Source organism: Providencia sp. PROV267, assembly GCF_028477825.1.
In the GTDB taxonomy this organism is placed as follows: domain Bacteria; phylum Pseudomonadota; class Gammaproteobacteria; order Enterobacterales; family Enterobacteriaceae; genus Providencia; species Providencia stuartii.
Genome location: NZ_JAMPLX010000014.1, coordinates 57,672 through 100,590 on the forward strand (window position 1 = coordinate 57,672; position 42,919 = coordinate 100,590).

The following is a 42,919-nucleotide window of genomic DNA, read 5'->3' on the forward strand; positions in this document are numbered from 1 at the left end:
CGGCCCAAACCTGTTTGCCTTCATAATGGGCGCGGGTATAGAGGTTCAAGTCTTCGCTATATTGCCAGTCGAGTTTAGCGTTAGCGGTGTGTTTCGGCGTCTTATCTAGAGGGTAACCTTTCAATGACATGTTATTACTCAACTTTTCATCATCGCTTCGACGTTCAGAATCGACATATGTGTAGTTCATGCTCAGTTTCCAATCTTCTGCAAGAGGGATACCTGTTGCGACTTCAACACCCTTAATATTCGCTTTACCCACGTTATCAAAGGTGTAGAGTTTTAGGCCTGTGATAGGGTCTGGCTCACCCGTATAATAGCTGGTGAGTTTATTTTTAAAATCAGTATTAAATAGCGTCAGGCTCGCATTAAAGCCTGATTCGTGGTCATAGGCGATACTGATTTCTTCACTTAGGCTTTTTTCTGGTTTCAGATCACGGTTACCATAGATAATGCCTTCACCCTTTTCGGTTGACGTACCATAGCTTGGGCTGACTTCACGTAAAGTTGGGGCGCGGAAGGCTTGTGATACACCACCTTTGATGGTGATTTCATCGGTTAAGTAATAGATGGCATAACCACGAGGATTCCAGTGGTTACCATAAAATTCGTGGTGATCTAAACGCAAACCACCAGTCAGTATCAAATTATCTGTTGCTGTAAATTCATCTTCTAAGAAGAAAGCATATTGTTCAGCGCGGAGTGTTGTGTCTTCAGTGGTCTTTTTCCCTGTTGCAGAAGTATCTTTTAACCTAGCGTGTTGGAATTGACCACCTACTGTCAGAATATTATCGGGTAAGAACGCCACAACCTTACCATCAACGACAGTATTGGTAATTTCGGGTACGCGTGCCTCATAAACAAAGTGGTAATCGCCAGCGCTGTCTTTAACTTCTGATTTGGTATTTCGTTTCGTTTGCTCTTGGTACACACTCAATTCGGTGTTGAACAGATCCCAATCCCCTTTATAGGTAAGAGCGAAATGGTTTCTATCATTGTGTATCTCAGTTTTGGTATTTTTCTGTTTTGATTCGCCACGCATCGTATATTCAGCGAACGATTTACCCGGCGTTGAGGTGCGCTCTTGCGTTGTTCTACCCGCTTCAAGTAAAAAGGTTTGATTTTCGAGTGGGGTAAAAGTCAGTTTTGCTGTCAGGCTACGATTATCGCGTTTGTTATGGCCCTCAGTAATTTTATCTTCTTGGCGGTAATCGCCACCACCATACAGTTGTAACCCTAATTTATCGTTGATCAATGGACCGGATAGGTAGAAATTACCATCAGTAGAATCACCACTATCACGGTTTTCTTGTAAAATACCACCCAATGCTACATTGCCATGCCATTCATTGGTCACCTTTTTCGTGATGATATTGATAACCCCACCCATTGCATCTGAACCATACAAGGAAGACATGGGGCCGCGGATCACTTCGATGCGTTCAATCGCTTCAACGGGAGGCATAAAGCCCGCTTCAAATCCACCACTACCATTTGGGCGAGATTCACGGCTATTTTGGCGGCGACCATCGACCAATATTAAGGTGTATTCGCCGGGTAGGCCGCGAATATTAATATCTTGTTTATTGGCACTACCAACAATACTCACGCCTTCGACATCTTTTACGGCATCAGCTAAGTCGCGAACGGGTTTATTTTGTAGCTGCTCTTTAGAGATAACCGTAATACTCGCGGGGGCATCGCGTAACTGTTGTGAATATCCCGATGCAGTCACAATCATTTTGTCTGGATCTTCTTGGGCGAAGGCAGGAAGAGATGAAATGGCAGCGATAACAGCCGCTGCGAGTTGTGTGTAGTGGCGTTGAATAGACATGGTAACCCTTAAAACAAAATACAAATGTAAATGAGAGTAATAATCATATTGAATACAAATAGTATCACCGAAATAGATGAAAAATAAATAAGTGATTTGCTAATTAAATGATAAAAATGAGCGGTTAACAGGGATGAAGTAAAATGATCAACAAACTGCAACTTCTACGCTATTTAGACGTTACAATTGAGAAATAGAATATAGCCATAAAATAAATCTGGTTAAGGCGGGTTATATTAGAAAAATAATATTTATCAAATAGTTCATTAATAAAGTGTCAACTTGATTACAAAATAGAAATTTCAAAATTAACTTAATTGACATTGTTAATTCACTCACCTAATGTCAGCAAATAAAAGCTATTCTGTGAATATGGGCATCCTCCAATTATGTCAGTATCAGCATCACACTCATCAATGCCATTATTTCGAATCTCTGCTGCCATGTTTTTTTCGTATATGACCGTTGGATTGCCATTAACGGTAATACCCCTATTTGTCCATCAAGAATTAGGCTTTAGCGATGTATGGGTCGGGGTGGTCGTTGGTATTCAGTTTCTGGCGACGGTGTTGACTCGAGGCTATGCAGGCCGCTTAGCTGACCAAAAAGGCGCTAAAAGAACCACGTTGCAAGGGATGTGTGCCTGTGGAATATCAGGGGGCTTCTGTTTGCTCGCGGTATTATTACCTCTCGCACCTTTGTACCAAATTCTATTATTGATGGTAGGACGTTTGGTTCTTGGTTTAGGGGAAAGCCAGCTGTTAACAGGTAATTTGACATGGGGTATGCGGCTGGTTGGGGCGACACAAGCGGGCAAAGTCATGTCATGGAATGGTATGGCGATTTATGGGTCGCTAGCGGTTGGCGCGCCACTCGGGCTTGTTATCTACCAACATTACGGTTTTGTCGCGGTGAGTGCGATGGTTATGTTGTTGCCCTGCATCTCTTTGCTGATTAATGGCACAGTACCTGCGGTGGCGCCTTTACATGGCAAATGGCTTCCTTTCTGGTCAGTGATCCGCAAAATTTGGAAAATGGGTATCATATTGGCGCTAAAAGGTATCGGTTTTGCGGCAATTGGTACCTTTATTTCCCTGTATTTTGTTTCTGAACAGTGGGGAAATGCTGGACTTGCCCTCAGTGCTTTCGGCTGTACTTTTGTATTAGTGCGGGTGCTGTGGGGCGGGCTGCCAGATAAAATGAATGGTTATCGCGTCGCAGTAGTCTCTCTTGCCGTAGAGTTTGTAGGGTTGCTCATATTATGGGCGGCACCAGTGTATGGGGTTGCACTCTTAGGTGCAGCCTTGACGGGGGCGGGGTGTTCATTAGTTTACCCTGCCGTGGGAACGGAAGTGGTTAAAACTGTGGCGCCTCAAATGCGTGGAACCGCATTAGGTGGTTATTCCGCTTTCCAAGATATCGCCTATGGTATTACTGGGCCGTTAGCGGGTATGGCGGTGGTTTATTTGGGATATCGAGGGATCTATTTTATTGCGGCACTCTGTGTACTATTTGCGTTGATAATGACGCTATCGGCAATTCGTCATACTCAAAAAGTGACGTGAGTATCTCGATAAGTTGCGTAGCCATAAGCTACGCAACGATATTAGTTGGCTTATTTTTTAGCGTTTTTTACTTGTTCAACAAAGTTAGCCTTCGTGTCTTTTTTACAGGCATCAATCACAACCGGTGTGAGTGTTTGGATACCATCAACATCTAAAACTGCATCTTCAACTTTATCTTTTTTAGTTAATAGCTCACCAAAGCCGACAGCCGTTGGGTAAAAATTATCATCGATAGCTAAAAACTCTTCACACGTCCACTCTGCTAAAGGCTTAGTATCGTTTTTTTTATCTTCAGCCATTGCTGAAAGGCTCGTTAATGAAGCTGCAATAATGCCGACAATAAAATATTTTTTCATAATTTCACCTTAATATTTAACGATCATTGGATGAGTTTTTCATAAAAGGTTCTAATATGGATATAGAAAAATATCCCTATTTCTTAATCATCATAGATGATGAAAAATAAAAAACAAAGAGCGCAAATCGATAGTATTTATATGATTATTTAAATACCATCGGTATTGATTCAATATTGTAAAATAAAACGCAAACTCATCATTTAATGACAATAAAAATTAAATACCAATTAAGTTTTATTTAATTAAAGGCGTTTTTACTTTTATTAAAACTATTTATAGGTATACTTTTTTATCAACAAAAAATAAAATTCAACCTTGTTATCGATTATTGACTAATACCTATTTCGTTGCAGTTATTTCAACACCAGAAGGAAGAAAGTTGTTCGCTTAGGTCGCGTTATCATTTATCGACTTAAGCTCGGGGGTTTCCTGTAATACAACACCCATTGCCAACGTTGGCAAAGCGGAGAAAACTTTCTATGTCTTTAACGAGTAAAACATCTTGTGTTATTACAATTTCGGATGTTCCCACAACAAAGCGAATTTTAGTCATTGATGTTGGTGGTACTCATGTCAAGCTATATACCGCCCCCAACACCCCTGCCATTGAATTCGTTTCTGGGCACACCATGACACCAGAACAATTTATTCATGATGTGAATCAATGCGTTGATACCTCTCTGTTCGATGGCGTCAGTATTGGCTTTCCATCTCCTATCTCTGGAAATCGCATCCTTAAGGAACCCGTTAATTTAGCCAGTGGTTGGGTCAACTTTGATTTAGCCGATGCGTTCCCTTGCCCTATTCGCCTAATTAATGATGCCGCAATGCAAGCCGTCGGTAGCTATGAAGGTGGCAGTATGTTGTTTTTAGGGCTTGGAACTGGATTGGGAAGCGCATTGATTGTTAATCAGCAGCTACAGCCAATGGAAGTCGCGCACCTGCCATACCTTGAACACGACTATGAATACTATGTCAGTGAACATTATCGTGAATCCGAAGGTGATGCCGTGTGGCGGCAGAGTGTACTGACGGTAGTAGACCTCTTTTATCAAGCATTTATGCCGGACTACATTGTTATCGGTGGCGGGAATGTGCATCAGTTTACGACGTTACCGGAACATGTACGGCGTGGAGATAATGACAAAGCTTTTCTTGGTGGAATCAGAATTTGGGGAAATAACTTATGAATCAATCATCTAACAATCAACTTCAACTCGGTTTTATAGGGCTAGGCAGAATGGGTGCAGCAATGGTTCGTCGCATCCAACAAGCAGGCATATCGTGCGTTGTTTATGACCAAAATTCGGCTATCCGCCAGCAGCTACCTGACAGTGTTATCTTCAACCATTCATTGGAAGAATTAGTGAAGAACATGAAAGCACCACGGCATATTTGGTTAATGTTGCCCGCAGCGGTCGTAGATACCGTGATTGCCCAGCTCAAACCCTTATTGGAGAAGGGTGACACGCTGATCGATGGCGGTAACTCCCACTTTACAGAAGATATTCGCCGCGCCAATGCACTGAAAGCCGATGGAATTAACTATATGGATGTGGGAGTCAGCGGTGGCGTATGGGGTGAAGAGCGTGGTTATTGTCAGATGATTGGTGGTCCAAAAGAGCATTACCAATATTTAGAACCTGTTTTTCGTGCATTAGCACCCGGAGTCGATGCAGCGCCACGTACGGAAGGTAACCATGGTGAACCTTCACCAGCAGAGCAAGGATATCTGCACTGTGGGCCAAGTGGAGCAGGCCATTTTGTGAAGATGGTCCATAATGGCATCGAATACGGCTTAATGGCGGCTTATGCGGAAGGGCTGAATATTCTAAAACATGCGGATCAAGGGTTGCACCCAGTGGCAGCAGATGCAGAAACCGCACCACTTGAACATCCAGAGTATTATCAATATCAATTGCCTGTTGGTGAGATCAGTGAATTATGGCGTCGTGGGAGTGTGGTGGGATCGTGGTTACTCGATCTGATCGCACAAGAGATGCATCAATCCCCTGATCTGGAAAATTATGCTGGTCGTGTTTCAGATTCTGGGGAAGGCCGCTGGACCTCGACGGCGGCGATTGACCTCGGCGTGCCGGCACCAGTATTAACGAGTGCACTTTACTCACGTTTCACCTCTCGTGGCAATGACCTGTTTGCAGACCGAGTTCAGTCTGCCATGCGCCATGCTTTTGGTGGCCATAAAGAAAAAACTGAGGATCAAGGAGGGGCGAAATGAGTCGTTTCTCTTTGGTGATCTTGGGGGCAAGCGGTGATTTAACTAAACGTCTATTGATGCCTTCTCTATTTCGTTTACATCGATTAGGACTGATCCCTGATTTGAACATTATCGGGTATTCGATTGATAAATGGGATCATGACTCGTTTTTGCAACATATCCATGATGCATTGGCAGAGTTTATTACTGATTTTAATGAAACAGAATGGAAAGCGTTTAGCGAACATTTGGATTTCGTCAGTGGCTCATTAGAAGCGAATGATTTGAAGGCGTTGGAAAGTAAACTAACGCCATCTGCACTCTTTTATTTAGCCTTACCACCGACTTTATTTGGGCAAGCGGCGCAGGCGATAGGCGAAGCGGGGCTATCTAAAGAAAGTGGTGATAATTGGCGACGTATTTTAATTGAAAAACCGTTTGGTACTGATCTTGAATCGGCAGAGGTATTGCGCGGGCAAGTACATGCTTATTGGGATGAATCACAAGTTTACCGTATTGATCATTTCTTAGGAAAAGAGGCAACACAAAACTTGATGATTTTCCGTTTTGCTAACCGCGTCCTCGCCCCGGTTTGGAATGCTGAGCATATTGAGCAGGTGCAAATTACTTATGCAGAAACATTAGGTGTAGAAAACCGAGCTGTCTATTACGACCACTCTGGTGCGATGCGTGACATGCTGCAAAACCATCTTATGCAATTGTTGACATTAACGGCAATTGAGCCATTAGGGCGCTGGGATGGTGAGATTCTACGTGATCATAAAGTGGAAGTGTTGAAATCCATTCGACCAACAGATGATATGGATGCCAATGACTGGGCCGTTCGTGGGCAGTATTGTGCAGGGCAAGTGAATGGCGAAACTGCGACGGATTACTGCAACGAGCCAGGTATCCCTGTCGATACCAACACAGAAACGTTTGCCGCATTGCGAATAGAGATAGATAACTGGCGCTGGAAAGGTGTGCCTTTCTATTTACGAAGTGGTAAACGGTTAGCCAATAATTACGCTGAAATCGCCGTGCAATTTAAAGCTCCGGCCGGTGCATTACCGGGGGATATTCAGGTCGATAATAATTGGCTCGTCTTTAGATTATCCCCAACGATGGGGATGGATATGCATATGACGGCGAAGTTGCCAGGGATGAATTTAAATACGCATGGCATCGTGCTCAGCGCGCCTTATACCTTACCGGGGCAGTATGAAGTTTCGGCTTACGAGCAACTTTTAATTGATGCACTGCATGGTGAGCGTGCGCATTTCCTCCGCTTTGATGAAGTCGAATGGGCATGGCGGGTCATCGACCCTGCGCTAAAAGCGTGGCAGAAGGGAATGCCTGACCTGTATAAGGCGGGAACGGAAGGGCCAGATACGCAATCTCGGATCATGCGCCCCGGTCATCAATGGCGTTCACTGTTTGAACAGGAGGGTCGCGAATGATAGCACAGCAAGCCCCGGGCGCCCCGGGAAGCACTGCGACGTGGACAAGTAGTGCAAAAGACATGGTGGGAACGGCAATCGGTCAAGGACGAGTATGGTTTACCGTAGGTTATGGCATCTTAAATGAGGTGTATTGGCCTTCTTGCAGTACACCACAAATTCGTGATTTAGGTTTTATTATTGCTGGGGATGACTTTTGGTCAGAGGTAAAGCGTGTCCACCAATACAGTATCACTACGCCGTCATCCTCCTTACCACTGCCAAAAATCGTGCATCAACATGAGCGTTATCGCCTTGAATTAGAGATTATCACTGATCCTGCGCGCGATATCTTGCTGATCCATTATCATCTTGAAGGTGAAGGGCTGCGATTATATCCGCTATTAGCACCACATCTCGGCGGCGATGGTGACAATAATTATGGTTCGGTGACGTCTCAAGGGCTAGCGGCTCAGAAGAACGGGCAATATCTGATCTTGTCTGCTGAAAATGGCTTTGCAAGAGGCAGTGTGGGGTATGTTGGTAGCTCAGATGGTTGGCAGGATTTTAGTCAAAACGGTGGTATGAGTTGGGAATACCAGCAGGCTGGGCCAGGTAATATCGCGATGATAGGCGAGTTAAATCATAACTCAGGCGTATTGGCGTTAGCATTTTCTGCCAGTGCGCAAGGTGCTGCAACCTTAGCTAATAGCGCCCTAGCAGAGGGCTACCAAGAAGCAAGGCGCCAGTATGCTTATTTGTGGGCGGAATGGAATGAAACGGTGAATTTCCCTGGGTTAGATAAGCTGCCTAAAACGTTATCGGATGCTGTTCGCACTTCGGTTGTGGTCTTGAAAACCCATGAGGGTAGAACATTCCCCGGCTCGCTGGTGGCGAGTTTAAGTACGCCATGGGGAGATACTCATAAGGATCCGGGAGGATATCACCTTGTTTGGCCTCGTGACTCCGTTGAAGTCGGTTTTGCCATGTTGGCGTGTGGTTTGATCACTGAGGTTCGAGCTTTACTGGCTTACTTGATTGCTATTCAACAGCCAGATGGTCATTGGATGCAAAACAATTTCACCGATGGTCGGCCTTATTGGCAGGGGATCCAATTAGATGAAGTGGCATTGCCTGTTTTATTTGCAGCGAAATTGCATGAACAGGGCTTACTGGGGGAAATGCAAGGTGCGGCAATCCGCATGGCGCGCAAAGCGTTAGCCTTTATTGCGCAATATGGCCCAGCCAGCCCACAAGACCGCTGGGAGGAGAATTCAGGGATCAACCCATTTACGCTGTCGGTTTCGATAGCAGCATTGGTGGCTGGCGCCAAAGCGGGCTTCCTTGAGGATGGAGATAAGCAGTATGCGCTTGACTTAGCGGATGATTGGAATGAGCGGTTAGAATCATGGGTGTATGTGGCTAACACGGAGTTAGATAAAGAGCTTGGTATCTCTGGGCATTACATCCGCTTGAATCCAAATTGCCATTCTGCACGTTTTGGTGAGGTGATGTTGCGCAACCGGAACAATGAAACCATCAATACGCGTGCGTTATTGGGGATGGAATATCTCTATCTTGTTCGCTTAGGTTTACGTAAGGCATCAGATAAGCGGATTGAAGAGACGACTAAACTTGTTGATGAGCAACTGTGTGTCAATTTACCCGCGGGGCCATATTATTATCGTTATAACGAGGATGGATATGGCGAGCATGAGGATGGGCGTGCTTTTGATGGTAGTGGTGTAGGTCGTCTTTGGCCGTTGCTCAGTGGGGAGAGAGGGCACTATGCCGCCGCCCGTAAAGAGGATATTAAGCCTTATTTAAATGCCATTTTGGCTTCAGCAAGTACAGGTGGTATGTTGCCGGAGCAAATTTGGGATAAGGAGAGTATACCTGAGAGGGGGCTATTAACGGGGAGGCCAAGCGGTAGTGCGATGCCACTGATTTGGGCTCATGCGGAGCTTATCAAGTTAATCTATGTGCAAAAGACGGGTGTGCCTATTGAGCAACTAAAATCGGTGAGTGAGCGTTATGGCAATAAGCCTCCAGCACCACGCGCACGTCATTGGCGTGATAATTTATCTTGTGGTGCGATACCCGCCAATCGCCAGTTATGGATTGAAGCACAAGAGCCATTTGTTTTGCATTATGGTTATGACAATTGGCAGGATATCAAGGAGCAGAGTAGCCAACCTCTCGGTTTAGGGTTATATGGTGTTGCGTTAGATGTCAGCGCATTGGCAGGAAAAACACTACAATTTACGCGTAGGTTTGATGCTAAGGGCTGGGAAGGACGTGACTGGCAAGTTGAGATAGAGGTGTAGTACTACTCCATTAATTAAACTAAATATCAATCGAGCACTTTATGGTGCTCGTTTTTTTGAATATAAAATCGTACTGCACCTAAAATATAGGTCAGCGTTACCTTCTCAAAGGGCAAATTAAAAAACTATTGTTTATAGGTAATAGTGACTAATTTATGGAATAATTATATATATAAATTATTTATTCTAGGTTTTAATAGGCTGTTAATAAGAACGACAAGAAAATTATCTAATCAACACCATTTATACTTATAAACACTTCACTCTTGACTAAGCCTAATCACTTATCACGTTATAAAATTTAGCTGTTGAGATTATACTCTAACTGCGGTTAATTATTTTTTTTATTATTTTGGTTAAATATTTTGTTAACCTTATAAAAAATTTTGTTTTATATTGTAGAAATTAATCAAATCAACTATAAACAGGGTTAACTATTTATCGCTGTTTATTTCTGAGATTAGTCTTATTTATTATTAATAATATGGTTCTTAATTGGATTTTTCTTATTTTTAATTTTTTTATCGTTTTGTTTAAAATAAGTTTAATCTAGATTATTATTTTGTTTTTATGAGCAAATTATATTTACTCAGCATATTTGAATGTTGAGAATAAGTTAATGCTGGATATCGCTACTTTTATTGTTTTATTATTAAATACGTACCTCCACATTAATTGCTTGTTAAATAATGATTTTTTCCTTGTTAACTCGTAAAAAGTTATAATGTTTTACTATTATATAGTCATTAACCAATGTTCTAAAAAAAATTAATTTTTTATTAAATTACGCCTGTTTTATCTTTTTTTAACGTTAAGGAGAGTTAGTTAATTAATTGACTTTTATGCTTTTTTTGCTGCTCTGTAACATATGATTGCAAAAAACATTTTCCTTAAGGTAAGTTTTGCTATTGACCATAAACAAATTTATATATTATATCCCGATAAAAGCCAAAATAATCAGTATAAATAATTATACACCTATATTTTTGACCACCGGGACAAGTTAACTCTCTTAATGGGTATTCTGTACTCGTTAGGACTTCTATGCTCTGAATTTATTATTCATTATAATTTTGAGCAATTTTTAATCATGTAAGCAGGTTTAAGATTTTAAGCTAATAAGGGAGCTTAACTTATAATGAGTAAAAAAGATCTCGGTAGTGTTGCACCAAAAGAAAGGATTAATATCAAATATACACCTAATGATGGTGGAGCTAAATCTGAAATAGAATTGCCGCTTAATATGCTAATCGTGGGAGACATGATTGGTCGAACGGAGGAAACTCCGATTGAAGAGCGTAAAGCTATTTCCATTAACCAGAATAACTTTAATTCAGTCATGGAAAGTGCTGGAATAAGCTTAAATATCAATGTGGAAAATACACTTGATGAGAAAAGTGATTCTGATCTTAATGTGAATTTAGATATTAAATCCCTTCAAGATTTTTCTCCCGACAATGTTGCTCGCCAAGTTCCAGAATTGAAAAAATTACTTGAACTTAGAGAGGCATTAGTCGCTTTGAAAGGTCCTCTTGGCAATATTCCTGCTTTTAGAAAACGTCTGCAAGAGCTTCTAGATAATGAAGAGACTCGCGAACAGTTGCTGAAAGAACTTGATATTGCTAGCCAAAAATAATGTTTATAGAGGATTATTTCATGTCATTAAATAGCGAAACGCAGGAACAACAAGTTTCCTCATCCAATGTTTCATTGTTAGATGAGATTATGGCTCAATCTCGTATGTCTCCTGAGTCAGAAGCTTATGGTATTGCCAAACAAGGTGTTGCTGCATTTATTAGCAATCTTTTTGCTAGCCAAAATGAAGAAGAGCAAATCAATAAGCTATTGATTGATAAAATGCTTGTTGAGTTAGATAACAAGCTGAGTACACAAGTTGACCAAATTCTTCATGCACCAAAGTTCCAAGAGCTTGAGTCTTCATGGCGTTCACTGAAACTGTTAGTTGACCGCACCGATTTTAGAGAAAACATCAAAATTAATATTCTTCATGCAACGAAAGAAGAGTTATTGGAAGATTTTGAATTCTCTCCTGAAATCGTACAATCAGGCTTCTATCAGCATGTTTACTCATCCGGTTATGGCCAGTTTGGTGGTGAGCCAGTAGCTGCTGTAGTCGGTAACTATGCTTTCAATAACACCACGCCTGATTTGAAATTAATGCAGTATGTGAGTGCTGTAGGCGCTATGGCGCATGCACCATTCCTTTCTTCCGTTTCACCTAATTTCTTTGGTATTAACAGCTATGCAGAATTACCTGCGATCAAAGATATTAAGTCTGTCTTTGAAGGTCCTGCACATACTAAGTGGCGTTCATTGCGTGAAGCAGAAGATTCCCGTTATCTTGGTTTAACAGCACCTCGCTTCTTGCTGCGTCTGCCATATTCACCAACAGAAAACCCGGTTAAGTTGTTTAACTATACTGAAAATGTTAAGCAGGATCATGACCATTACCTTTGGGGAAATACGGCATTTTTATTAGCAAGCTGTATCAATGACAGTTTTGCTAAGTACCGTTGGTGCCCAAATATTATTGGCCCACAAAGTGGTGGTACAGTTAGCGATCTTCCTGTACACGTGTTTGAAGCAATGGGCGAATTACAAGCTAAAATTCCAACTGAGGTTTTAGTTACTGATCGCCGTGAATTTGAATTGGCAGAAGAAGGCTTTATTACATTGACGATGCGTAAAGGCAGCGACAATGCCGCGTTTTTCTCTGCGAACTCAGTTCAGAAACCTAAAACTTTCCCAAATACTCATGAAGGTAAAATTGCCGAAACCAATTATAAATTGGGAACTCAGCTTCCTTACATGTTCATTATCAACCGCTTAGCACACTACATTAAAGTGTTACAGCGTGAACAAATCGGTTCATGGAAAGAACGTCAAGATTTGGAACGTGAACTGAACATTTGGTTGAAGCAATACATTGCTGATCAGGAAAACCCACCGGCTGATGTACGTAGCAAACGTCCATTACGTTCAGCACAGATCCAAGTTCTCGATGTTGAAGGGGATCCAGGTTGGTATCAAGTTGCGATTCAAGTCCGCCCTCATTTCAAATACATGGGTGCTAACTTTGAATTGTCACTTGTTGGTCGCCTAGACAAAGAGTAAGGCAATGGCTGCTAACTATAACTGGGATTCTTCAGAGACTGCCAGCTTATTTGAACGCATCCAAGGGAAGAGCTCCGGCTCTTCCCATCATGCTCGAATGGATGCCTTAGTGAGATCAATTAAGAACAATTTAAATCAAATCCTAAACAGTCGACCAGATGCTTGTCAAAGTTCGGCTAGCCTAGGAGTACCTGATTTAAATGATGCAACACAAGCAGCAACAGATTTTAGGCGGAGCCTAGAACATTCTATTACAACCTGCATTCAAGACTTCGAACCTCGGATCAGTAATGTTCGAGTGACATTTATCGAAAATGATGCAGATGCCTTGTTGCTCCAGTTCAGCATCACCGCTTTTATCGATCTCGACAGCCAGCGGCAGCTCATTGAATTTAATATGCAGCTCGATAACAACCGGCGATATCAGTTGAAACAATTCTAATATGTCTTCAAACCCGTATTTTGCGAATGAACAAGAGTACTTAAAAGAGCTTGCCAGTCATATAGCGATAGAAAAGCCTCATCTTGTTGATTTATTATCCAATAAGATTCAGGATCCTGATGGTGCACGCTTGATGGATGGGTTAGCCTATCTTTCAGGAAATCTTCGTGAACAGCTTGATAGGCAATTCTCTGAATTAACGAGCAGCCTAGTCAATATGCTGTGGCCTGCTTATGCTCGTCCTTTTCCCAGCATGACTATTGTTGAGTATCAAACAGATGCTCAGACACTCAGCTATGCAAGCAAAATAGCCGCGGGCCAACCTTTTGTAGCTAAGCCTTTGTATGTTCAAGGCGAAACCCCAAATGCAGATAGCCTGCACCAATGCCGATTTAGCCAATGCAGAGACCTTTGGTTATTACCTGCAAAAATTTCACATGTACGCCAACGAACCAAGTCCATTGAGATTGATTTCAAACTCGATAAACCCCGCGTATTAGCAGAAATTGGCTTAGATAAGTTGCGTATCCATTTGAATGGCGCAACCTATACGACACATCAATTATTTTATTTGTTGAGCCATCGCATTAAGCAAGTGACGCTTGTCACCGAACATCATCGGTTGCCTTTAGATAATTTTGCAGCATTGCCAGTGGGTTTCAAAAAAGAAGATGCTTTATTGCCGTACCCAAAAAATAGCTACGATGGGTATCGTATCTTGCAAGAGTACTTCTGTTTTCCTGAAGCCTTTATGTTTATGGATATTAAAGGCCTTGAAGACCTACCTTTAGCACTGAATACAGATTCCTTCACATTAGAGATTGTGTTTGAAACGGAGATCCCTGACGCGGTGGTGATCCGAGATGACAGCATCAAACTGAATTGTGTACCTATTGCCAATTTGTTCACTATTGACAGTGAAGCTATTGACCTTACAGGTAAAAATGATGACTACATCTTGAGCGCCAGTTACCGAACACCACTTTGTTATGACATTTTTTCGATTAACCAAGTACAAGGGTTAAGGTATCCACAAAATGCCTCTCCTTATGCCGTCAATTACACCGCATTTGAAAGCTTTCATCACCAAAGCCATAACCTGAAAGATAAAAACCATGGCTATTACAGGCTAAAAATCAATCAGATGAGAGAGGCGGTAGGCTATCGGCATACGCTCTCCTTTGTGCGTGACAATGAAACAAAACTACAAAACTGTGAAGAAACCGTTTCTGTGTCATTAAATTGCACAAATAGGAATGTTGCTTCAAGGCTTTCAACCCATTCGATTTCACTTGATAAAGCCTATCGACCGGAAGGTGCTTTATCTGCCACAAACTTGTTTAAGCCAACAGCGCCATTATACCCATTGTTGGGTCAAACATTGTATTGGTCTGAATTAACGAATCTTTCGTTAAATTATCAATCACTTTTGAATCTAACCTCGTTGAAGCAAATTCTTCAACTCTATGATTTACCGTCTGTTTTTAATCGTCAAACAGCAAGGCAATCTCAGCAGTGCTTAGATTCTCTCATTAGCTTAAACACAGAGCATATTGAGCATCTTTATCGTGGGTTACCAGTAAGAGGATTAAAAACGACATTAACGGTTCGTCAAAGTGCTTTTTTAAGTGAGGGTAGCTTGTACTTGTTTTGTACAGTTATTGCTCAATTTTTTGCTTTGTATACCAGCGTGAATATGTTTCATGAGCTGGAAGTAATCAATATTGATAATAAGGAAACCTACCGGTGGCCAGCACAAATCAATCAGCAAATACTGAAGTGATAGCGCGCTGGCTAGATGAAGCTGGCAATTCTGTTACTGAATATAGTTTTTATCAACTTGTTGAACTACTTAATAAGTTACAAGGTAAAAGCACAACCACGCAGGAAATAACGGATGAAATAATTCGTTTTAAGTCCTGTGCAAATATTGCTTTTCCTACGAGAGATGTCATCTCAGTCAAAAAGAATCAAAACGGGCAGTTTGAGCTTGAAGTCTCCTTCTTGGGGTTACACGGTAGTCAGTCTCCGTTACCGAGCTATTATCTGGATGATTTTGCTTGGGAAGATGCCCAACAACAACCTAGCGTGACAGATTATTTGAACCTTTTTAATCACCGTTTAGTCACGCTTTTACATCGTATTTGGCGTAAATACCGTTACTACATTTGCTTTGAAAATGAGGGAGTTGATTCATTTTCTCGCTATATGTTTTCGTTGGTTGGCTTAGGGAATGAAGTCAACAGAGAAAGAGTTCATATCAATCACAGTAAGATGTTGGCCTACGCTGGGCTTTTAGCGAGTCCAAGCCGTTCTCCCGATGTTATCAGTAGTTTAATTGCCCACTGTTTCGATCTCGAACACGTTGAAGTTATCGGTTGGGAAACTCGTAAAGTACCTATTCCTGAAAATCAACAAAATCGGTTAGGTGTGATTTCTCATCAGGCTGGGAAGAAATCGCAGCCCCGTATGTTATTGGGCGATAACTTTAGTTTGGGCGGGCATATCTATGATTGTAATGGCAAATGTACCGTCGAAATCAGTGAATTATCACTCGAGCGTTATATGTCCTTTCTGCCTAATGGAGCTAATTTTTTACCTCTTGTCGCTTTTGTCTCTTACATCTTCCATGAGCAGTTGGCATGGGACTTACGGCTCAATATTGCTGAAAAACAAGCTGAAGGGATCCGTTTAGGCCAGAAACAACACAATCAATTAGGGTGGCAAAGCTTTTTAGGTAAACCTGAGAAACAACCTAATGTCACCATTACTGTACTGGAATAAATCGCATGGATAAGTATTTACCGACAATTTCATTTCGCCTGATTAATAGTGAATTACTCGAAAGCGGTTATGTTTCGAGTATGACATTTTCACAAGATGGCGGGCAAATAGGCAGTAGCGCACAGTGCCAGTGGCAGATTCAAGATAACCAAAATTCCGTGGCACCAGTGCAATGCACTATTCTTTGGAAGGATAAGCACTTTTGCATTAAGACCAATACAGAATCAGTTTATGTCAATAATGCGATTGTACCTCTTCATCTTGATGCGGTACGGCTTGCTCATGGTGACCAGATCAAAATTGGTCAGCTTAAATTGTCTGTTAATGTGAATCTTACTGGACAACCAGCAGAAGACTTAATGGCTGTCACCCCTCAATCACTGGTTTCTAGCGATAGTAATCCATTAGATTCTCTATTTAATACCACACCGACTCAATCTTATGAGCAAGAGGAGTATGAGCTTGCTCCGACCGTTCAAGGGTCCCTAACGTATGATCCGCTTCAAGCCTTAGAAAATGAGAGTCTTAGCTTAATTTCTCAGAAAAATAAGCAAGCTTCAGACCCATTATTAATGAATGAAGCACACTTAACGCACTCAGTCACCTCCCCATTTTCAGATAATCAAGGGAATACCATGGTTCAGGAATTTATGGATTTACCAAAAATCACACCAACACTTGATGACACTATCACAGACATTGAGCATGTGGCTGTAAACCCTTTAATGCAAGGGCTTGGTATTCATTTAAATTTACAAACTTCACAACAAGCGAATGATTTTCTAGTGGAGCTAGGGAAGACTATTCGCTCCGCCATCGAAGGTTTATTGGCATTACAGCAACAGCAAGAAAGCCTGCAAGATAAGCAACTTAGACCAATTGAAGATAACCCATTGCGTTTAAACAGCAGTTATGAAGAAACAATGAAGTTGATGTTTACGGACGAACGTAGTCCCGTTCATTTATCAGCCCCTTCAGCGGTAGCAGAAAGTTTGCATAACATTCAGTTGCATTATCGAGCAAACCAAGAAGCTATTTCGACGGCACTTGCAACGATGTTGGCTGCTTTCTCTCCTGAACACCTTTTAAATCGTTTCGCGCACTATCGCCGTGCTTCAGATAACTCTTCGACGAACGATGCTTGGGCATGGGAAATGTACACCAACTACTATAAAGAGCTGTCATCTTCTCGCCAGCAAGGTTTTGAAAAGCTGTTCTATGAAGTCTATACCCATGCCTATGACAGAGCCTTAAGAAAAGGGCTTGAGGAAGCATAATATGCGTGCGAAAACCTTACTAGGATACCTATTTTTACTCTTTTCAATGATGGCGCTTAGTGGATGTACTAAGCCATTGGAAGCTGTATCCAAAATAGGTCAAGTCATATTAGACCCTTCGATTCCTATTGGGCCGCCACAAGATAGGCCATCAACGATATCGTTGACTATCTTGGCTGAGCCCAACATCAACCCAAATCAGGATGGTGAAGCAACGCCACTGAATCTACAGATTGTCTACATGAATGAAGATTCATTGTTTGCTGCGCTCGATTTTGATCAGATTGAAGAGAAAGATGGGGATCTCGAAAAGGTACTGAAAAAAAACTATATCGACCATCAGGACTACACCATTTTACCTGGGCAATACAAGCCGCTACCTGACATTGAGCTATATCCAGACAATCGTTATATCGGGGTCATTGGTTACTACTCAGACCCTGATAACGCGGAATGGAAAAAAATTGTTAAGGCACGTGGAAAAGGACGCCATTACTTCCTCCTAGCTCATATCAGAGGAAATGAAATCGAATTTAGACAAGAGGAAGATGACTAATATGTCGACAAAAAATAGAGTGATTTGGCGTGAAGGTTTATTTATTAAGCCTCAGCATTTTCAGCAGCAACAGCGTCATCAAGACTATATTACTGAAAGCATACTGAAGAGCTATATTTCTCATTTTTGGGGGCTCAGTTCGTTAATTCTGAGTGATGAATTGTATAGCTTAGGTCGTATTGGTATCAAGGAAGCTTCAGGTGTAATGCCTGACGGCACGATCTTTTCTATGCCTCATCAAGATATTCTTCCTCAACCTATTGATATTAAAAATATTAGTGATGGTGATAACAATATCGTTTACCTTGCATTTCCCTTAGTGAATAGCACGGTCAATGAAGTGTCGACTGAACATAGTGGTAACCGCTTGTTATCACGTTATAGCGACAGTATGGAAGATGTTCGCGACCTGCATACGGAAGGTGGGGATGTCAGTACGATCAATGTGGCCAAATTAAGACCGATCCTGAAGCAAGGCTCCAAAGAGATGGATGCTTATGTCACTTTGCCTATTTGTAAAATTAGGGAACGTGGTGCTGATGGCAGCTTAACACTTGAGAATGACTTTATTCCGACATGTTTGAATGTGCGTATCTCACCAATGCTAAATGAGTTCCTGAATGAAATTCATGGTGCTTTATATGAGCGTGGTAAACAAATTGCGTTACGTATTGGCTCCCCAGGGCAACAAGGTGTCGCGGATGTAGCAGAATTTATGATGTTGCAGGTATTAAATCGTACCTATCCATTGTATTCGCATTATGCGCAAGAGCCGGTTATTCATCCGGAAAAACTGTTTAGAGATTTGCTCGAATTGTGTGGTGAATTACAAACGTTCACTAATACCTCTCGTTTACCTGATTCTGTGGCTAAATATAAACATTTCAATTTATCTGAAAGCTATATCCCACTCATCAAAGATATTAGGGAAGCACTGAGTGTGGTGTTAACACCTCGCGCAATTCCAATTCCATTAGATACGCAAGAGCACGGTATTCGTGTTGCGACGATCCATGATAAGCAGTTACTGCAAAAAGCAGAATTTATTATTGCGGTCAAAGCGAATATGCCACAAGAACAGTTACGTCAACTGTTCCCACAACAATCGAAGATCTCTTCAGTGAGCAATATTCGTAAAGTGGTCAGCGTGCAGATCCCAGGTGTGAAATTGATTCCATTATCAACGGCACCACGTCAATTACCTTATCACTCTGGTTATAACTACTTCGAATTAGATAGAAGTGGCGATGTTTGGCAGGAAATTAAGCAGCACTCCAATATGGCATTCCACGTTTCTGGCAATTTCCCTGAGCTTGATATTCAACTTTGGGCGGTAAGAGGCGGAATAGACAATGACTAATGCAGCTTTCCTTAATGACTATGCCGAACAGGGCAACTTGCAAAAAAATTATCAGTTGCCTTTGCGGGGGAATAGCATCAATCCAATGATTGATGCTGCGACGCCATTGCTTGGGATGGTTCTCAGAATGAAAGCGATGTCAGAAACCCCTCTTTCGGAAAAGTTATATCAGCAGGTGGTGACCGATATCACCTCAATAGAGCAACAACTACAAACCCAAGGTTATGAACCTGGGGCTATTGTTTCATTTCGCTATGTTCTATGCACCTTTATTGATGAAACAGCATTGGGATTAGGTTGGAACCAAGACAACGGCTGGGTTAAACAGTCGTTATTAGTACACTTCCATAATGAATCTTGGGGTGGTGAAAAGGTTTTTGTATTAATTGAGCGGTTACTCGGTGAGCCTAAACGCTATCTCGATTTGCTGGAATTTATCTATTTGTGTTTGTGCCTTGGCTATCGTGGTCGCTACAAAGTGACAACAGGGCATAGTGATGAATTTAACCATTTACTCAGACGGTTACAGAAACAGATTCAGCAACTTAGAGGCGAAGCAAAACCCGTTATCCTTTTTGATGAAGGGGGTAATAAACACCATCGCTACCGTTTAGGCCGGCGCTTTGGTGTTCGCTACGTCATTCTTGGCGCCGTTATCTTAGCGGCAATTATTTACAGCATTTATTCATCCCGACTGAATCATCAAACACTCAGTATCGTGGAACAGCTTAATACTTTACTCGGCTAGGATGCACTATGATTCAAATTGATCTTTCGACACTCGTTAACCGTCTTCACCCTATCGCGAAGCATGCGTTAGAAAGTGCTGCGGCTTATTGTGTGAGCCATCAGCAGCCTGAAATTACGGTATCGCAATTTTTGCAACAACTGGTCGAAACACCATTGACGGATATTCGCTTAATTAGCCATAAAGCGGATCTGGATTTAGTCGCACTTGTTGAATTGTTAGAAGTACAAATTCCGCCACATCATGCGATTACTCAAAGCTATCCGAGTTTTTCTCCGTTATTGATTGAATGGATGAAAGACAGTTGGTTATTAGCCTCGACAGAATATAACCACAGTGAATTACGCTCTGGTACTCTGTTTTTAACCCTTTTGCAGATGCCATTACGTTATCTGTCAAAACCGGTTGCTGATTTATTATCACAAGTAAATCGTGAACAACTGCGACTGAATTTTGATAGTTGGACTGCGGGTTCGGCTGAAGCACCACTGACTGAAGCAGAAAAACAATCTGGAGAGAGTCGTCCTGCGGACTCTTTACTGGCGAAGTTCACGCAAAATATGACTCAGCAAGCGCGTGATAACCAATTAGACCCTGTTTTATGCCGTGATCATGAAATTGATTTAATGATCGATATCTTGTGTCGTCGTCGTAAAAACAACCCCGTGGTTGTGGGAGAGCCGGGGGTAGGTAAAAGCGCCCTAATCGAAGGATTGGCATTGCGTATTATTGCAGGTGAAATCCCTGAAAAATTACGTGGGTGTGAATTACTTACTTTAGACCTTGGTGCTTTACAAGCGGGTGCTGCGGTCAAAGGTGAATTTGAAAAACGCTTCAAAGGCATTATGCAGGAAGTGAGTCAATCACCTCATCCTATCATTTTGTTTATTGATGAAGCACATACCTTAATTGGTGCGGGTAACCAACAAGGTGGATTGGATGTCTCCAACCTATTAAAACCCGCCTTGGCTCGCGGTGAATTACGTACTATCGCGGCGACAACATGGAGTGAATACAAAAAGTATTTCGAAAAAGATGCTGCCCTTGCGCGCCGTTTCCAACTTGTTCAAGTTAAAGAGCCAACGGCGGCAGAAGCCGTCATCATCATGCGTGGCCTACGCTCTATTTATGAAAAAGCGCATAAGGTCTTTATTGATGATGAAGCATTGCGTGCGAGTGCTGAGTTAAGTGAGCGCTACCTATCAGGTCGCCAACTCCCAGATAAAGCGATTGATGTACTTGATACGGCGGGGGCTCGTGCGGCTATCAACTTATCTTCACCGCCGAAAAAGCTCTCGTTGCTGAAAACGGAACTTCATCAGATTGGTATGGAAACGGATGTGCTACAACGTGAACAACAATTGGGGCTTAATGACCATAGTTCGCGTCTGAGTGCACTAGCTGAACAGGCTAAAACTATCAATGCTCAGGTTGAGGAGCTACAAACCGCGTGGGAAACCCAGCAAGAGATTGTTTCTCAAATTATTGCATTAAGAGCGCAGCTACTGGACAGCGACCAAAGTGAAGAGCTTCCAACTAACGACAGTTTGGTATTAAAAGAGCAGCTTAAACAATTAAATGAGCAATTGAATGAGCTACATGAACAGCATTTATTAGTCTCGCCACATGTCGATAAAAAACAAATTGCTGCCGTTATTGCTGAATGGACGGGGGTACCTTTAAATCGTTTATCGCAAGATGCTCTATCAGTGGTAACGGAGTTACCCGTTTATTTAGAACAAACAATCAAAGGGCAATCATTAGCGATTGAGTGCTTACATAAGCATTTGTTAACTGCTCGCGCTGACTTACGACGCCCAGGTCGACCGTTAGGTGCATTTTTATTGGCGGGGCCAAGTGGTGTCGGTAAAACAGAAACGGTTATTCAAATAGCACAACTGATGTTTGGTGGAACGCAATATTTAACGACAATCAATATGTCAGAGTTCCAAGAGAAACATACAGTTTCACGGCTGATCGGTTCACCTCCAGGTTATGTTGGTTATGGTGAAGGCGGCGTACTGACAGAAGCGATCCGCCAAAAGCCTTATTCTGTTGTTTTATTGGATGAAGTTGAAAAAGCCCATCCTGATGTTCTGAATCTATTTTATCAAGCCTTTGATAAAGGTGAATTAGCCGATGGGGAAGGGCGAATTATTGACTGCAAAAATGTCGCTTTCTTCCTAACGTCTAATCTAGGCGACCAAATCATTACTGCCTATGCAGATAAGCCTGATGAGTTGCAAGATGCGCTTTATCCGGAATTAACCGCATTTTTCAAACCTGCACTGCTGGCACGTATGGAAGTGGTTCCTTATTTACCATTATCTCAAGAGATCCTTCAGCAAATTGTCGGTGGCAAGTTAGCTCGTCTGACTTCGTTACTTGAACAGCGTTTTGGTGCGGAAGTTGTGGTCGATGACAGTGTACCTACAGAGATCTTACGTCGTGCTTCTCGTGCGGAGAATGGTGCGCGGATATTAGAATCCATCATCGATGGCGCACTGTTACCACCGTTATCGCTACTGCTACTACAGCACAGCGCAAAAAATGAAGACATTAATCACATTCAATTATCAACACAGAACGATGAGTTCGTTGCGACGGTGAATGCTAAACTATGAAATCACGACTGAAAAATGCCTTAGCCTTACTTGAATGCACTAATTTGGATGTGTTAGCGAGCCAATTTTTAACGTTTAGCTTTACACGCAGTCCATTTAGCGCACTGATTGTGTCATTAATCAACCGACCTGAAAATTGCTTACAGAGTTGGAGTATTAAGCAATCAAATGAAGTAGAACAAGGGCATTTGGATGTCGAGATCAGCGATGCTGACCACCCTTTGATTCAGTTGATATCAAGGGGTGAAAGTGTCCTATGGGAGAACCTGAATCAAGGAATTCACATCAATGATAATAGGTTTCGCCAATTTGTGGCTGAATTACCAATAGGTACAGGGCTGTATAGCCTCCCATTAACAGATTTACGTCATAAAATTTGCGGAGCTATTATTTTGTTTGGGAAATCACTCAATACGGAGAGTTATGAGCAAGGAATTTTCCCTATTTATTGTGCGTTATTTCACCATCAGTTGAAAAGTCTCCTCGAATTATCTTTGACTCAGCAGAAGATTTCTCACCTGCAATACCTTAATTCACTACAACAAGATCGTGAACGGCAACTACAGGCAGCTGTGAATATGTTAACGACATCAGCTCCACCTGTTGCGAGTCACCATTTCTCTGATTTTAGAGAGATTGATGACTTAACCGTGGCAACTGAACGTTACGAAGAACAAATTTTAAAAGACCGACAACAACAGGTTAATGGTGATTTAGATACGATGGCAACGAGTCTGAATTTATCGAAACGGTCCCTAATATACAAATTGAAAAAATACGGGTGCATGAGATGAATATTTCACCGCTTACATTGTGGTTGATGACCTCTTTATTCGTCGTCACCACTGCCTCAGCGGAAAAAACAAATCCGCAAGCACTGGCTCAGGCGCTTTCAGAGTGCCGCCTTGAGTCGTCTCAACTGATCCGTCTTGCATGCTATGACCAAATCATGGCCGACTCACCTGCACAGACACCTTTTGACCCGAGTCAAATGGGTAAAGCATGGCGCCAGGCAATGGAGCATGAAATGCAACGAGAAGATAATAGCGCGGGGTTTTTAGTCACCCTTCCTGAAACAGGAAATTACCCAGTTATTATGACTATCCCTGCGATTGGTTTTGCGCCGCCTCGCCCAGTCATGATGATCAGTTGTATCGACAATATTACACGATTGCAGGTTGCCCTCCCTCGCCAACAGGAGGCGGGAAGTGTGATGTTAACGACAGACAAAACGCAATTCACTGCCGATTGGTTTCTTCGTGAAAACGGTTATGTATTGGAGTCGAGTCGTGGCATTCCCGGCATTGATGAAATTAAACGTTTATTAAACGGTGAAACACTGACGTTGAAATTAGCAAACAATGACCGGCTAACTTTCAATATTTCAGGTATTTCAACTGATATCAAACCGCTAAGAACGGCCTGTCACTGGTAAGCATCATGACGATTAATACACAATTAAAATGGAAAGAGCAGCTATTAGCTCCCCTTGAAGAAAGCCAGCAAGCAGCACCGATTGCCGATGATAACCCTGATTGGGAATACATTGACGGCGAAATGATTAAGTTTGGCTCACTTAGCCATGCTCAATTAAATATTGAGGAGATCCAGCGCAAGGCATTACAACTGTTTGCTAATGAAACGAAAGACTTCCGTTTATTAGTGCACTTATTGCGTACCTTACAACATGCAGGAGAGGCTGATGAGCTAGCTTTAGCCGCTGAATTATTGGCGGAGTTTGTTCGTCATTATTGGGAAAATAGCTATCCGCAAAATATAAAGCTTAAACAACGGCTTGCAGGGCAAATCCTTAAACGATTTGAAACTGTACAAGACAGTTTTTGCCGTCAAGCCGATATTAACTTGCGCGACAATATTCTTGGCTCCTTTGCCTTTTTGGCTAAATCTTGGCATGAAAAATGCCCAAATTTATCCGCTGAAGTCGATACATTAAGCCGTGGTTACAGCCGTATTGAACAAAGTGAACCTGTCATCGTTGTGGCAACGGAAGAGCCAACAACAGATAAAAAGGGAACAGTAGAAAATACTCAACAAGCACAGACTCCGGTGGCAGCAACAAAAGTACCTACAGTTGAGGTGAACCAAACGGATGAGCGTCAGTGGAAACAGACATTGCTTAAAGTGGCTGAGGCGTTATGTGAGCAAACGCCTTCGGATGCGGTAGGTTATTGCTTACGGCGCTATGCTATTTGGCACTCCATTCATGCGTTACCGATGGCAAATAATGATGGAAAAACGCCATTAGCTCCTGTTTCTCCTGACCGAGTGATTGATTACAAAAACCAAATGGCGCAACCATCAATGGCGTTGTTGAATAACATTGAACAAAGCTTAACGTTATCGCCTTATTGGCTGGAAGGCCATATGTTAGCTGCTCAAGTTGCAACAAAGTTAGGCTATCCGCTGGTGGGTGTTGCGATTGCTCAGGCGTTGCAACAGTTTTTAAACCGATTACCTGATTTAGCCAAACTGAGTTTTTCTGACATGACACCTTTCTTGCCTGAAGAGGTTCAGTCTTGGCTTTCAGCTTCTCAAAAATCAACGAGTCACGACGCCTCGACGAGTTCTCACAGTTTACAAGCTGAACAACAAGAAATTTTACATTGCTATGAACAGCATGGCTTAAGTGAAGCATTAAAAATGGTCGAAAATTTTATCGCTTCTACGAACGAGCCGAGAGCTCGTTTTTATAGCCAATTGTTATCTGCCCAGTTATTTGAACAAGCGGGGATGCAGCATATGGCTGAGAACCTGTATCAGCAACTGCATACCGCAGCATTACATTACTCGTTATCGGACTGGGAACCCGATTTGCTCAATCGTTTAGCACAGAAGGTGCAAGACAAGCAGGAAATGACTTTTGATAGGAATTCACAACAATGAAATTATCTTTTCTATCCATACCAAAAATAACGGGTTCTCTTAAGAAGCTGTTTTTTGGCGATAAGCCCAAAATTAAATCATTCTTACTGCTGTGTTTGGCACTGCTCCCAGCGATTTTGATTATTTGGATTTGGTGGTGGGGACCCGATTTTAACTACAAGGGCAGTTATCCCCTTAAAGAGCTGAGCGCGCGTTGGTTAGCGACGATTATTATTCTTCTCATCATTGTGAGTTGGATTGGGATCGCGACATGGAAACGTGTAAAACGCCTTGAAAGCCTTAAATTAGACGTGGAATTAGCGGTTGTTGATCCTGTTCGTCACGATATTGAGTTTCAAAATCGTTATCTCGATTATTGGAAATCGCAATTTGTTCGTCACCTCAACGGACATACTCAATCCGTATATTTACGTCCTTGGTATTTCGTATTGGGGGCCGATGAGAGTGGTAAGCATACATTACTAAAAAATAGCCTTAATACTTTAGATATTGCACCAACAGAAAATGTTGTTAGTGACCAGAAACTCCCTCTGCATATTCAATGTCTACTCGCGGATAATGCCGTCCTTTTTGTGCCAGATGGGAAATTATTGACCCAGCCAGTGAGTGAGGGGGATAAGCCCCAGCTATATCATCGTTTATGGAATGAACTTTTACACTGGTTAAGCAAAAACCGTTCAAGACAACCAATGAATGGCATTGTTTTAACCGTGGATACTTTGTCATTACTGACAAATTCGAAGGAAAAAAATAGCCAGCTCATTGCTGACCTACATATGCGTATTGAAGAAGTCCGTATGACATTCAATAGTCAATTACCACTCTATATTGTGTTGACTAAACTGGACTTGTTACGTGGTTTTGATGCGATGTTCCAATCCCTTGATGCTCAACAGCGTAATCAGGTATTAGGGGTATCTTTTAGCTCAAAAGAAAATGTTAATTGGGAAAAACAGCTCAATCACTTTTGGAGCCAATGGGTTAGCCAAATGAACAGTGCTTTACCTGAAATGATGTTAAATCGTTCAGAAGGAAGCCAAAGAAGCGACTTATTTAGTTTTGTTCGCCAAATTGAAGGGTTACAAAGCAGTGTAGCAAAATTAATCTCTGCATTGGTTGCTAACAATGAACAGAAAAATATCCGTTTAAGAGGGGTTTATCTCACCTCTGCGACTCAAGTTGGTCAGATTGACGACGTCTTTAGCCAAACGGCGTCAGTTCAATACCATTTACCAACAGCACCACTAACAACTTGGCCTATTTCAGATACACATCCCTATTTTACGCACAACTTATTCAGTGATGTGCTGTTTAGCGAGCCAAACTTAGCAGCGGAAAACCATTATTGGCTGAAAAAACATCGTACCAGACTTTTAGTTGCTTCAACTGTCAGCATTGTTGGTTTGATATTGGCTTGGAATGGCTGGAGCCATTACTACAACAAAAACTATCGTGCGGGCGAGAATGTGCTTAATGAAGTTAAAGCATTTAAAGCGATTGAATCAACGACAACTAAAGATACTGACGGTAGTAAACAACTTCCTGTTTTGAACCCACTTAGAGAAGCAACATTAGCTTACGGAAACCATCGTGATAAAAATGGCATTCTGTCTGAAATGGGGTTATATCAGGGGCAAAAAGTTGGACCACAAGTTGAAAATGTCTACTTGCAATTGTTAACGGAACGCTTTTTACCCGCCATTATGGCAGGGTTACTTATTGAGTTGGATAATGCTGAAAAAGGCAGTGAAGAGAAGCTCGAAATCTTACGTGTTATGCGCATGCTTGAAGATAAAAGTGGGCGTAATAACGGGTTGGTTGAAGATTATATGGCAAACTACTGGAGCCAGCTATTTACAGGGCAACGAGATATCCAAGCTCAGCTTCGCGGCCATTTACATTATGCGTTAGAGCACACTGACTGGAAAGCTGAGCGTAATCAAGGTTCAGCGATTGCCAATAAAGTCTTTGGGCCATTTGCCAAACCAATCAGTGACGCTCAAAAAGAGCTGAGCACGCTGTCGCTATACCAACGTGTTTATCAAACACTGAGGCTGAAAGCGAATCAAACACTGTCATCACCATTAAACCTCCGTCATCAAATAGGCCCTGGTTTTAACTCAGTGTTTACTGTGAACGATGAAGATAAGCTCGAAATCCCTCAGTTTCTCACCCGTTCTGGGCTGATTAACTACTTTATTAGGCAAAATGATGAATTGGTCGATCTGACATTACTTGATGCTTGGGTGCTAAATTTATCAAGCAATACACAGTATAGCGAGAGTGACCGTAAAGAGATCCAACGTCAAATTAGCGAACAATATCTGAATGACTATACTGCGCAATGGCGTGGGGCGATGAGTAATTTAGAGATTCGTGAATTTGACACAATTCAAGATGAAATCAATGCATTAGAACAGATAATCAGTGGTGAGCAGCCGTTAAGACGTGCATTACAGGTACTGAGAGATAACACTTCTTTACCTACCATTGATAGTTCGCTGTCTTCACAAGAGCAGCAAAAATTGATGGCAGAGCCGAAATACAGGTTGCTTAGCAGGTTGGATAGAGAGTTTTCACCCGAAACTGAGATTTTAGTGAGTAACAATGGTGAAAACCTACAAAATCTCAATCAGAAGCTAAATGAATTGCATCGTTATTTATTAAGTATTCAAAACTCACCAGTACCAGGTAAAGCTGCACTAAAAGCGGTGTCTATGCGTTTGAATGATAATAACCGTGATGTCATTTTTGAGCTATCACAAATGGCGAAAACATTACCAGAACCATTAAATCGTTGGGTAGGAGACCTCTCGGACCAAGCATGGAATGTGGTACAAAAAGAAGCTATTCGTTATATGGAAGTCGAGTGGAATGAAAACGTTGTCAAACAGTACAACGCGTACATCGCTGGACGTTATCCATTTAATCCGAAATCTAAACAAGATGTGCCATTAAGCGAATTTGAACGTTTCTTCAAACCAAATGGCACCATCGATAGTTTCTATCAACAGAATCTACGTTTATTTGTTGAAAATAACTTGATTGAAAATATGGAAGGCCAATCGCTGATTCGCCCTGATGTATTGGAGCAAATTGAGATTGCTAACCGCATTCGTGACACCTTCTTTACTGCTCAAGGTAATCTTGAAACACAATTTGCGGTAGAACCGTTGTCACTGTCAGGTAATAAACGTCGCAGTATCTTGAACCTTGATGGGCAGATTATTGACTACTCTCATGGGCGCAGTAACACCGTACATATGGTGTGGCCAAACTCAATGCGTTCAAACATTGAAAGTAAGCTGACATTAGTGCCTCTTTCTGGTGATAAATCCCCTCGTTCGCTCAGCTTTAGCGGACCTTGGGCGCAATTACGCCTTATCGATAGCGGCAGGTTAATGAATGTGAAACCAAACTCTTTTGAAGTTCGCTTCACAATTGATGGCGGAGATATGACTTATCGCGTGCAAATTGATGAATCTAACAACCCGTTCTTCGGAGGATTATTTACCCGATTCCGTTTACCTGAAACGCTTTATTAATATGATTTTTCAGTATTAATACGAGGGAATAGAACAATAAATGAGTACGCAATCAGAAAACTTGGTGATTAAAGTAGGAGGGTCTCCCTTGGAGACCCCAGAATTTATCGCGCTAAAAACCGAGTTCAATAAACTTAACCATCCAGCCCGCCCTGAAGTGAGCTGGACTTTAATTGAGTCATTGTGTTTAACGCTATTTAAAACCCATGGTATTGATTTACAAAGTGGAATTTATTACACCATCGCGCGTTTACAATTACATGGTTTAAACGGTTTTACCGAGGGATGTGAACTATTAGCAAGTGTTGTTGTGACACAATGGGATCATTTGTGGCCAGAACAGCCCCATCATCGTGCTGATATTTTGAATTGGTTTAATAGCCGTGCTGGTTCAGCATTGCGGCAAATCAGTTTTAAAACCAGTGATCTACGGTTAATCTATCGTTCCGAGCGTGCGCTACAGCTCATTATCGATAAGCTTGCCCAAACAACGTGGACAAAAGTACCGAAATTAGAAAACCTTTTGTGGTTTTTCCAAAACTCAGCGAAAAACCTCGAACAGCGCGAAAATGCATTAAATCAAAATAAAGGTCAAACGGTAAAGCTGCCGCCTTTAGTTTATATCCAGCAGCCGAAAACGGAGCAAGAGCCACCAGCACAATCAATCGTGATTGAAACAGCGGCTCAAAAACGGCCTTCTTCACCTATGCCTACTCAGGAAAAAATGAGTGCGACAAAAGGGTTTTTTTTAGGGGTATTATCAAGCGCAGTCATCTTTTCTGGTATCGGCTATGCGTTGTATTACTCGACCCAGCAAGAAGTTATTGCAATGGCTTCTGTTCCTGAAGGCGCGGCGGCTCAATGGCTATATAAACCTGAACTTACAACCTACGCGGATAACTTAGGGTTATTAGAGAAGCAGTCACCTATTTTTACCTTAAAGCTCGCTGATTCATTAGTGGATGTAGCCAAAAAACGGTGGCCTAACAATGCAGATCAAGCTTATGTCAGCCGTAACTGGCAAAACTTGATAACAACTCGGTTAGAAAATGCGCCAATTAGCGATAGTTGGTCAGAAACAGCGACATTATTACAGCAGCTATCAGACAAAATTGTGATGCAAGAGCGCAATCGCGGGAGTTTTACTCTCTCTTATTTGAAAACTGCTATCTATGATATTCAAAAGCAGCATAACAAGAGTACACCTGTTGAAGAAAGACTACGTGAATTCTCTTTACAAATTGAAAATGACCAGCCTATCTCACCAACATTAATTAGTAATATCGATTCACAAATTAATGGCTTATTAGCACGTTACTATGATTTGCAAAAACAGGCAGAAGAACGCGGTTTAAAACCAAACTCATATTAAAAGGATATTATCATGGCGAATATGATCTATTTGACATTAAAAGGCAGCAAACAAGGTGCAATTTCTCAAGGATGTGGAAGTTTAGACTCGATCGGTAATAAGTATCAAAACGGTCATGAAGATGAAATTTTTGTCCTACGATTAGGAAATGGCTTTAGTCGTACTCAAAATATTAATTTTCAACCTGTTACATTAATTAAGTTGTTAGATAAATCATCTCCACTGTTGGCAAATGCAATTGCCAATAATGAAACACTTGAGATGACATTTAATTTTTATCGGACTTCACAAACAGGCTCTCAAGAAAAGTATTACACCATTACTCTGAGAGAAGCGTCCATTATTAATTTAGAGTCAGACTATCCTCATTCATCGAATAATAATGAGCAATTACCAGAGGAAACACTAACTGTGAAATATAAAGATATTATATTTCAGCATGTTATGGCTGGGACTTCAGGCTACTGTAGCTGGCAAGAAAATACAATTTAATGGATGTTGAGCCTAAAAGATGAGTGAAATAAAGTATCTACAAGAAAAGCAATATTTACAAAAACTCGCTGACGATTATGCGAGAGAGAAGCCGCATTTGGCTCACGTATTAGATCCACAAGATCCTCATACGGGTTATTTACTTGAAGGGTTTGCTTTTCTTTCGGCACGCCTACAAGAAAAAATTGATGACGCTTTTCCTGAAATTACCTTACCTTTACTACAACGTTTAGGCTCACAAGCGATTAAGGGGCTACCTTCAACAACAATTATTCAGGTTGACCAAGATGGGGTCATTGATTATCCATATTATCTTTCAGAAAATAATTTGATTCTAGGTCCTAAAGGTGCCAGTTTTAGTCTTTGTTATGGAGTGACCCTACAACCTTATTCTATTGTTGAGCGAAAAATTACTCATCAGCCTAATCGGAGTTGTATCTCATTACGAGTAAAATACCGAGGCATAATAAAAGAATATGATACAGCATCGCTAAACCTCTTTTTGAGTAAACAAAAAGCTATTGCAGATACTTTGATGCTCGGGTTTAGCCAATATTTTGATTATATAGAGCTGAATCATGATGGAAAAAGCTATCGTGGGAACAGCCTTGATTTTTATTTTGAGCCGAAGATAGGTAAAAAATTTCAAATTTTCCAGCAAACAGATAATCAATTATCAGCCCCTCAACAGCTACTGGAAGGGTTTTATTTACCACATGTTCATCATTTTATCGATATTAATGTACCGTTGATCACTAAGCAGCTTAATTGGCAAGATGATGATACGTTTGTGATCAATATCTATTTCAATAAGCAGCTTTCGATTACTCAGGCACAGTGTGAAGAGAGTTTTTATTTAAACTGTGTACCTGCAATTGATAAAGAAAAGCAAAATGAACTGAAAATAGATTTTAAATATAATCAATCGTCGTATTTATTACCTATACCTGATAATCACTATTTGGCGCATTTATCAGATATTCAGTTGTCATTAGAGCCTCACGAAAAGGTTCGTGGCTTATATTGTGATTTTTATCCGATGACGGATTTTACTGCGGCATCACGTCTGCTGCCCCAATATCAACAAGCGTTGTTTTATGCACTCACTATTGATAACGATATTCGAGGAAGGACACTATATTATTTAAATTTTTATGATAATAAAGGTACACCGATGGTAGTGCCTCCTAGTTTACGTTTTTCATGTAATTATGTGAGTTTTGAACAATATCAAGAAAGCCGCATAGGGGTCTTAAACAGCCATAGTGAGAAGGTGCCAGAAGGAGTAAAAACAGCAAATATCACCGAGTTATCAAACTGTTATCCACCGATTGTGAATGATAAATATTATTGGCAATTACTATCACACTATAGTGCTAATGCTTTTATGTTGATGTCTCTTGATACTATCAAGCAGATGTTGACGGAATATATTTTATATCGTGAAAACGATAGACAAGTTACACGCAAACTTGAACGGTTATTATCAGGTTGTATTGCGCTTAAAACGAATTTATATGATCACATTTTAAAAGGAAAACCATATCGCTGCTTATCCCTTGTGGTGACATTAGACATTCAAAAATTTGAAAATGAAGGTGAGGCATTTATGTTTGTCACTCACCTATATCATTTTTTCCCTTTTTGTTTATCTGAAAATATGTTGTTGGAAATGTCAGTGAATTTCAATGATGCTGATTTACCGACATGGTATTTATCACCCTCACCATTACAAGGATATAAATCACTGTTATAAAAAACCATGGCGCAACAATTGAGTGCGCCATTTTGCAAGGTTAAGTCTATGTCTTCAAATATCTCGAGAAAAAATGTATCTGATGCTGAAAAAGCGGGTCAACATTGGCAATCTCTATTAAACAGGCCAGAGCCACAGCGCCTTAAATCGGCTTCTGACGCCAGCGGATCTCAGCCCTCTCAATCTAAGAAAATAGATATTTACGATGCAATTGCTAATCGTAAGCTGTATTCCGGACTCGTATTTACCTGCCAAATTGGTGATCTTCCTGTAGAGACCTTTCAGGTCACCCAATTTGATTTGCACGAAGGGTTATCCGAGTTATTTACGCTGAACATTCAAGCCGTCAGCTCACAATCAGAGATTGATTTTCAAGATGTATTGGGGATGGCTTCCTCCATCACCATCATGCGTGAAGGTATTGTTACCCGTTGTGTACAAGGGATTTTAGCTAGCGCCGAGCAAGGCAATACCGATGGCGTGAAAACGTGGTATCAGTTTGTCATCCGCCCTGAAATGTGGATCATGACGCTTAAGCAAGATAGTCGTATTTTCCAAGACACTACCGTTCCCAACATACTAGAAACCTTGCTGAATGAATCCCATGTTAAACACGATAAATTATTTTATCACCCTGAAGAGCATTTGCAGCGCTCTTATATCACGCAAAAACGTGAAACCCTGTATGAGTTTTGGTGTCGCCTCGCTGCCGAAGAAGGGATTAACTACTGGTTCGAGGAAGGCCCACAATTATTCTATAGCGATCGCCACTTGGGTATGAAAGCGGGGATCCATTTAACTTATAATCCCCAATCAGAAACCGATATTACCGACAGCACGGTCACCGCATGGCGTTATGCAGAACGCTTATGTAGTGATATTCGTATTGATAAAGATTACAATCAGTTACGTCCTTCTTACCCATTGAGCCATCAGGTAACGGGTGAAGTACATCAACAACACGAAGTATTTGAAAGTTATGGGCGCTTCCAAGAAGATGCTGAAGGTCAGTCGTTTAATCAAATCCGCTACGAACAATCGCAAAATAACCGCCAAACAGGCACTGCTAATACCAATTGTATTGAATTAGCACCTGGACGAATATTCAGCTTATCTAATCATCCCAGTAGCCGTATGAATGACAGCTGGCAAGTGATTACGGCACACCATCACGGGGTACAGCCCCTCGCTGACAACAGTGGCGGTGAAGGTACGCAATTGAGTAATACCATCACCTTTATTCCAAGTACCCAAGAATGGCGTCCACCGTACCGCTACAAACCCACCGCCGATGGTGATGAGTTAGCGACGGTCGTGGGTCCTCCGGGTGAAGAGATTTACACCAACTCCCAAGGGGCGGTCACGGTCTATTTTCATTGGGATAGGCGTGGTAAGCCCGATCACAGTGCCTCTTGTTGGGTCAGAGTCGCCCATGGCTGGAACGGGGATGGTTTTGGCTTTATGTCAATTCCGAGGATCGGGCAAGAAGTGATTGTCTCCTATTTAGACGGTGACATTGATAGGCCAATTATCACAGGGTGTACTTATAATGGGCGGAATAACCCACCATTAGATTTGCCTAAGTATAAAACCCGTACTACGTTTCGTTCAAAAACCCATAAAGGCGAAGGATTTAATGAGTTACGCTTTGAGGATAGTAACGGTCGCGAAGAAATTTATCTACATGCGCAGCGCGATAACAATATTCACATTAATCGCAATAAAACCCAATATGTGGGTCATGATGACTCCCACACAGTCGCCAATGACCGCAAACATGAAGTGTGTCATGACGAATTTATTCATATCGTTAATGAACAAACGGTGAAGGTAGGCGTTAACCAATTCGAGCAAATTGGAAAAGATCGTATCACACGTATTGATAACAGTTGGAAAGAGGTAATACACGCCAGTCACTTCCAAGAAGTAGGTGAAAACAAACAGTGCGATATACAAAATGATTACAAGTTAACTGCTGCAGGCGGTATCCATACGCACACCAAGGTACACACACTGCAAGCCAGTGAAACGGTGATTATTAAAGGCCAAGCAGGCTCGATTCAACTGGATGCGCAAGGGGTGACCATTACGGGCAATATTACATTGAAGGGAAATGTGTCGGTGACGGGAGGGGCGCCAGAATCGGTGGCATCTTTAGAAGCCGTTGTGAATGAAGGGTTGCCACTGGCAGAAGATTGTCGAGCTAAAGCCATGAAAAAAGGAATCGCATAATGCCCTCGTCTTACAGTGATATCTATCAAGGCTACTGGGTAGCAGAATGTCGCTACACCCGTAATAACGAAACGTTCACTGGCATCATGACGCTGGCGGGGCACAGTGAAGAGCAAGTCATTGGGAATATGCGGCACTACTTTGCGGAAAATCAAGCCGAGTATAGTTTTGCGCAGTACGACACACTCACACCACTGATTACGTATGTTGAAAATAGCCAACAACTTGAACTGTTATTGTTGCGACAAATTAGGCGGCAACACGCAGAGAGTAGACTCGCAGTGCTTGTGGATGAACGTAATCTGACAAACCCATTACCGTCTGAAAAGGGTGATATTCACTATCAAGTTGGTCAGCCTGCGTTGTTGGATGATGTCGACCTCTACATGGTCATCGATAGCGGAGAGTATCACCGTCAAACGGGGCAATATTTGGTGCCGATGTTGCACGGCAGTCAATTACCGTGGCAGTCGTTGTACCAAGGGGAAACTCAGGACAGCTTGGCAGAGCAAGCGCCGTATTTGGTGCATATTCAGCGGACGGTAGCAGGGCGGCACTTTCTAGCGCAATGTCTGAATTTACCGAACAAAGCGACCGTCGGGCTATTTTTTAATAGCTTCAAGTCTTTCGCTGACGTGCATCGGCAAATGCGCAAGATGACCTATTTGTATAATCGAACACTCAACAGTTGGAATTTTTTCCGTTTCTATGACGTGAGCCATTTTATCCCGTTTATCGAATCATTAACACGGGGACAATTGTTCAATGTAGTGAGTGGTGTGACCGCATTTTATGGTTATAGCACAAAATACCCAGATGGCGTGAAAATCACCTTTCATTCTGATTATTTATATGATAATCGCCCCCGTGAGCCACTGTTTATTAATGAAAAATTGTATCGTCATTATGCACAATTAACCTTGATGAGCACGATTGCGAAAGCCCAACAGGCTATCCGGCACCAAGATGCCTCAATTACCGATGATAAGGCAGCTAAAAAAGCGTTAGATGACTTCTGTCTTCATGCTGCGAATCGAGCCTTTTTGACAGATACAACGCAGATGCAAGCGTTAATATACAACCTTATCGCTCGCTATCTCAGTCGCCACGATGATTTGCTCTGGCAGAAGGCATGTGAACATGCCTTACCTTATCAGCACAACCAAGTGTTATTTAATCATCATTGCTATATCTATTGTCTACACGCTCAAGGAGAGACCGCATGACCGACAACACTCGTTCGCCACAACTAACCTTAGAAGAAATTGAACGTCAAATGGTCGAGTTGGTAAATCAACTCGCTCCTCGGAATTTGCAAGCGGATGCGGTTGTTTCACCTTGTGACTGTAATGTGAGGGCGGTATACCCTATTCGTTATGCCTATTCAAATTTATATGGTGAAAAATCCACACAGGCAACTCTGCCACCGAATATTGATGTATTACTCAATGCAAATTCGAGTCAAGAAACTCATGGCTTTTCGGCACGAATATTACGCGATGGGTGGGTGTATATTTTTGAGGAAGGAGAATTTAAGACAAGGCCTGATAAACAAGGTGAATTACTTATCTTTCAACATATTTCATCTTACAGCTCAAGTGAAACTGAGGATGTGCAAGAAGTATACGAAACATTTATCCCACACCTCCTTAATAAAGGGAAAGATGGACAGCAAACAGCACAGTTAATTGCCTTAGAGAAGCGATACCCTTATTTACCGATACAAAAAGATGTAATGCAAATTAGTGCGTTATTTAGTGAGGTGCCACTGTCTCATTATGTATTGAAAAAAATCAAACAGGATGCGCTTTACCGTCGCCAATTCATGCAGCAAATGAGTATTGTTGATTACAACAATAACCCTCATTGTGTGAAAGCCACTTATGAACATATTGAAAACTTAGTTGAGGACTATAAGAGTGAAGCTGAGCAATATAAGCATTATTTCGATAGCTTGAATTTTTTGGGGGCTAACTCAGCACAATTGAGTGAAATTCCCAATCTCAAACAAAATACCGATTTGCTGCTTGGGCAATTAACCGAAACTTTGGACTATGAAGAGTGCTCCAGCTTAATTATTTTGCATGATCCTATTGGTTATCATCAAGATATTTTAACAGCCTATTCTTTGATTACAGCGCTATTAGCCATGTATCAAACTCAATACTTACATCCTTATACAATAGGTCGGTATATTGAGCAGATCGAAAAGCAAGCTACAGAGTCGAAAGATACCGAAGATGGCAAAAAGATATTAGAAATATTGGCTAAATCAATTAATCAATCTGGTTGGAACAAGGAATGGAAAGATCTCAAATTTATCTTTGAAGAACTTGAGGCCAGACAAAAAAATCTTGTTGAATTACATGCTGATTTTATTTCCAATGCCGCAATACGTACAAAGGTGGGGAGTACAGTTCAGTATTTTAAACATGCTTTTCCTATAAAAGAAAGAATAAAAGAAAATGATTTTCTGAGCGAAGATTTTATTTTGGAAGTCACTCAGTATTGCTCATTATATGGTCAAATCATGGCACCATTGCATGAGTCTACCGTAGGAACGCGTGCGTTAGATATTTTATTGACCGTGGAGCTTAGTGATAAAGAAAGTCTGTGGAATATTGTATCAGAGGGCGTTTTTGCGTTTTTAGATGAAGATGAAGTGCAAGATTTTTTACAACAACAATCAGAAGAGCTATTGGGTAAATTGGGGGTATCAATTGAGCACTTCTCACTGGTTTGTCGAAATCATTTAGGGTATGCGTTTACTCAAGTCCATCAAATTTTGCAAAAAATGGGTTCGGGTGTGCAAAAGTTATCGCAAGAAAGCGCTGAATTTCTTGCAGAAAAATTATTGCCGCGCTTACTTAACTTTTTTGATGCTGATATTAGTTTAACCGAGTTGAATATTTTTAGTGGTCAGGAGTCTCATGAACTTATTCAGCGTTTACGCCGTAAAGGAAAAATAATTGAAAATACAGTGAATACAACGTATCGCCGATTCTTTGATTGGGAAAATCGTCTTGCTAAATCAACAGGTTCTTTAGTGTATTTACCCAAAATCATCCGAAAAGGGGCTGCTAAAGGGATGGTGCAGGCTAAAGATATCAACTCACTCGCGAATGCGGCCTCTGCGGGGTATCAAATTATTGTTAGCGCATTAGAAATTCAAACATTGATGCAAATCAGTGAATATGAAAAAAATGACCCGTTAAAACAAGGTGTATTGAATTGGTATAAGTTGCAATTATATTCCGTTATTTTAGCGTCTATCACGGGTGTGGTGGAAAGTATTAAGTTGGTGAACGATGCATTGGGACGCATAAAAACGCCATTTTTAAAGAAAATGACGAAAAACTTTAAATTATCCATCAGCGCAGAGAAAAGGTTAAATGATGGCTTATTAAAAGGCATCGGAACAGGGGCTTCCATTCTTGGTTTTGCTGTGCCGATGTATGAGGCATCATTGACTTACAGTATCGGTAATACGAAAGCAGCAATTGGCCAAGCGGTGGGCGGTATTGGTAGTGTGATTGCAATCAATGCGCTTGAAGCTTTAAAAGGACCAAAGGGGTGGTTAAAGTTGATGGTTGGTTTGGGCTTATATTTGGCAGGCTATACGATGAATAAATTGTATAGCTGGGATCATTTGGAAACGTTATTGAAGAATTGCTTTTGGGGGAGTGGGAATAAATATAAGTTTTGGGGAGTAGACCGAGATGAAGTGAAGGATGTTGTAATAGAAAACCAAATAGAATCAATAAATAAAAGTGAAATATCTGAAAAAAGTCTTCTTATCGAGCAACAGGAATTTTTAAACTTATTCTTCCCAGCAAGTTTGCAAGTTATAGAAACGCCACGTTTAACCTATGTACAATATATTTTCACCTTACCGAATTTTGCCTTGGGTATCAGGGACATTGAGTATACGATGGTCAGGGAAATGTTGGGATCTACTCCAAATTACCATCAATCATATAAGCCAAACGACATTATTGTTCATGGGGAGAATAAATATTATCCAGCTGAAAATCAGTTTACTAAAAATTTTGATGAAAAATTAAAAAAAGCAATAGCATCAGTTGGTGATATAAAAGAAATGTTAGTTCTGAGTTTTAAGGTTGATAGTGGTATCGATAATACCGCATTAGCTATGAGTAAAATGGGATATGATCAGCCATCCTATATTCCAAAATTATATTGGTACTATATTGTTGATTTAAACGAAAACAAAATATCCCCATTACGCTATAGAAATTGGAGTGGTGGTATAGATGGAAAAAACATAACATTTGGTTTTATTGATGGAGATGCGCCGTAATGTTCAAATTTTTTATGGGAACCATGTTTCCGAGTAAACTAAAAACGCAAAAAATCACGTCTTATCCAGAAGACTATAATGCTAAAGGTTCGTTAGAAGACAGTCCTTATGTGTTAAAAATAAACTCGGAACAATGCCAAATAAAATCAACCAACTTTAATCATCGAAAGGTCAGTTCAATACCGTTATTTTTGGTTGTTCTCGCTGTTTTTATATTTAGTGCTTACTCTTTTTTTGATGGGCATAGCTCAAGATATCGTCACTTTATTTTTTTGACTAACACATATAAAGAAAAATATGAAAATTCTACTAATACACCTCAAGGAATAGAGAGATACCGTCCTTTTTTTGATAAAACCCCCAATTTATTTGATTACTTAATCTCTTATTACTCGGGAAATTTTTATGCAGGGACAAAGTACTCAATATATTTAACCATATTATTCGCATTCGCTTTTGGTTATGCTCTCTATATTACAGGAAAATCCGTCTTTATTGGACCTTACCCGATACTGGTATTGGATAGAAAACGTAATCTTTTATATACATGGGAAAATAAAAAAGTCTATGTAGCCCGCTATGAAGATGCCGGATATGCAGCCCCAAGTAATAATTTATTTATCAAGTTATTTACATTTAATACCGACAAAAATCGATTAGACACGATTTTGTTTCAACCGAATGCATCGGTTCACAGTAGTTTGTTTCTCAGTGAAGAGTATGAAAATAATGCGTTTGTTAGCTTTATTAACGCCTATATGCAAAAAGGAAGAGATGTAATCACTGATCATGATTTTGAAAGTGAGCCATTGAAGTTTTATTTTGGTCGCTATGAGCCCCCTGTTGATGTTGATGCACAAATCGCGAAAACCCTTAATCAACTTGACAAGGAAAAGCCTCATCATGCGTAGCACAGTTAACGGTCGCAAAATCATTTTAAAAAATGATACCACCAACACCGGTGGCACGGTGCTTACGGGGTCTTCTTTCGCCAAGCAAGCCCAAGGAATCGCCTGTGTGGCGACTCGGTTTATTGTCCTTCATGTAAAAAAACAGGCGCTATCGTTGAAGGCGATAGCTTAATGAAAATTAATGGTATCCCTGTCGCCTTAGAAGGCCACAAAGTGGCTTGTGGGTGTTCAGGGGGCAGTGTGCTTGTTGCAGCAGATTAAATGAGCCTGTAGATAATTTTGTGTAAGTTCCCCATGTATCATTTACATGTGGTCATTGATCCTCTGGGGCAATCTATTCCATCCATTTATTGGTACTACTTGGTGGATCGTCTTAAAGGTGAGATTGCGCCATTGCGTTACCGAAACGGTGATCCTGATGATAAACTTTATGGCTGTATTGATGAGGAAGGCACCGAATGACGAGTTTATATACGGCAACAAAGCACCCCGAACAATTAGAAACCACACCATTAATTGCACAAAGTCATCACTACGATGACCCGTTGGAGCCTCAAAAGCTGGTGTTTTTAGACGCAGTCAATGAACAGCGTTGTGTGATTAACTCCCCACAGCGAAATAGCCAGCTCACCAACACGATACCTTTTTTTATCGTGCTCTTAGTAATGGCTTGTTATACGTTGTTCGGGTTTGTTGATAATCATATCGGCAAAAAAATGTCTATTGAACAAATGGCTAAACATATAGAAGAAAAATATGGCAATCAGGGTAATTTAGATCTTGAAACATTTATGATGGTTGAATCATATAAACCATTTTTCAATAAAGAAAGAATAAGCTGGTGGGAATATATCAAAGCTTATAACTCCGGAAAATTTTTTACTGATAGTCAATATGGTAAATATTTAGTTATCGGCTGGCTAATTTTTTTCCCCGGCTTTTTGTGGCTATTGGGCTATCTCTCTTTCTTCACACCTCCGGTGTATCTCATTGCGGATAGGCAACGAGGAATACTGTATAGCTATGGGATGGGGAAAGTACGTTTAACACGCTATGAAGATGCACAATTCGGCTATGCAGGTAAAATGTTGGCGATTAAACTGTATGGCATTGATGAAAAAACAGGGCAATTGAAAACCATACTTTACAAGCCAAATGTTTCCCATTACTCCAGTTTCCTGACCAGTACCGACAGTGAAAACCATCGTTTTATCACGTTTCTCAATGCTTATATGCAAGAGGGGCGAGATGCCGTTTCGTCTGTCGATTACCAAGCTCGTAAACCCTTTTTGTTTTTTGGTAAAAACCCACTTCCTACTGATTTTGAGCAACAGGTCGAACAGATTTTAGCAAAGCTTGATCAGGAGAAAAAACGCAATGCGTAGTCTTGTGAACGGCAGAAAAATTATCTTAAAAAATGATACGACGAATACTGGTGGTACGGTGCTGACAGCTTCTTCTCTCGCCAAGCAAACCCAAGGAGTCGCCTGTGTGGGCGACTCTGTTTATTGTCCTTCGTGTAAAACAACAGGTGCTATCGTCGAGGGTGACGGTTTAATGAAAATCAACGGAATTCCCGTCGCACTTGAAGGTCACAAAGTGGCTTGTGGCTGTTCTGGTGGATGTGTGCTTGTCGCGGTAGGATGAACATTTTCTCGTCTTATTAGTACGTATATTAAAGCCTGTTCGCCTTATTAAAATTAGGATGGTGATATTGCTAGAGAGGCTCCATAATGTTCAAATTTTTTATGGGAACGATGTTCCCGAGTAAACTAAAAACGCAAAAAATCACGTCTTATCCAGAAGACTATAATGCTAAAGGTTCGTTAGAAGACAGTCCTTATGTGTTAAAAATAAACTTGGAACAATGCCAAATAAAATCGACCAATTTTAATTATAGAAAGGTAGTCTCAATACCGTTATTTTTGGTTGTACTTGCTGTTTTCATATTCATGATTAATTCTTTTTTTGAAAACCATTATTCAAATTATAAGTCATTTATATCAGTTATTTATGGATATAAAGATATTTATGAAAATTCAGTAAATCCACCTGAGGCAGTAGAGTTATACCGTCCTTTTTTTGATAAAACCCCCAATTTATTTGATTACTTAATATCTTATTACTCGGGAAATTTTTATGCAGGAACTGAGTATTCAATATATCTGACGATATTATTCGCATTCGCTTTTGGTTATGCCCTCTATATTACAGGGAAATCCGTCTTTATTGGGCCTTACCCAATATTGGTATTGGATAGAAAGCGTAATCTTTTATACACATGGGAAAATAAAAAAGTCTATGTAGCCCGTTATGAAGATGCTGGATATGCAGCTCCAAGTAATAATTTATTTATCAAGTTATTTACATTTAATTCAGACAAAAATCGATTAGAAACGATTCTATTTCAACCGAATGCATCGGTTCACAGTAGTTTGTTTCTCAGTGAAGAGTATGAAAATAATGCATTTATTAGCTTTATTAACGCTTATATGCAAAAAGGGCGAGACGCAATCACAGATCATGATTTTGGAAGTGAGCCGTTGAAATTTTATTTTGGTAGTTATGAGCCTCCTATCGATGTTGATGCACAAATTGCTAAAACCCTTAATCAACTTGATAAGGAAAAGCCCATTGATGCGTAGCACAGTTAACGGTCGTAAAATTATTTTAAAAAGTGATACCACCAACACAGGTGGCATGGTGCTGACCGGTTCA

At 41.0% G+C, this 42,919-nt stretch carries 32 protein-coding genes and 2 pseudogenes (1 of these 34 running past the window's edge); 32 read left to right on the forward strand and 2 right to left on the reverse strand.

Annotation, left to right across the window (positions count from 1 at the left end):
* Positions 1-1,834: the 5' portion of a TonB-dependent receptor domain-containing protein gene (locus tag PR709_RS10680; protein WP_004926288.1), read on the reverse strand. The gene continues 212 nt to the left of window position 1, outside the view; the window shows 1,834 of its 2,046 coding nt (coding positions 1-1,834); its start codon is at positions 1,832-1,834; the stop codon falls past the left edge of the window.
* Between the two features lie 389 nt (positions 1,835-2,223).
* Between PR709_RS10680 and PR709_RS10685 the strand changes: the two genes are divergently transcribed.
* Positions 2,224-3,399: an MFS transporter gene (locus PR709_RS10685; protein WP_036942320.1), complete on the forward strand. Its 1,176-nt coding sequence runs from the start codon at positions 2,224-2,226 to the stop codon at positions 3,397-3,399.
* Between the two features lie 50 nt (positions 3,400-3,449).
* On the opposite strand, the gene hdeA is transcribed toward PR709_RS10685, so the two are convergent.
* On the reverse strand, positions 3,450-3,755 hold the full coding sequence (hdeA, locus tag PR709_RS10690) for an acid-activated periplasmic chaperone HdeA (RefSeq protein ID WP_004926290.1): 306 nt from the start codon (positions 3,753-3,755) through the stop codon (positions 3,450-3,452).
* A gap of 482 nt (positions 3,756-4,237) precedes the next feature.
* Here hdeA and PR709_RS10695 point away from each other — a divergent pair, with 482 nt between their 5' ends.
* From PR709_RS10695 to PR709_RS10845, 31 genes and pseudogenes are all read left to right on the forward strand, one after another.
* Complete coding sequence (locus PR709_RS10695) at positions 4,238-4,948, forward strand: ROK family protein (RefSeq protein ID WP_004926291.1); 711 nt, start codon at positions 4,238-4,240, stop codon at positions 4,946-4,948.
* Positions 4,945-5,997 carry a phosphogluconate dehydrogenase (NAD(+)-dependent, decarboxylating) gene (gene gnd / locus PR709_RS10700; RefSeq protein ID WP_004926293.1) on the forward strand — a complete coding sequence of 351 codons (1,053 nt, stop codon included), beginning with the start codon at positions 4,945-4,947 and terminating at the stop codon, positions 5,995-5,997. Before PR709_RS10695 ends, gnd begins: the two co-directional genes overlap by 4 nt.
* On the forward strand, positions 5,994-7,436 hold the full coding sequence (gene zwf, locus PR709_RS10705; RefSeq protein ID WP_004926295.1) for a glucose-6-phosphate dehydrogenase: 1,443 nt from the start codon (positions 5,994-5,996) through the stop codon (positions 7,434-7,436). The genes gnd and zwf overlap by 4 nt, the downstream gene beginning before the upstream one ends.
* Positions 7,433-9,742 carry a glycoside hydrolase family 15 protein gene (locus tag PR709_RS10710; protein ID WP_272570886.1) on the forward strand — a complete coding sequence of 770 codons (2,310 nt, stop codon included), beginning with the start codon at positions 7,433-7,435 and terminating at the stop codon, positions 9,740-9,742. Before zwf ends, PR709_RS10710 begins: the two co-directional genes overlap by 4 nt.
* Before the next feature lie 1,138 nt (positions 9,743-10,880).
* A complete protein-coding gene (gene tssB / locus PR709_RS10715) occupies positions 10,881-11,378 on the forward strand; it encodes a type VI secretion system contractile sheath small subunit (protein ID WP_004926301.1) in 498 nt (165 codons plus the stop codon).
* Positions 11,379-11,398: 20 nt separating this feature from the next.
* Complete coding sequence (tssC, locus tag PR709_RS10720; RefSeq protein ID WP_014657067.1) at positions 11,399-12,877, forward strand: type VI secretion system contractile sheath large subunit; 1,479 nt, start codon at positions 11,399-11,401, stop codon at positions 12,875-12,877.
* 4 nt (positions 12,878-12,881) lie between these two features.
* Positions 12,882-13,319 carry a type VI secretion system baseplate subunit TssE gene (gene tssE, locus PR709_RS10725; RefSeq protein WP_004926302.1) on the forward strand — a complete coding sequence of 146 codons (438 nt, stop codon included), beginning with the start codon at positions 12,882-12,884 and terminating at the stop codon, positions 13,317-13,319.
* Position 13,320: 1 nt separating this feature from the next.
* Entirely contained in the window at positions 13,321-15,102 is a 1,782-nt protein-coding gene (gene tssF, locus PR709_RS10730; protein WP_004926305.1) for a type VI secretion system baseplate subunit TssF, read from the forward strand.
* Complete coding sequence (gene tssG / locus PR709_RS10735) at positions 15,066-16,103, forward strand: type VI secretion system baseplate subunit TssG (RefSeq protein ID WP_272570887.1); 1,038 nt, start codon at positions 15,066-15,068, stop codon at positions 16,101-16,103. Before tssF ends, tssG begins: the two co-directional genes overlap by 37 nt.
* Positions 16,104-16,108: 5 nt before the next feature.
* Positions 16,109-17,380 carry a type VI secretion system-associated FHA domain protein TagH gene (gene tagH / locus PR709_RS10740; protein WP_004926309.1) on the forward strand — a complete coding sequence of 424 codons (1,272 nt, stop codon included), beginning with the start codon at positions 16,109-16,111 and terminating at the stop codon, positions 17,378-17,380.
* Position 17,381: 1 nt separating this feature from the next.
* Positions 17,382-17,936 (forward strand): type VI secretion system lipoprotein TssJ, encoded by a 555-nt coding sequence (gene tssJ / locus PR709_RS10745; protein ID WP_004926310.1) that lies wholly within the window; start codon positions 17,382-17,384, stop codon positions 17,934-17,936.
* Between the two features lies 1 nt (position 17,937).
* A complete protein-coding gene (gene tssK / locus PR709_RS10750; protein WP_036942310.1) occupies positions 17,938-19,296 on the forward strand; it encodes a type VI secretion system baseplate subunit TssK in 1,359 nt (452 codons plus the stop codon).
* Complete coding sequence (icmH, locus tag PR709_RS10755) at positions 19,289-20,044, forward strand: type IVB secretion system protein IcmH/DotU (RefSeq protein WP_004926314.1); 756 nt, start codon at positions 19,289-19,291, stop codon at positions 20,042-20,044. The genes tssK and icmH overlap by 8 nt, the downstream gene beginning before the upstream one ends.
* Before the next feature lie 8 nt (positions 20,045-20,052).
* Complete coding sequence (tssH, locus tag PR709_RS10760; protein ID WP_272570888.1) at positions 20,053-22,668, forward strand: type VI secretion system ATPase TssH; 2,616 nt, start codon at positions 20,053-20,055, stop codon at positions 22,666-22,668.
* Positions 22,665-23,462: a hypothetical protein gene (locus tag PR709_RS10765; RefSeq protein WP_004926317.1), complete on the forward strand. Its 798-nt coding sequence runs from the start codon at positions 22,665-22,667 to the stop codon at positions 23,460-23,462. The genes tssH and PR709_RS10765 overlap by 4 nt, the downstream gene beginning before the upstream one ends.
* Positions 23,459-24,103 carry a type VI secretion system-associated protein VasI gene (gene vasI, locus PR709_RS10770; protein WP_004926319.1) on the forward strand — a complete coding sequence of 215 codons (645 nt, stop codon included), beginning with the start codon at positions 23,459-23,461 and terminating at the stop codon, positions 24,101-24,103. The genes PR709_RS10765 and vasI overlap by 4 nt, the downstream gene beginning before the upstream one ends.
* A 5-nt stretch (positions 24,104-24,108) precedes the next feature.
* Positions 24,109-25,572 (forward strand): type VI secretion system protein TssA, encoded by a 1,464-nt coding sequence (tssA, locus tag PR709_RS10775; RefSeq protein WP_004926321.1) that lies wholly within the window; start codon positions 24,109-24,111, stop codon positions 25,570-25,572.
* Complete coding sequence (gene tssM, locus PR709_RS10780) at positions 25,569-29,117, forward strand: type VI secretion system membrane subunit TssM (RefSeq protein WP_004926323.1); 3,549 nt, start codon at positions 25,569-25,571, stop codon at positions 29,115-29,117. The genes tssA and tssM overlap by 4 nt, the downstream gene beginning before the upstream one ends.
* 40 nt (positions 29,118-29,157) lie before the next feature.
* Positions 29,158-30,489, forward strand: coding sequence for a VasL domain-containing protein (locus tag PR709_RS10785; protein ID WP_004926325.1), 1,332 nt, complete (start codon positions 29,158-29,160; stop codon positions 30,487-30,489).
* Between the two features lie 12 nt (positions 30,490-30,501).
* Complete coding sequence (locus PR709_RS10790; RefSeq protein ID WP_004926326.1) at positions 30,502-30,981, forward strand: Hcp family type VI secretion system effector; 480 nt, start codon at positions 30,502-30,504, stop codon at positions 30,979-30,981.
* Between the two features lie 19 nt (positions 30,982-31,000).
* Positions 31,001-32,737: a type VI secretion system baseplate subunit TssF gene (locus PR709_RS10795; protein ID WP_004926329.1), complete on the forward strand. Its 1,737-nt coding sequence runs from the start codon at positions 31,001-31,003 to the stop codon at positions 32,735-32,737.
* 48 nt (positions 32,738-32,785) lie between these two features.
* Positions 32,786-34,969 carry a type VI secretion system Vgr family protein gene (locus tag PR709_RS10800; RefSeq protein WP_230084746.1) on the forward strand — a complete coding sequence of 728 codons (2,184 nt, stop codon included), beginning with the start codon at positions 32,786-32,788 and terminating at the stop codon, positions 34,967-34,969.
* Positions 34,969-36,195 carry a DUF4123 domain-containing protein gene (locus PR709_RS10805; protein WP_004926331.1) on the forward strand — a complete coding sequence of 409 codons (1,227 nt, stop codon included), beginning with the start codon at positions 34,969-34,971 and terminating at the stop codon, positions 36,193-36,195. Before PR709_RS10800 ends, PR709_RS10805 begins: the two co-directional genes overlap by 1 nt.
* On the forward strand, positions 36,192-39,290 hold the full coding sequence (locus PR709_RS10810; RefSeq protein WP_004926333.1) for a toxin VasX: 3,099 nt from the start codon (positions 36,192-36,194) through the stop codon (positions 39,288-39,290). The genes PR709_RS10805 and PR709_RS10810 overlap by 4 nt, the downstream gene beginning before the upstream one ends.
* Positions 39,290-40,201, forward strand: coding sequence for a hypothetical protein (locus PR709_RS10815; RefSeq protein ID WP_004924860.1), 912 nt, complete (start codon positions 39,290-39,292; stop codon positions 40,199-40,201). The genes PR709_RS10810 and PR709_RS10815 overlap by 1 nt, the downstream gene beginning before the upstream one ends.
* Positions 40,194-40,462, forward strand: a pseudogene (locus PR709_RS10820) (PAAR domain-containing protein). The gene PR709_RS10815 and the pseudogene PR709_RS10820 overlap by 8 nt, the downstream one beginning before the upstream one ends.
* 33 nt (positions 40,463-40,495) lie before the next feature.
* A complete protein-coding gene (locus PR709_RS10825; RefSeq protein WP_004916207.1) occupies positions 40,496-40,663 on the forward strand; it encodes a hypothetical protein in 168 nt (55 codons plus the stop codon).
* Entirely contained in the window at positions 40,660-41,586 is a 927-nt protein-coding gene (locus PR709_RS10830) for a hypothetical protein (RefSeq protein ID WP_004924856.1), read from the forward strand. The genes PR709_RS10825 and PR709_RS10830 overlap by 4 nt, the downstream gene beginning before the upstream one ends.
* Positions 41,579-41,848, forward strand: coding sequence for a PAAR domain-containing protein (locus PR709_RS10835; RefSeq protein WP_004916200.1), 270 nt, complete (start codon positions 41,579-41,581; stop codon positions 41,846-41,848). The genes PR709_RS10830 and PR709_RS10835 overlap by 8 nt, the downstream gene beginning before the upstream one ends.
* Before the next feature lie 110 nt (positions 41,849-41,958).
* Complete coding sequence (locus tag PR709_RS10840; RefSeq protein ID WP_230084745.1) at positions 41,959-42,846, forward strand: hypothetical protein; 888 nt, start codon at positions 41,959-41,961, stop codon at positions 42,844-42,846.
* Positions 42,839-42,919, forward strand: a pseudogene (locus PR709_RS10845) (PAAR domain-containing protein); the annotation flags it as partial. The gene PR709_RS10840 and the pseudogene PR709_RS10845, both read left to right, overlap by 8 nt.

What these genes read in the sequence shown, in the direction of transcription:
- PR709_RS10685 (WP_036942320.1), top strand. Translation starts at nt 2,224, where the DNA reads ATGTCAGTATCAGCATCACACTCATCAATGCCATTATTTCGAATCTCT.
- PR709_RS10800 (WP_230084746.1), top strand. Translation starts at nt 32,786, where the DNA reads ATGTCTTCAAATATCTCGAGAAAAAATGTATCTGATGCTGAAAAAGCG.
- tssH (WP_272570888.1), top strand. Translation starts at nt 20,053, where the DNA reads ATGATTCAAATTGATCTTTCGACACTCGTTAACCGTCTTCACCCTATC.
- zwf (WP_004926295.1), top strand. Translation starts at nt 5,994, where the DNA reads ATGAGTCGTTTCTCTTTGGTGATCTTGGGGGCAAGCGGTGATTTAACT.
- tssA (WP_004926321.1), top strand. Translation starts at nt 24,109, where the DNA reads ATGACGATTAATACACAATTAAAATGGAAAGAGCAGCTATTAGCTCCC.
- PR709_RS10840 (WP_230084745.1), top strand. Translation starts at nt 41,959, where the DNA reads ATGTTCCCGAGTAAACTAAAAACGCAAAAAATCACGTCTTATCCAGAA.
- PR709_RS10835 (WP_004916200.1), top strand. Translation starts at nt 41,579, where the DNA reads ATGCGTAGTCTTGTGAACGGCAGAAAAATTATCTTAAAAAATGATACG.
- hdeA (WP_004926290.1), bottom strand. Translation starts at nt 3,755, where the DNA reads ATGAAAAAATATTTTATTGTCGGCATTATTGCAGCTTCATTAACGAGC.
- PR709_RS10790 (WP_004926326.1), top strand. Translation starts at nt 30,502, where the DNA reads ATGGCGAATATGATCTATTTGACATTAAAAGGCAGCAAACAAGGTGCA.
- PR709_RS10825 (WP_004916207.1), top strand. Translation starts at nt 40,496, where the DNA reads ATGTATCATTTACATGTGGTCATTGATCCTCTGGGGCAATCTATTCCA.
- PR709_RS10830 (WP_004924856.1), top strand. Translation starts at nt 40,660, where the DNA reads ATGACGAGTTTATATACGGCAACAAAGCACCCCGAACAATTAGAAACC.
- PR709_RS10785 (WP_004926325.1), top strand. Translation starts at nt 29,158, where the DNA reads ATGAGTACGCAATCAGAAAACTTGGTGATTAAAGTAGGAGGGTCTCCC.
- PR709_RS10810 (WP_004926333.1), top strand. Translation starts at nt 36,192, where the DNA reads ATGACCGACAACACTCGTTCGCCACAACTAACCTTAGAAGAAATTGAA.
- tssJ (WP_004926310.1), top strand. Translation starts at nt 17,382, where the DNA reads ATGCGTGCGAAAACCTTACTAGGATACCTATTTTTACTCTTTTCAATG.
- PR709_RS10765 (WP_004926317.1), top strand. Translation starts at nt 22,665, where the DNA reads ATGAAATCACGACTGAAAAATGCCTTAGCCTTACTTGAATGCACTAAT.
- tssC (WP_014657067.1), top strand. Translation starts at nt 11,399, where the DNA reads ATGTCATTAAATAGCGAAACGCAGGAACAACAAGTTTCCTCATCCAAT.
- PR709_RS10710 (WP_272570886.1), top strand. Translation starts at nt 7,433, where the DNA reads ATGATAGCACAGCAAGCCCCGGGCGCCCCGGGAAGCACTGCGACGTGG.
- gnd (WP_004926293.1), top strand. Translation starts at nt 4,945, where the DNA reads ATGAATCAATCATCTAACAATCAACTTCAACTCGGTTTTATAGGGCTA.
- vasI (WP_004926319.1), top strand. Translation starts at nt 23,459, where the DNA reads ATGAATATTTCACCGCTTACATTGTGGTTGATGACCTCTTTATTCGTC.
- tagH (WP_004926309.1), top strand. Translation starts at nt 16,109, where the DNA reads ATGGATAAGTATTTACCGACAATTTCATTTCGCCTGATTAATAGTGAA.
- PR709_RS10695 (WP_004926291.1), top strand. Translation starts at nt 4,238, where the DNA reads ATGTCTTTAACGAGTAAAACATCTTGTGTTATTACAATTTCGGATGTT.
- tssM (WP_004926323.1), top strand. Translation starts at nt 25,569, where the DNA reads ATGAAATTATCTTTTCTATCCATACCAAAAATAACGGGTTCTCTTAAG.
- tssB (WP_004926301.1), top strand. Translation starts at nt 10,881, where the DNA reads ATGAGTAAAAAAGATCTCGGTAGTGTTGCACCAAAAGAAAGGATTAAT.
- PR709_RS10805 (WP_004926331.1), top strand. Translation starts at nt 34,969, where the DNA reads ATGCCCTCGTCTTACAGTGATATCTATCAAGGCTACTGGGTAGCAGAA.
- PR709_RS10795 (WP_004926329.1), top strand. Translation starts at nt 31,001, where the DNA reads ATGAGTGAAATAAAGTATCTACAAGAAAAGCAATATTTACAAAAACTC.
- tssK (WP_036942310.1), top strand. Translation starts at nt 17,938, where the DNA reads ATGTCGACAAAAAATAGAGTGATTTGGCGTGAAGGTTTATTTATTAAG.
- tssE (WP_004926302.1), top strand. Translation starts at nt 12,882, where the DNA reads ATGGCTGCTAACTATAACTGGGATTCTTCAGAGACTGCCAGCTTATTT.
- icmH (WP_004926314.1), top strand. Translation starts at nt 19,289, where the DNA reads ATGACTAATGCAGCTTTCCTTAATGACTATGCCGAACAGGGCAACTTG.
- PR709_RS10815 (WP_004924860.1), top strand. Translation starts at nt 39,290, where the DNA reads ATGTTCAAATTTTTTATGGGAACCATGTTTCCGAGTAAACTAAAAACG.
- tssF (WP_004926305.1), top strand. Translation starts at nt 13,321, where the DNA reads ATGTCTTCAAACCCGTATTTTGCGAATGAACAAGAGTACTTAAAAGAG.